At 69.4% G+C, this 57,183-nt stretch carries 52 protein-coding genes (2 of these 52 only partly in view); 31 read left to right on the forward strand and 21 right to left on the reverse strand.

Going from position 1 to position 57,183, the window contains the following annotated elements; translation table 11 throughout:
- Nucleotides 1–4,918 carry the 3' portion of a pullulanase-type alpha-1,6-glucosidase gene (gene pulA, locus NF557_RS03820; RefSeq protein ID WP_252621757.1) on the forward strand. 851 nt of this gene lie to the left of the window's left edge, so only the last 4,918 of its 5,769 coding nucleotides appear in the window; its start codon lies off the left edge, out of view; its stop codon occupies nt 4,916–4,918.
- Between the two features lie 109 nt (nt 4,919–5,027).
- Here pulA and NF557_RS03825 read toward each other — a convergent pair whose 3' ends face one another.
- Entirely contained in the window at nt 5,028–5,603 is a 576-nt protein-coding gene (locus NF557_RS03825) for an ArsR/SmtB family transcription factor (protein ID WP_252621759.1), read from the reverse strand.
- Between the two features lie 192 nt (nt 5,604–5,795).
- On the opposite strand from NF557_RS03825, the gene rplM reads away from it, so the two are divergent.
- From rplM to glmM, 3 genes are all read left to right on the forward strand, one after another.
- The gene (gene rplM / locus NF557_RS03830; RefSeq protein WP_252621761.1) at nt 5,796–6,239 is read left to right on the forward strand and encodes a 50S ribosomal protein L13; all 444 of its coding nucleotides are present in this window, start codon (nt 5,796–5,798) and stop codon (nt 6,237–6,239) included.
- Nucleotides 6,240–6,246: 7 nt separating this feature from the next.
- Entirely contained in the window at nt 6,247–6,747 is a 501-nt protein-coding gene (rpsI, locus tag NF557_RS03835; RefSeq protein WP_252621763.1) for a 30S ribosomal protein S9, read from the forward strand.
- 140 nt (nt 6,748–6,887) lie between these two features.
- The gene (gene glmM, locus NF557_RS03840; RefSeq protein WP_252621765.1) at nt 6,888–8,237 is read left to right on the forward strand and encodes a phosphoglucosamine mutase; all 1,350 of its coding nucleotides are present in this window, start codon (nt 6,888–6,890) and stop codon (nt 8,235–8,237) included.
- 145 nt (nt 8,238–8,382) lie between these two features.
- On the opposite strand, the gene NF557_RS03845 is transcribed toward glmM, so the two are convergent.
- Together NF557_RS03845 and NF557_RS03850 are read right to left on the reverse strand one after the other, a co-directional pair.
- Nucleotides 8,383–8,913 carry a beta-class carbonic anhydrase gene (locus tag NF557_RS03845; protein WP_252621767.1) on the reverse strand — a complete coding sequence of 177 codons (531 nt, stop codon included), beginning with the start codon at nt 8,911–8,913 and terminating at the stop codon, nt 8,383–8,385.
- Nucleotides 8,913–10,646, reverse strand: coding sequence for a fumarate hydratase (locus NF557_RS03850; RefSeq protein ID WP_252621769.1), 1,734 nt, complete (start codon nt 10,644–10,646; stop codon nt 8,913–8,915). The genes NF557_RS03845 and NF557_RS03850 overlap by 1 nt, the downstream gene beginning before the upstream one ends.
- A 122-nt stretch (nt 10,647–10,768) precedes the next feature.
- Between NF557_RS03850 and NF557_RS03855 the strand changes: the two genes are divergently transcribed.
- From NF557_RS03855 to NF557_RS03870, 4 genes are read left to right on the forward strand one after another with little or no spacing between them, the layout of a single operon-like run.
- Nucleotides 10,769–12,070, forward strand: coding sequence for an extracellular solute-binding protein (locus NF557_RS03855; protein WP_252621771.1), 1,302 nt, complete (start codon nt 10,769–10,771; stop codon nt 12,068–12,070).
- Nucleotides 12,067–13,023, forward strand: a complete 957-nt coding sequence (locus NF557_RS03860) for a carbohydrate ABC transporter permease (RefSeq protein WP_252621774.1) — start codon at nt 12,067–12,069, stop codon at nt 13,021–13,023. Before NF557_RS03855 ends, NF557_RS03860 begins: the two co-directional genes overlap by 4 nt.
- A 10-nt stretch (nt 13,024–13,033) precedes the next feature.
- Nucleotides 13,034–13,870 carry a carbohydrate ABC transporter permease gene (locus tag NF557_RS03865; RefSeq protein ID WP_252621776.1) on the forward strand — a complete coding sequence of 279 codons (837 nt, stop codon included), beginning with the start codon at nt 13,034–13,036 and terminating at the stop codon, nt 13,868–13,870.
- 28 nt (nt 13,871–13,898) lie between these two features.
- Nucleotides 13,899–15,158: an ABC transporter ATP-binding protein gene (locus tag NF557_RS03870; RefSeq protein ID WP_252621778.1), complete on the forward strand. Its 1,260-nt coding sequence runs from the start codon at nt 13,899–13,901 to the stop codon at nt 15,156–15,158.
- A 10-nt stretch (nt 15,159–15,168) separates the two neighbouring features.
- Here the strand turns inward: NF557_RS03870 and NF557_RS03875 are convergent, their stop codons facing one another.
- Together NF557_RS03875 and glpX are read right to left on the reverse strand one after the other, a co-directional pair.
- Nucleotides 15,169–16,122 (reverse strand): carbohydrate kinase family protein, encoded by a 954-nt coding sequence (locus NF557_RS03875; RefSeq protein WP_252621780.1) that lies wholly within the window; start codon nt 16,120–16,122, stop codon nt 15,169–15,171.
- A gap of 53 nt (nt 16,123–16,175) precedes the next feature.
- Nucleotides 16,176–17,201, reverse strand: a complete 1,026-nt coding sequence (glpX, locus tag NF557_RS03880) for a class II fructose-bisphosphatase (RefSeq protein WP_252621782.1) — start codon at nt 17,199–17,201, stop codon at nt 16,176–16,178.
- Nucleotides 17,202–17,278: 77 nt separating this feature from the next.
- Between glpX and NF557_RS03885 the strand changes: the two genes are divergently transcribed.
- Nucleotides 17,279–17,875 (forward strand): DUF4245 family protein, encoded by a 597-nt coding sequence (locus NF557_RS03885; RefSeq protein WP_252621785.1) that lies wholly within the window; start codon nt 17,279–17,281, stop codon nt 17,873–17,875.
- Between the two features lie 45 nt (nt 17,876–17,920).
- On the opposite strand, the gene NF557_RS03890 is transcribed toward NF557_RS03885, so the two are convergent.
- From NF557_RS03890 to NF557_RS03910, 5 genes are all read right to left on the reverse strand, one after another.
- Nucleotides 17,921–18,481 (reverse strand): GNAT family N-acetyltransferase, encoded by a 561-nt coding sequence (locus NF557_RS03890; protein WP_252621787.1) that lies wholly within the window; start codon nt 18,479–18,481, stop codon nt 17,921–17,923.
- Nucleotides 18,474–18,824, reverse strand: a complete 351-nt coding sequence (locus tag NF557_RS17520; RefSeq protein ID WP_256855713.1) for an exodeoxyribonuclease VII small subunit — start codon at nt 18,822–18,824, stop codon at nt 18,474–18,476. Before NF557_RS17520 ends, NF557_RS03890 begins: the two co-directional genes overlap by 8 nt.
- Before the next feature lie 79 nt (nt 18,825–18,903).
- Complete coding sequence (locus NF557_RS03900) at nt 18,904–19,467, reverse strand: dihydrofolate reductase family protein (RefSeq protein WP_252621789.1); 564 nt, start codon at nt 19,465–19,467, stop codon at nt 18,904–18,906.
- 12 nt (nt 19,468–19,479) lie between these two features.
- Nucleotides 19,480–20,658, reverse strand: a complete 1,179-nt coding sequence (xseA, locus tag NF557_RS03905; protein WP_252621792.1) for an exodeoxyribonuclease VII large subunit — start codon at nt 20,656–20,658, stop codon at nt 19,480–19,482.
- Between the two features lie 74 nt (nt 20,659–20,732).
- Nucleotides 20,733–22,412: a DUF885 domain-containing protein gene (locus NF557_RS03910; protein WP_252621795.1), complete on the reverse strand. Its 1,680-nt coding sequence runs from the start codon at nt 22,410–22,412 to the stop codon at nt 20,733–20,735.
- 105 nt (nt 22,413–22,517) lie between these two features.
- Between NF557_RS03910 and NF557_RS03915 the strand changes: the two genes are divergently transcribed.
- The 5 genes from NF557_RS03915 to NF557_RS03935 all read left to right on the forward strand — a co-directional run bounded on the left by NF557_RS03915 (nt 22,518) and on the right by NF557_RS03935 (nt 26,409).
- A complete protein-coding gene (locus NF557_RS03915) occupies nt 22,518–22,748 on the forward strand; it encodes a hypothetical protein (RefSeq protein WP_252621797.1) in 231 nt (76 codons plus the stop codon).
- A gap of 51 nt (nt 22,749–22,799) precedes the next feature.
- On the forward strand, nt 22,800–23,819 hold the full coding sequence (locus tag NF557_RS03920; protein ID WP_252621799.1) for a 4-hydroxy-3-methylbut-2-enyl diphosphate reductase: 1,020 nt from the start codon (nt 22,800–22,802) through the stop codon (nt 23,817–23,819).
- Between the two features lie 260 nt (nt 23,820–24,079).
- Entirely contained in the window at nt 24,080–24,895 is an 816-nt protein-coding gene (locus NF557_RS03925; protein WP_252621801.1) for a transporter substrate-binding domain-containing protein, read from the forward strand.
- 9 nt (nt 24,896–24,904) lie between these two features.
- Nucleotides 24,905–25,657, forward strand: coding sequence for an amino acid ABC transporter permease (locus NF557_RS03930; RefSeq protein WP_252621803.1), 753 nt, complete (start codon nt 24,905–24,907; stop codon nt 25,655–25,657).
- Between the two features lie 32 nt (nt 25,658–25,689).
- On the forward strand, nt 25,690–26,409 hold the full coding sequence (locus NF557_RS03935) for an amino acid ABC transporter ATP-binding protein (RefSeq protein WP_252623906.1): 720 nt from the start codon (nt 25,690–25,692) through the stop codon (nt 26,407–26,409).
- Here the strand turns inward: NF557_RS03935 and NF557_RS03940 are convergent.
- Nucleotides 26,376–27,596, reverse strand: a complete 1,221-nt coding sequence (locus NF557_RS03940) for a DNA recombination protein RmuC (protein ID WP_252621805.1) — start codon at nt 27,594–27,596, stop codon at nt 26,376–26,378. The two genes, NF557_RS03935 and NF557_RS03940, sit on opposite strands and share 34 nt — an antisense overlap.
- 155 nt (nt 27,597–27,751) lie before the next feature.
- On the opposite strand from NF557_RS03940, the gene ychF reads away from it, so the two are divergent.
- The 4 genes from ychF (at nt 27,752) to NF557_RS03960 (ending at nt 33,364) form a co-directional block, all read left to right on the forward strand.
- Nucleotides 27,752–28,837 carry a redox-regulated ATPase YchF gene (ychF, locus tag NF557_RS03945; RefSeq protein WP_252621807.1) on the forward strand — a complete coding sequence of 362 codons (1,086 nt, stop codon included), beginning with the start codon at nt 27,752–27,754 and terminating at the stop codon, nt 28,835–28,837.
- Nucleotides 28,838–28,923: 86 nt separating this feature from the next.
- Nucleotides 28,924–30,420 carry a WS/DGAT domain-containing protein gene (locus NF557_RS03950; protein WP_252621810.1) on the forward strand — a complete coding sequence of 499 codons (1,497 nt, stop codon included), beginning with the start codon at nt 28,924–28,926 and terminating at the stop codon, nt 30,418–30,420.
- Nucleotides 30,417–32,531, forward strand: a complete 2,115-nt coding sequence (locus tag NF557_RS03955; RefSeq protein WP_252621813.1) for a dehydrogenase — start codon at nt 30,417–30,419, stop codon at nt 32,529–32,531. Before NF557_RS03950 ends, NF557_RS03955 begins: the two co-directional genes overlap by 4 nt.
- The gene (locus NF557_RS03960; protein ID WP_252621816.1) at nt 32,528–33,364 is read left to right on the forward strand and encodes an SDR family NAD(P)-dependent oxidoreductase; all 837 of its coding nucleotides are present in this window, start codon (nt 32,528–32,530) and stop codon (nt 33,362–33,364) included. Before NF557_RS03955 ends, NF557_RS03960 begins: the two co-directional genes overlap by 4 nt.
- 26 nt (nt 33,365–33,390) lie before the next feature.
- Here NF557_RS03960 and glsA read toward each other — a convergent pair whose 3' ends face one another.
- Both glsA and NF557_RS03970 read right to left on the reverse strand, forming a co-directional pair.
- Nucleotides 33,391–34,401 (reverse strand): glutaminase A, encoded by a 1,011-nt coding sequence (gene glsA / locus NF557_RS03965; RefSeq protein ID WP_252621818.1) that lies wholly within the window; start codon nt 34,399–34,401, stop codon nt 33,391–33,393.
- Nucleotides 34,394–35,014, reverse strand: coding sequence for a GNAT family N-acetyltransferase (locus NF557_RS03970; protein ID WP_252621820.1), 621 nt, complete (start codon nt 35,012–35,014; stop codon nt 34,394–34,396). The genes glsA and NF557_RS03970 overlap by 8 nt, the downstream gene beginning before the upstream one ends.
- Nucleotides 35,015–35,072: 58 nt before the next feature.
- Between NF557_RS03970 and NF557_RS03975 the strand changes: the two genes are divergently transcribed.
- Both NF557_RS03975 and NF557_RS03980 read left to right on the forward strand, forming a co-directional pair.
- A complete protein-coding gene (locus NF557_RS03975) occupies nt 35,073–35,660 on the forward strand; it encodes a 2'-5' RNA ligase family protein (protein WP_252621822.1) in 588 nt (195 codons plus the stop codon).
- Complete coding sequence (locus NF557_RS03980; RefSeq protein WP_252621824.1) at nt 35,657–36,184, forward strand: bifunctional adenosylcobinamide kinase/adenosylcobinamide-phosphate guanylyltransferase; 528 nt, start codon at nt 35,657–35,659, stop codon at nt 36,182–36,184. The genes NF557_RS03975 and NF557_RS03980 overlap by 4 nt, the downstream gene beginning before the upstream one ends.
- Nucleotides 36,185–36,245: 61 nt before the next feature.
- Here the strand turns inward: NF557_RS03980 and NF557_RS03985 are convergent, their stop codons facing one another.
- Together NF557_RS03985 and cobT are read right to left on the reverse strand one after the other, a co-directional pair.
- On the reverse strand, nt 36,246–37,004 hold the full coding sequence (locus NF557_RS03985) for an adenosylcobinamide-GDP ribazoletransferase (protein WP_252621826.1): 759 nt from the start codon (nt 37,002–37,004) through the stop codon (nt 36,246–36,248).
- Nucleotides 37,001–38,038 (reverse strand): nicotinate-nucleotide--dimethylbenzimidazole phosphoribosyltransferase, encoded by a 1,038-nt coding sequence (cobT, locus tag NF557_RS03990; protein ID WP_256855715.1) that lies wholly within the window; start codon nt 38,036–38,038, stop codon nt 37,001–37,003. Before cobT ends, NF557_RS03985 begins: the two co-directional genes overlap by 4 nt.
- 120 nt (nt 38,039–38,158) lie before the next feature.
- On the opposite strand from cobT, the gene NF557_RS03995 reads away from it, so the two are divergent.
- The 3 genes from NF557_RS03995 to NF557_RS04005 all read left to right on the forward strand — a co-directional run bounded on the left by NF557_RS03995 (nt 38,159) and on the right by NF557_RS04005 (nt 40,296).
- On the forward strand, nt 38,159–39,115 hold the full coding sequence (locus tag NF557_RS03995; protein ID WP_252621829.1) for a helix-turn-helix transcriptional regulator: 957 nt from the start codon (nt 38,159–38,161) through the stop codon (nt 39,113–39,115).
- Between the two features lie 46 nt (nt 39,116–39,161).
- On the forward strand, nt 39,162–39,332 hold the full coding sequence (locus NF557_RS04000; RefSeq protein ID WP_252621832.1) for a hypothetical protein: 171 nt from the start codon (nt 39,162–39,164) through the stop codon (nt 39,330–39,332).
- Nucleotides 39,333–39,402: 70 nt separating this feature from the next.
- Nucleotides 39,403–40,296: a universal stress protein gene (locus tag NF557_RS04005; RefSeq protein ID WP_252621834.1), complete on the forward strand. Its 894-nt coding sequence runs from the start codon at nt 39,403–39,405 to the stop codon at nt 40,294–40,296.
- 77 nt (nt 40,297–40,373) lie between these two features.
- Here NF557_RS04005 and NF557_RS04010 read toward each other — a convergent pair whose 3' ends face one another.
- From NF557_RS04010 to NF557_RS04035, 6 genes are all read right to left on the reverse strand, one after another.
- Nucleotides 40,374–41,105: a type 1 glutamine amidotransferase gene (locus NF557_RS04010; protein ID WP_252621837.1), complete on the reverse strand. Its 732-nt coding sequence runs from the start codon at nt 41,103–41,105 to the stop codon at nt 40,374–40,376.
- A gap of 46 nt (nt 41,106–41,151) precedes the next feature.
- The gene (locus NF557_RS04015; protein ID WP_252621839.1) at nt 41,152–42,336 is read right to left on the reverse strand and encodes an ABC transporter ATP-binding protein; all 1,185 of its coding nucleotides are present in this window, start codon (nt 42,334–42,336) and stop codon (nt 41,152–41,154) included.
- The gene (locus NF557_RS04020; RefSeq protein WP_252621841.1) at nt 42,336–43,427 is read right to left on the reverse strand and encodes an ABC transporter ATP-binding protein; all 1,092 of its coding nucleotides are present in this window, start codon (nt 43,425–43,427) and stop codon (nt 42,336–42,338) included. The genes NF557_RS04015 and NF557_RS04020 overlap by 1 nt, the downstream gene beginning before the upstream one ends.
- Before the next feature lie 10 nt (nt 43,428–43,437).
- Nucleotides 43,438–44,379, reverse strand: a complete 942-nt coding sequence (locus NF557_RS04025; RefSeq protein WP_252623911.1) for an ABC transporter permease — start codon at nt 44,377–44,379, stop codon at nt 43,438–43,440.
- 19 nt (nt 44,380–44,398) lie between these two features.
- Complete coding sequence (locus tag NF557_RS04030) at nt 44,399–45,409, reverse strand: ABC transporter permease (protein ID WP_252621843.1); 1,011 nt, start codon at nt 45,407–45,409, stop codon at nt 44,399–44,401.
- Nucleotides 45,410–45,486: 77 nt separating this feature from the next.
- Nucleotides 45,487–47,211, reverse strand: coding sequence for an ABC transporter substrate-binding protein (locus tag NF557_RS04035; protein ID WP_252621845.1), 1,725 nt, complete (start codon nt 47,209–47,211; stop codon nt 45,487–45,489).
- Between the two features lie 155 nt (nt 47,212–47,366).
- On the opposite strand from NF557_RS04035, the gene NF557_RS04040 reads away from it, so the two are divergent.
- The 8 genes from NF557_RS04040 to NF557_RS04075 all read left to right on the forward strand — a co-directional run.
- On the forward strand, nt 47,367–47,840 hold the full coding sequence (locus NF557_RS04040; RefSeq protein WP_252621847.1) for a (deoxy)nucleoside triphosphate pyrophosphohydrolase: 474 nt from the start codon (nt 47,367–47,369) through the stop codon (nt 47,838–47,840).
- A 31-nt stretch (nt 47,841–47,871) separates the two neighbouring features.
- Entirely contained in the window at nt 47,872–49,773 is a 1,902-nt protein-coding gene (gene typA / locus NF557_RS04045) for a translational GTPase TypA (protein WP_252621848.1), read from the forward strand.
- Entirely contained in the window at nt 49,770–50,657 is an 888-nt protein-coding gene (locus NF557_RS04050; protein ID WP_252621851.1) for a PIG-L family deacetylase, read from the forward strand. Before typA ends, NF557_RS04050 begins: the two co-directional genes overlap by 4 nt.
- A 36-nt stretch (nt 50,658–50,693) precedes the next feature.
- Nucleotides 50,694–51,209, forward strand: a complete 516-nt coding sequence (locus tag NF557_RS04055; protein WP_252621853.1) for a flavin reductase family protein — start codon at nt 50,694–50,696, stop codon at nt 51,207–51,209.
- Between the two features lie 135 nt (nt 51,210–51,344).
- The gene (locus NF557_RS04060; protein ID WP_252621855.1) at nt 51,345–52,880 is read left to right on the forward strand and encodes a xanthine dehydrogenase small subunit; all 1,536 of its coding nucleotides are present in this window, start codon (nt 51,345–51,347) and stop codon (nt 52,878–52,880) included.
- A complete protein-coding gene (gene xdhB, locus NF557_RS04065) occupies nt 52,877–55,429 on the forward strand; it encodes a xanthine dehydrogenase molybdopterin binding subunit (RefSeq protein WP_252621858.1) in 2,553 nt (850 codons plus the stop codon). The genes NF557_RS04060 and xdhB overlap by 4 nt, the downstream gene beginning before the upstream one ends.
- On the forward strand, nt 55,429–56,283 hold the full coding sequence (gene xdhC / locus NF557_RS04070) for a xanthine dehydrogenase accessory protein XdhC (protein ID WP_252621860.1): 855 nt from the start codon (nt 55,429–55,431) through the stop codon (nt 56,281–56,283). Before xdhB ends, xdhC begins: the two co-directional genes overlap by 1 nt.
- A 186-nt stretch (nt 56,284–56,469) precedes the next feature.
- Nucleotides 56,470–57,183, forward strand: the 5' portion of a protein-coding gene (locus tag NF557_RS04075) for a VanW family protein (RefSeq protein WP_252621862.1). It continues 1,011 nt past the right edge of the window; 714 of the gene's 1,725 nt are visible here — the first part of the coding sequence; its start codon is at nt 56,470–56,472; its stop codon lies beyond the right edge, outside the window.

Here is a 57,183-nt window from a genome sequence, read left to right on the forward strand (position 1 = left end):
CACCGCCGACATCATCGACTACGAGGGCGACAACTACGGCTATGTCTCCAAGGAGACCAGCCCCTACCGCACGGCGACGGGCGAGGTCTTCGACGACGCCGACTATGCCGGCACCGACACCTTCCCGGAGGTCGACCCGGCGACCTCCTTCCCCTACGTGCCGACCTTCCGCGCGCCGGAGGACGCCACCGTCAAGGTGCCGGAGTGGCTGAACGACCCGCGGATGTATCACAACCGCGGCGACTCGAGCTTTGCCGGTGAGTCCAGCACCTACGGCGACTTCGTCGGGCTGGATGACCTGTGGACCGAGCGCCACGAGGTGGTCGACGGCATGGTCGATATCTATGCCACCTGGGCCGACTTCGGGATCGACGGCTTCCGCGTCGACACCGTCAAGCACGTCAACATGGAGTTCTGGCAGGAGTTCAGCCCGCGCGTGCTGGAGTCTGCCCGCGAGGGCAACGCCGACTTCTTCATGTTCGGTGAGGTCTACGACGGCGACCCGCGCTACCTGAGCCAGTACACGACGACCGGCGCCCTGCAGGCGACCATCGACTTCGGCTTCCAGGGTCGCTCCATCGACTTCGCCAAGGGCGCGGCCACCACCAGCCTGCGCGACTTCTACGCGATGGACGACTACTACACCGACACCGACTCCAACGCCTACCAGCTGCCGACCTTCACCGGCAACCACGACATGGGGCGGGCCGCGATGATGCTCGCCGGTGCCGGGTTCAGCGGCGATGACCTGCAGGCACGTGTCGAGCTGACCAATGAGCTGATGTTCCTCACCCGTGGCCAGCCGGTCGTCTACTACGGCGACGAGCAGGGCTTTATCGGCTCGGGTGGGGACAAGGATGCCCGCCAGGACATGTTCGCCACCCAGGTGCAGCAGTATGCCGAGGAGCCGCTGATCGCTGCCCCCTCCGGCAGCGTGGACCGCTTTGACACCGGCCACCCGCTCTATGAGCAGATCGCGGGTCTGGCTGACTTGCGGGAGGAGCACCCGGCGCTGGTGGACGGTGCCCAGATCCACCGCTATGCCTCCTCCGACGAGGGCATCTTCGCCTTCAGCCGGCTTGATGCCGACGAGCAGGTGGAGTATCTGGTCGTGGCCAACAACTCCACGGAGACCAAGACCGCGACCATCCCGACCTACGGCGTGCAGAACAAGTTCACCGCGATCTACGGCGACAGCGCGAGACTGAAGAGCAACAAGGTGGGCAACGTCACCGTCGAGGTGGCGCCGCTGTCGGTCGAGGTCTACGAGGGCAAGAAGCTCAAGAAGTCGAAGAACGCGCCGGCCGTCTACCTGACCGACCCGTCCGCCGGCGGCACTGTCGGTGGCCGCGCCGAGATCGGTGCCGCGACGCCGGACAACGTGTTTGCCCAGGTCACCTTCGCCTACCGCCCGGTGGGCACCACTGACTGGATGCTGCTGGGCACGGACGACAACGCGCCCTACCGCGTGTTCCACGACGTCTCTGGTATGCCGCACGGCACCCTTGTCGAGTATCGAGCGATCTTGCAGGACGCCAGCGGCAAGCTCTCGGTCGACTCGTCCTACGGGGTGGTCGGCGACCCGGCGTCTGATGGTGGTGGCGGCGAGGCACCGGAGCCGATCGGGCCGATCACCCAGCCGGACTTCGTCTCGGCCCCGGGCTCGCACAACAGCGAGATGGGGTGCCTGGGTGACTGGGAGCCCGGGTGCGACCAGGCTCAGCTGACGCTGGACGCGGATGACCAGATCTGGAAGGGCACCTACGACCTACCGGCCGGTGACTACGCCTACAAGGCTGCGATCGACAAGAGCTGGGCGGAGAACTACGGCCAGGGCGGGGCGCCCGGCGGGGCGGACATCCCCTACACCGCTCCCGGCGGTGACGTCACCTTCTACTACGACCACGCCACGCACTGGATCACCAGCGACGCGCAGAGCCCGATCCTGACCGCGCCAGGCACCTTCCAGTCCGAGCTCGGCTGCCCCGGCGACTGGTCGCCCGACTGCATGCGGCCGTGGCTGCAGGACCCGGACGGCGACGGCACCTGGACCTGGTCGAGCACGCAGGTGCCGGCTGGCAACTACGAGTTCAAGGTCGCCCACGGGCTTTCCTGGGATGAGAGCTACCCCGGCCAGGACGTGCCAGTGAGCGTGCCCTCCGACGGTGTCGTCCTCACCATCAGCTATGTCCTCGCCACGCACGAGGTCACCGCCACCACCTCCGAGGCGGGGGTGGCCCCGGACCTCAAGTCGGCCAAGGCGCACTGGCTGACCCCCGGCATACTCGCCTGGCCTGCCGACTCCGTGCCGGCCGGCGCCGAGCCGGCGTTGCTGGACTGGCGCCTGCACTGGTCGCCGGACGGCGGGCTCGCGGTGGACGCCGAGGCGGTCACCGGTGGGCAGTCCTGGCCTCTGACCTACGACCCCGCCGGTCTGCCGGCCGACGTCGTGGCCGAGCACCCGGAGCTCGCCGACTACCTGGCGCTGCGCCTGGACAAGAAGACGGCCAAGAACGCGGGCGAGATCCTGCGAGGTCAGGTCGCCGTCGGGATGTATGACGACCTGGGCCGCCTCAAGGACGCCACCGGGGTGCAGATCCCGGGTGTGCTCGACGAGCTCTACGCCCGTGCCGCCGGTGACAAGGCCCTTGGCGCGGAGTGGAAGTCGGGCAAGCCGACGCCGCGCCTGTGGGCGCCCACCGCGCACGACGTCGACCTGCTGCTCTGGCCGGCCGGTGCCGCTGGCGACGCGGCCGTCGAGGACGCCCAGCGGATCGACCTGAAGCGCGCCAAGGATGGCACCTGGTCGGTCAAGGGCGACAAGAAGTGGGCCGGACGCACCTACCTCTACGAGGTGGATGTGTTCGTGCCGAGCACCGGGGTCGTGGAGACCAACCAGGTGACCGACCCCTACTCCGTCGCCCTGACGCTCAACTCCACCCGCTCGGTGCTCGTCGACCTGGACGACCGCGCGCTGCAGCCGGCGTTGTGGCGCCACGCCAAGGCGCCGCGCATCGGCGACGAGGTCGACCAGACGATCTATGAGCTGCACGTGCGCGACTTCTCGATCAGCGACCCGGACGTCCCCGCCGAGCACCGCGGGTCCTACCTGGCGTTCGCCGACGACGGCTATGGCACCCGGCACCTGGAGGACCTCGCCGAAGCGGGGATGAACACGGTGCACCTGCTGCCGACCTTTGACATCGCCTCCATCGAGGAGGACCCCGCCGCGCAGACCAGCCCGGACTGCGACCTCGAGTCGTTCGCCCCGGACAGCTCCGAGCAGCAGGCCTGCGTCAAGGCCCAGGCCGGGACCGATGCCTTCAACTGGGGCTATGACCCGTGGCACTTCTTCGCACCGGAAGGCTCCTATGCCTCCACCGCGGACGCCGCTCACGGCGGCACCCGCGTCAAGGAGTTCCGCACCATGGTCGGTGGCCTGCACGACTCCGGCATGCGGGTCGTCCTGGACCAGGTCTACAACCACACGGCGCAGTCTGGTCAGGGTGAGAAGTCGGTCCTGGACAAGGTCGTGCCCGGCTACTACCACCGCCTCAACGCGATGGGCGTGGTCGAGACCTCGACCTGCTGCCAGAACGTCGCGACCGAGCACGCGATGGCCGAGAAGCTGATGGTCGACGCCCTCGTGGTGTGGGCCCGGGACTACAAGGTCGACGGCTTCAGGTTCGACCTCATGGGTCACCACTCGCGGGACAACATGGAGGCGGCTCGCGCGGCACTGGATGAGCTGACCGTCAGGAAGGACGGCGTCGACGGCCGGGCAATCACGCTCTATGGCGAGGGCTGGGACTTCGGTGAGGTCGCCGGCAACCGGCTCTTCTACCAGGCGATCCAGGGTCAGCTGGACGGCACGAGCATCGGCACCTTCAACGACCGGCTGCGTGACGCGGTCCGCGGCGGTGGGCCGTTCGACGAGGACCCGCGCAAGCAGGGCTTCGGCTCCGGAGAGTTCACCGACCCGAACGGGGCACCCGTCAACGGTGACGAAGCCGCCCAGCAGCGTTCGCTGGCCCACGACACCGACCTGGTGCAGATCGGCCTGGCCGGCAACCTGCGGGACTTCCAGTTCCGGAGCGCCGAGACCAGCGAGGTGGTTAGCGGTGTGGAGGTCGACTACAACGGTGCCCCTGCGGCATACGCCGAGGACCCCGACGAGGTCATCAACTATGTCGACGCCCACGACAACGAGACCCTCTTCGACTCGTTGACGATGAAGCTGCCGCCGGCCACGACGATGGAGGACCGGGTGCGGATGAACACGTTGTCCCTGGCCACCGTCACGCTCGGGCAGAGCCCGTCGTTCTGGCACGCCGGCGCCGACCTGCTGCGCAGCAAGAGCCTGGACCGCAACTCCTATGACAGCGGCGACTGGTTCAACCTGCTCGACTTCACGATGACCGACAACGGCTTCGGCCGGGGGCTGGCGCCCGAGGCCGACAACGGCGCCAAGTGGGACTACATGCGCCCGTTGCTGGCCGACCCCGCGCTGGCTCCCGAACCGGAGGACATCGCGACGTCGGCGGAGGCGGCGCAGGAACTGATCGAGCTGCGCTTCTCCACGCCGCTGTTCCGGCTGGGGACCGCTGAGGCGATCGAGGAGAAGCTGACCTTCCCGGTCTCTGGCACGGATGACGCTCACGACGGGGTGATCGTGATGCGCATCGACGACACCGTCGGCACCGACGTGGACCCGGAGCTCGACGGACTAGTGGTGGTCTTCAACGCCAGCGACAAGCCGGTCGCCCAGGTCATCCCGGGTCTGTCGGGTGCGAGCCTCTCCCTGTCACCGGTCCAGGCCGGTGGCGCGGACGAGGTGGTCAAGACCTCATCGTGGGACGCGGCCTCCGGCATACTCTCGGTCCCCGCACGCACCGTGGCGGTGTTTGTCCAGGACTAGAGTTCCCCCTTCTGACCTGGGCACGGTTGTCGCCGCTGTGGGAGTGAGATATCCCTCCCACAGCGGCGTTTTCCGTGCCCAGCCTGGGGGCGGGGTGGGGATGGCTGCCTCAGCTCGGCGCGCGGTCCACCGGCAGGGCGCAGGTGTAGAACGAGACCCGCTTGGCCGCCGGGTTGCCCTGCCCGACGCGCCGATAGCGCTCAAGCACCTCGAGGAGCTCCTCGCTCAGTGCGGTCATCTGCTCGGCCGTGACCAGCACCAGGTGGTCCTCGAGTCCGAGGACAGGCTGCCAGTGCTCTGGCCACTCCGTCCGCGAGTCGAGCCAGTCCCCGGCCCGGCCGGTGAAGTGCTCGAGGTAGTCCCGGGCCAGCCAGTCCGCCGCCGCCACGTCGTCCGGGTCGTCAGGGTCGAGTATGTCGCCGCTCGCCTCGGTCGGTCCGGGCGAGATCGTCGCGCGCCAGACCCGGCGCCGGCCGGTGCCCTCGCCGGAGTCCTCGATCAGGCCGACCTCGGCCAGCTGGCGCAGGTGATAGCTCGTCGCGCCGGTGTTGGTCTCCAGGGCCCGGGCCAGCTCGGTCGCCGTGGCGTCGCCGTGCACCCGCAGCTCGGCGAGCAGCCGGCTGCGGAGTGGATGAGCGAGCACCCGCAGGGCGGTGCGCCGGGGGGGAGAGGTGAGCTCCGACATACGACCAGTATGCACAGTTGTTGTGCATAGTTGGTGTGCGTGCCGCGCTGGGCGCGTCCAGAAACGGGGGTTGACCTGCGGGTTTAGTGGATTTGAGTGGGCTGGGCGCTGTCCCGTAAACTGGATGACTGTTGCCGATCCACGCGTCTGTGGTTCCGGCTCATGCCAATCCCACGAACACGAGGGTTATACGTGCGTACCTACACACCGAAGGCCAGCGAGATCACCCGCGCCTGGCACATTATCGACGCCACGGACGTCGTGCTGGGCCGCCTCGCGTCCCAGACCGCGATCCTGCTCCGCGGCAAGCACAAGGCGACCTACGCCGCCCACGTTGACACCGGTGACTACGTCATCATCATCAACGCGGAGAAGGTTGCGCTGACCGGCGCCAAGCTGGAGCAGAAGAAGGCCTACCGTCACTCGGGCTACCCGGGCGGTCTGACGGCCAAGAGCTACACGCAGCTGCTCGAGCAGCACCCCACCCGCGCGGTGGAGAAGGCGATCCGGGGCATGATCCCCAAGAACTCCCTGGGCCGTCAGCAGCTGTCCAAGCTCAAGGTCTATGCCGGCGACAGCCACCCGCACGCCGCGCAGCAGCCCGTCCCGTTCGAAATCTCGCAGGTTGCGCAGTAAGGAAACCATGACAGACATGACTGTGAACACCGAGGTCGAGGCCGACGAGGTCGAGCTCACCGAATACACCTCTGAGTCCGAGGCGCCGGCCGGCGAGGCCGCCCGCCGTCCCTCCGCCTCCGCGCCGGGCGCCGCCACGGGCCGTCGCAAGCAGGCCATCGCCCGCGTGCGCATCGTGCCGGGCACCGGCGAGTGGAAGATCAACGGCAAGAGCCTGGACCAGTACTTCCCGAACAAGGTCCACCAGCAGATCGTCAACGAGCCGCTGACCGTGCTCGATCTCGACGGTGCGTATGACGTGCTCGTGCGCGTCCACGGCGGTGGCCCCTCCGGCCAGGCCGGTGCCGTCCGCCTGGGTGTCGCCCGTTCGCTGAACGGTGTCGACGAGGAGCTGAACCGTCCGGCACTGAAGAAGGCCGGGCTGCTCAGCCGCGACGCGCGCGTCCCCGAGCGCAAGAAGGCAGGTCTGAAGAAGGCCCGCAAGGCGCCGCAGTACAGCAAGCGCTGATCCACGCTGCTCCGCACGCGGAGCGCGCCGGACCCGAGGGTCCCGTCCTGCACCTGGGACGGGGCCCTCGGGCTGTTCCGGTTAGGCTGTGGGGCTGATGGCGTCACTCGGCGCCCCTCCCCATCGCACTAGGAGTGGACGTGACGCGACTCTTCGGCACCGACGGTGTCCGCGGACTGGCCAACAAGGACATCACCGCCGAGCTGGCACTCAAGCTCTCCGTCGCGGTGGCCCACGAGCTCGGCTCCAGCGGCACCAGCTATGGCGGGCGGCGGGCGTCTGCCGTGGTCGGCCGCGACCCGCGCGCGTCGGGGGAGTTCCTCAGCGCGGCGGTCATGGCCGGTTTTGCCTCGGCCGGCGTGGACGTTCTTGACGCCGGCGTGCTGCCCACCCCCGCGATCGCCTATCTGACGGCCCGGATGGACGCCGAGATGGGCGCGGTGCTGTCGGCCTCGCACAACGCGATGCCCGACAACGGCATCAAGTTCTTCGCCGAGGGCGGTCACAAGCTGGCTGACCACATCGAGGACGCGATCACCCAGCGGCTGGATGCCGACTGGGAGCGCCCGACCGGCGTCGGGGTGGGCCGGATCCGCCCGTTCCCGCAGGGGGCCGACTTCTATATGGAGCACCTGCTCGCGTCGGTGCCCGGGCGGCTCGACGGTCTGCACGTCGTGATCGACGCGGCCCACGGCGCCGCCAGCCACGTCGGCCCTGAGGTGTTTCGCCGCGCCGGCGCCACCGTCGACACGATCGGCGGTGACCCCGATGGTCTCAACATCAACGACGGCTATGGATCGACCCACATGGAGCGGCTGCAGCAGGCCGTGGTGGACCGCGGAGCTGACCTCGGGTTCGCGTTCGACGGCGACGCCGACCGGTGCCTGGCTGTCGACGCCGATGGCAACCAGGTCGACGGCGACCAGATCATGGCGGTGCTGGCCGTGGACATGCGCGGTCGCGGCACCCTGGCCAACAACACGCTGGTGGCGACCGTGATGAGCAACCTCGGGCTGCTGCAGGCGATGGAGCGCCAGGGCATCGCCGTCGTCCAGACCGCGGTCGGTGACCGCTATGTCCTGGAGGAGATGCGGACCAACAAGCACACCCTCGGTGGGGAGCAGTCCGGCCACGTGATCATGCTTGAGCACGGCACGACCGGCGACGGGGTGCTGACCGCGCTCGCCGTGGCCCGCCGCGTCCGGGCCTCCGAGAGCCCGCTCGCCCAGCTCACCTCGGTGATGCACCGGCTGCCGCAGGTGCTGATCAACGTCAAGGGAGTGGACAAGAGCCGGGTCAACTCGGACGAGGCCGTGCAGTCCGCCGTCACCGCTGCCGCGGCCGAGCTGGACGGCACGGGGCGGGTGCTGCTGCGCAAGTCGGGCACGGAGCCGCTCGTGCGCGTGATGGTCGAGGCCGACACGGCTGAGCGGGCCCAGGAGTATGCCGACCGGCTGGCTGCCGTCGTCCAGGAGCGCCTCGCCCTCTGACCCTGGGCGGCGGCTTCGGAGGCTGCGACGAACCCGCGACGAAAAGGCGGGCCGGACCGACAAAACCCCTACGAAAAGGCGGGCCGGACCGACGAAACCGCTACGAAAAGGCGGGCCGGACCGACGAAACCCCTATATTTTTGGGTCAGACCAGCTGCTCCAGGAGCCCGGTGTCGACGTCATAGAGGAACCCGCCGGCGGTCGCCCGATCCTTGATCAGCGGGTGGCTCGTGACCCGGTGGACGTCCTCCACCAACGCCGCGTGCTGATCGACGACGACGTGGAAGTGCTGCCACCAGGCGTCCTGGCCGGACACCTGCGTGATCTTCTCGCGCAGCTCGTTCTCCGTCATCTGGGTCATCGCGCAGCGCGTGTGCGGGACGATCATGATCTTGTCGACGTTGAGCAGGTGCACGCCCAGGACGAGAGCCTCCAGCGCCGCCTCGGTGATCCGTCCACCCGGGTTGCGGAAGATCTTGGCGTCGCCGTGGGTCAGGCCCACCATCGCGAGCGGCTCGATGCGCGAGTCCATGCAGGTGACGATGGCGACGCCCGCCCTGGCGATGCCGTCAAAGCCACCGAGCCCGAACGTCTCGGCATAGCGACGGTTGTTGGTGAGCAGCTCGTCCATCCGAGGCGGTGCGGTGCCATCCGGCGAGGCGGCGGGGTCAGTCATCAGCGTTGTGCTCCTTGCAGTCCGGGCCGCAGCGGGATCGACATCGCCAGCGGCCTGCTCACGGCAGCGAAAAAGTCGTTGCCCTTGTCATCCACGACGATGAACGCCGGGAAGTCCTCCACCTCGATCTTCCAGACCGCCTCCATGCCGAGCTCCTCATACTCGATGACCTCGACGGACTTGATGCAGTCCTGCGCGAGCCGGGCGGCCGGTCCGCCGATCGACCCGAGATAGAAGCCGCCGTGGGTCTGGCAGGAGTCAGTGACCTGTGTGCTGCGGTTGCCCTTGGCCAGCATCACCTTGGAGCCCCCAGCGGCCTGGAACTGCTCGACATAGCTGTCCATCCGCCCGGCGGTGGTGGGCCCGAACGAGCCGGACGCCATGCCGACCGGAGTCTTGGCCGGCCCGGCGTAGTAGACAGGGTGGTTCTTCAGATAGTCCGGCATCTCCTCGCCCGCGTCGAGCCGCTCCTTGATCTTGGCGTGCACCAGGTCGCGCGCGACGACTAGCGAACCGTTGAGCGAGACCCGCGTCTTGACCGGGTGCCTGGACAGCTCGGCCAGGACCTCGTCCATCGGGCGGTTGAGGTCGATCGGGATCGAGGACTGCTTGCCGGTGCCGGACACCCCGTGCGTCTCGGAGTCGAGGTCCGCGTCCACCTCGTGCGGCATGAACTGGGCCGGGTCGGTCTCCAGCTGCTCGAGGAAGACCCCCTCCGGCGTGATCTTGCCCAGCGCCTGACGGTCGGCCGAGCAGGACACGGCGATCGCTACCGGGAGGCTGGCGCCGTGGCGCGGGAGCCGGATGACCCGCACGTCGTGACAGAAGTACTTGCCACCGAACTGCGCCCCGATGCCAAAGTTGCGGGTCAGCTCATGGATCTGCTCCTCAAGCTCGGGGTCGCGGATCCCGTGCGCGTCCATCGTGCCCTCGGTGGGCAGGCCGTCCAGATAGCGCGCCGAGGCATACTTCGCGGTCTTCATCGCGAACTCGGCGGAGGTGCCGCCGAGCACCACAGCCAGGTGGTATGGCGGACAGGCGGCGGTCCCGAGGGAGCGCAGCTTCTCGTCCAGGAACTCCATCAGCCGGTCCGGGTTGAGCAGCGACTTGGTCTCCTGATAGAGGAAGGACTTGTTGGCCGAGCCGCCCCCTTTCGCCATGAAGAGGAACGTGTAGGACAGCTCGTGTCCCGGCGTCGTGTCGGCGTAGAGCTCGATCTGGGCGGGCAGGTTGGAGCCGGTGTTCTGCTCCTCCCAGGTCGTGATCGGAGTCATCTGGGAGTAGCGCAGGTTGAGCGTGGTGTAGGCGTCGAAGACCCCTCGTGAGATCGCCTCCTCGTCAGAGACCGGCCCGTCGGGGCCGGGGACGGTCAGCACCTGCTGGCCGCGCTTGCCCATCACGATCGCGGTCCCGGTGTCCTGGCACATCGGCAGGACGCCACCGGCTGCGATGTTGGCGTTCTTGAGCAGGTCGAGAGCCACGAACTTGTCGTTGTTGCTCGCCTCGGGGTCGTCCATGATGGTGCGCAGCTGCTGCAGGTGCCCGGGGCGCAGATAGTGCGCGATGTCGTGCATCGCGGTCTCGGTCAGCAGGCGCAGCGCCTCGGGGTCTACCTCGAGGAAGGAGCGCCCGCCCGGCCCCTCCACGACACGGACGCCTTCGCTCGTCAGGAGCCGATAGGACGTGTCGTCCGCACCGGTCGGGAGCATGTCTGCGTAGCGGAACTCTGGCATGGCGCAAGCCTAGACCTTGGGCAAAAGGGTCTGTCACGGTGGCGCGGGTCACAGAATGCGTGTTCTATGGGAGGCGGCATAGCTGTACCCCTCGCGGGTGACGTTCTGACGAAGGAGTCAAGGTGAACAGACACAGACGCCGCCACAGGGTGGCGATGGCGCTCTGCGCCGCGACCGCCCTCAGTGCGCTGGCCGCATGTGGAGGGGAGACCGACAGCACCCGCCTCACGTGGTACATCAACCCTGACGGAGGCGGATCCGACCCCAACGGCAAGGGGCAGGCCCAGATCGCCCGCGAGTGCACGGAGGCCGCGGGCGGCGAGTACTCCCTCGAGGTGCAGCTGCTGCCCAACAGCGCGAGCGACCAGCGGCAGCAGCTCATCCGCCGTCTCGCCGCCCAGGACCCTGGGGTGGACCTGATGAGCATCGACCCGGTGTTCATCGCCGAGTTCGCCCAGGCTGGCTACCTCGCCCCGGTGCCGGGGGACATGGTCGAGGTCTTCACGGAGGACCGCGTGGACGCCGCGATCACGAGCTCGGAGTGGGATGGCGAGCTCGTCACGGTCCCGTTCTGGGCCAACACCCAGCTGCTCTGGTATCGCAAGAGCGTGGCCGAGGCCGCCGGCATCGACCCAGAACAGGGTGTGACGTGGGACCAGCTGATCGAGGCTGCGGAGTCCGAGGATGTCACCATCGGTGTCCAGGCCAACCGCTACGAGGGCTACACCGTGTGGATCAACGCGCTCATCGCCGGCGCCGGCGGTGAGATCCTGGTCAACCCCGGCCCCGCGGTCGAGGACATCGAGCTCGGGCTCGACACGGACGCCGGACGCAAGGCCGCCGAGGTCATCCGCAGCGTGTCCGACTCCGGTGTCGGCGGGCCGTCGATGGGCACCTCCGACGAGACTGCGGCCCTCAACCTGTTCCAGGATCCCAACACCAGTGGGTTCCTGGTGAACTGGCCCTACGTCTGGGCAGCCTTCCCGGCCAACGGCGTCGAGTTCATCGACGACATCGGCGCGGCTCCCTACCCAGCGACGACGGAGGACGGCTCGTCAGCGCCGCCCTACGGCGGCATCTCGTTGGGCGTCGGTGTCGCCGGTGAGCACCCGGACCTGGCCTACCAGGCCGCCGAGTGCATCACCAACCAGGAGCACCAGGTGCTCTACATGACCGGCACCGGCAACCCAGCATCGCGGGCGGCCGTCTTTGACGACCAGGCGGTCATTGACCAGTTCCCGATGGCTGACCTCATCCGGGAGTCGCTGGACAACGCGGTGCCCCGTCCGCAGACGCAGTACTACGGCGATCTGTCCACCGGCCTGCAGCGGGAGTTCAGCCCGCCAAGCTCGGTCACCGAAGACACGCCCGCCCAGGCGAGCGAACTCATCATCGACGTGCTGAGAGGGGAGGCCCTGCTGTGAGCACCACGACCTCGTCCGACACCGAGCTGCGCCCCCGCTCCTCGGCCAAGCCACAACTGAGCGACCGGGCAAAGTCCGAGCGGAAGCTCGGCTGGAAGCTGGCCGGCCCGGCGTTCATCGTCATGCTGGCGGTGACCGCCTGGCCGATCATCCAGGCGGTCTACCTGTCCTTCTTCCGCTACCGGCTCACCGACCCGGATGCCCGGGAGGTGGTCTGGCTCGGCAACTACCAGGTGATCCTCACCGATCCGATCTGGTGGAAGGCGTTCTTCGTGACGCTGCTGATCACCGTGATCACCGTGGTGGTGGAGCTGGTCATCGGTTTCTTCATCGCCATGATGATGCACCGGGTCGTCATCCCCCGGCGCACGCTGCGCACCATCGTGCTGATCCCCTACTCGATCATCACGGTCGTCTCGGCCTACGCCTGGCTCTACTCCTTCCGCACCGACACCGGCTTCATCAACGGCTGGCTGAACATCCTGACCTTCGGTCTGGTCCCGGACAACTTCGACTGGTTCGGCGGCTTCTGGCCCTCCATCGTCGCGATCTGTCTCTCGGAGATCTGGAAGACCACGCCGTTCATGTCGCTGCTGCTGCTGGCCGGTCTGGCCCAGATCGACGGTGCGATGGAGGAGGCGGCCAAGGTCGACGGTGCCACCTTCTGGCAGCGGCTCTTCCGCGTGGTGCTGCCCAACATGAAGGCCGCCATCATGGTCGCGGTGCTCTTCCGCACCCTGGACGCCTTCCGCATCTTTGACAACGTCTTCGTGATGACCGGCGGCGCCAACGACACCACGACACTGTCGCTGCTGGCCTACAACGCCACGATCAACCGCGTGGAGATCGGCATGGGATCGGCGATCTCGGTGCTCCTCTTCCTCTGCGTGTTTGCCATAGCCCTGATCTTTATGAAGGGCTTCAACGTCGATCTCGCCGGGTCGAAGAAGTAGAGGAGGAGACATGGAACTCAACCCCAAGCAAAAGTGGAGCCTGTTCGCGGTCTCGATCCCGGTCATGCTGTGGACGCTGATCCCGCTGTTCTGGATCTTCTCCCTGGCGGTCAAGCCTTCCTCGATCCAGGCCGATGGAAAGTACTTCCCGCGGGAGTTCACCTGGGACAACTTCACGTTGATCCTCACCGGCGGGGCCAGCGACCTGTTCCTCCCGGCGCTGCTGAACTCGATCATCGTCTGCCTGGTGGCCACCGTGATCTCGGTGGTGCTGGCGACCTTCTGCGCCTACGCGATCGCGCGCCTGGACTTCCCGGGCAAGAAGATGATCCTGCTGGTCGCGCTGGGCGTCTCGTTCTTCCCGGTGATCTCGCTGGTCACGCCGCTGTTCGACACCTGGCGCGCCATCGGCCTGTTCGACACGATCCCCGGTCTGATCATCCCCTACCTGGCCCTCACGCTGCCGCTGGCGATCTGGGTGCTCTCCGCCTTCTTCCAGCAGATCCCGTGGGAGATGGAGCAGGCCGCACAGGTCGACGGTGCCACCAGCTGGCAGGCCTTCCGCAAGGTGATCGTGCCGCTCGCGGCACCCGGCGTCTTCACCACCGGCATCATCACCTTCTTCACCGCGTGGAACGACTTCGTCTTCGCGATCTCGCTGACCTCGGAGAATGCCCGGACCGTCCCGGCGGCGCTGGCCTTCTTCACCGGGGCCAGCCAGTTCGAGCAACCCATCGGGGCCATCTCGGCCGCTGCCGTGATCGTCACGATCCCCGTCGTGATCCTGGTCCTGATCTTCCAGAAGCGCATCGTGGCCGGGCTGACCTCCGGCGCCGTCAAGGGCTGAGGCCCGCTCAACCCAAGGAGAACCTGCAATGTCACAGATCCAGCTCAACGAGATCGGCAAGGTCTACGCAGACGGCTACGAGGCGGTCAAGGGTGTCAGCATGGACATCGCCGACGGCGAGTTCATGATCCTGGTCGGCCCCTCCGGCTGCGGCAAGTCGACCCTGCTGCGCATGGTGGTCGGACTCGAGGACATCAGCTCGGGTGAACTGCTCATCGACGGCAAGCGGGTCAACGAGCTCGCGCCGCGGGAGCGCAACCTGTCGATGGTCTTCCAGAACTACGCCCTCTATCCGCACCTGTCGGTCTATGAGAACATCGCCTTCCCGTTGCGCCTCAACAAGGGCGCGATCAGTGAGGACGAGGTCAAGCGGCGCGTCTCGGACGCCGCCACCATGCTCGAGCTCAACGACCACCTGGACCGCAAGCCGGCCAACCTCTCCGGTGGCCAGCGCCAGCGGGTGGCGATGGGCCGAGCGATCGTGCGGGACGCCGACGCGTTCCTCTTTGACGAGCCGCTGTCCAACCTGGACGCCAAGCTGCGTGGACAGATGCGCACCGAGATCGCCCGCATGCAGCGCCGGCTGGGGCAGACCACGATCTATGTCACCCACGACCAGACCGAGGCGATGACCCTGGGCGACCGGGTCACCGTCCTCAAGAAGGGCGTCGTGCAGCAGATCGCCTCACCGCGCGAGCTCTACGAACAGCCCGTCAACCTGTTCGTGGCCGGGTTCATCGGGTCCCCGCCGATGAACTTCCTCCCGGCCCGCGTCAGGGGCAACGTCCTGGAGCTGCCGTTCTGCGAGGTGAGCTTCGGCGACGAGTTCGCCGCGAAGGTCGAGGGCAAGGAGCTGGTGATCGTCGGTCTGCGTCCGGAGTTCGTCAAGGACGCCAAGATCCAGGAGCCGGGCGCCAACGCCATCCACTTCGAGGCCGACGTGGATGTCACCGAGTGGCTCGGCAACGAGCTCTACGCCTACATCCCCTTCGAGGCTGACGAGTCGGTCCAGCACAAGCTCGACGAGCTCGACCGGGACCTGGACGGCGAGGGCATGCGCACCCAGATGGTGGTCAACCTGGAGGCGCGCTCCCGGGTCAAGGAGGGCGAGCGTGCGCAGTTCTTCTTCGACCCGAGGCTGATGCACGTCTTCGACCCCGAGACCGGTGACAACCTGACCCGCGACGACGAGGAAGCGGAGCGCATCGCTGTGGAGAACGAGGAAGATCGCAAGCGGGCCCTGGAGCGCGCCAAGCGACTCGAGACGGAGGCACAGGCCAGCGCCTGAGTGGCCGCCTCTAGCGACCGAGCGACAGGTCAGAGCGGGTCGGTGCTGCGGCACCGGCCCGCTCGATCGTCCAGTGGGCACAGTCCAGGGCACGCTGCACCGCCGGGAGTATGCCGTCCAGCCCGGTCGCCCGGATCCGTGACCGGGGCGACGGGCCGGCGTGCGGGTCCGCAGGCGCGGCGGCCGGCCCGGTGACCAGACCGCCGATCAACCCTTCGTCAAGCAGGCCGGAGAGCAGCCCGCTCATGAACGAGTCGCCGGCGCCCACGGTGTCGACGACCTGTGCGGTGGCGGCGGTCAGCTCGGCCGCGGTGCCGCTCCCCGGGAGCAGGACGAGGGCACCCTCGGGACCACGCGTGACCACCACCAGTGACGGACCCAGCTGTCCCCACAGGTGCGCGATGTCGGCCACGGGCGCGCCGGCATACAACCACTGCAGGTCCTCGTCGCTGGCCTTGACCACATCGGCCAGGCCGACGAGCTCCTCCACCCGGGAGCGGACGCCGTGCGGGTCTCCCATGATCTGCGGCCGCAGGTTGGGGTCATAGCTGACCGTCAGCTGCGCACGGGCGCCGCGCACCGTCTCCAGGACCGTGCTGGCGCCCGGCTCGAAAGTCGCGGCGATCGAGCCCGTGTGCAGGTGGGTGATCCCGGTCAGGGCCGGCGCCGGGATGTCCCAGGTCAGGTCGAACTCATAGTCGACGGTGCGGTCGGGGGCCACTCGTGCGGTGGCGGTGGGGGTGCGGGAGGCGCCGGTGCTGCCCTCAACGAGGGCGACCTCGCCGCTGGTCAGGTGGCGCGTCAGCAGATCGCCGTGCACGTCCGGTCCGACGTGGGTCAGGAAGGAGACGTGATGGCCGAGCCGGCTCAGCCCCAGGGCAACGTTGGCGGGGGAGCCGCCGGCGTGCTCGAACCGGCCACCCTCGGGGTCGATGACGATGTCGATGAGTGCCTCACCGATCACCAGGGTCCTGTCCCCGCCCCCGCCTGACGCGGTCGGCGAGGTGCCTGTCGTGCTCAGGATCCGCTCGAGCGGCCGAGCAGGCTGGCGACCTTGTCGAGTCGGTGGTGGCCCTGCACCTCGCGGATCGTGCCGGACTTGGAACGCATGACGAGTGAGTTGGTGATGGCGCTGCCGGAGCCGGCATAGCGGACACCGCGCAGGAGCTCGCCGCTGGTGATGCCGGTGGCCACGAAGAAGCAGTTGTCGCCCCTGACCAGCTCATCGGTGGACAGGATCGCGTCCAGGTCGTGACCGGCATCGATGGCCCGCTGCCGCTCGTCGTCGTCCACCGGCCAGAGCTTGCCCTGGATGACACCACCCATGGCCTTGACCGCACAGGCGGTGATGATGCCCTCAGGGGTGCCGCCGATGCCCAGCAGGATGTCGACACCGGAGTCCTCGCGGGCCGCAGCGATGCCGCCGGCCACGTCGCCGTCGGTGATGAAGCGCAGCCGGGCCCCAGCCTCGCGGACCTCCTGGGCGAGCGTGTCGTGGCGAGGCCGGTCGAGCATGACGACCGTGACGTCCTCGATCCCACGGTTCTTGGCCTTGGCGACGCGGCGCAGGTTTTCCTTCACGGGCAGCCTGATGTCGACGACGTCGGCGGCCGCGGGTCCGGTCACCAGCTTGTCCATATAGAAGACCGCGCTCGGGTCATACATGGTCCCGGCCTCGGAGACGGCCATCACGGCGATGGCGTTGTCCATCCCCTTGGCGGTCAGTGTGGTGCCGTCGATGGGGTCGACCGCGACGTCCACCTTGGGACCGGTGCCGTCCCCGACACGCTCACCGTTGAAGAGCATCGGTGCCTCGTCCTTCTCTCCCTCGCCGATGACGACGACGCCGTCCATCGCGACTGAGGAGATCACCTTGCGCATGGCGGCCACCGCGGCGCCGTCGGCGAGGTTCTTGTCGCCCATCCCCACCCAGCGGGCTGCTGCAAGGGCGGCGGCCTCGGTCACCCGGACCAGCTCCATGGCCAGGTTGCGGTCCGGCAGGACGGACTCGTGCGAGGTGCTGCGGGCGTCCTGGGTGGGCATGCCAGCTCCTTGGTGCTCGTGACGTCGTGGTGGGGTCGACACTACCGCTCGCCCAAGGATGGGACGATAGGGCCGTGATGAGCAGCACCGAGCCCCAGCAGACTCCGCCGCCCTCCGGCAACAAGACGCTCAAGCGGCTGCGCGACTACTCCGTGGCCAACATGGTGTTCTCACTGCTGGCCGTCCTTGCGCTGGCCTTCGCGTGGTGGGTGCTGATGCCCAACCCCGACGGCGTGCAGCGGCGTGAGGCCGAGGTCGTGCCCGTCGCGCGCTATGCCGCCGAGCAGTCGGACTTCCCGATCTGGACCCCGCAGGACGCGCTGAGCCAGACGTGGACGGCCAACTTCGCCAACTTTGAGGTCTTTGCCGGGGAGCTGTCCTGGCGGATCGGTGTGGTCACCCCTGATGAGGCGTATGCCGAGGTCTCACAGACCGCTGACGCCACCAGCGAGTGGACCGAGGCACTGACCGAGAAGGCCGGTGGCGAGGTCGGCACCCGGACCATCACCGGCCCGGACGGGCCGCAGGAGTGGACGGTCCACGAGGGGGAGGAGCGGGCCTTGATCCTCGGGCCGGGGACGGGCCGCGAGGCCACCACAATCGTCCGGGGGACCGCTGACTGGGCCGAGCTCGAGGAGTTCATCGGTCTGCTGCAGGTGGCCAGCGCGGACTGACTCAGAGGCCAGCGCGGACTGACTCAGAGGCCAGCGCGGACCGGCTCAGAGGTCGAGGGGGAGGCGGGGCGTCTCGGGCCAGGGGTCGGTGGCCAGCCTGCTGTAGGTGAGGACGTCGATGCGCTCACCGTCCACCAGGAACTTCTCCCGCTCCACACCCTCGAGGACGAACCCGGCGGCGCGGGCCACCCCGCCTGAGGCCGGGTTGTTGGCTCGGTGCCCGAGCTCGAGCCGGTGCAGGAGCATCAGCGTGAGCGCGTGGTCAGCCAGCGTGACGGCCGCCCGGGACATCCAGCCATTGCCGCGGTGGTCACGGTGCATCCAGTACCAGAACCACCCGGTCTCGTTGTCATGGTCGATCGAGCTGACGACGACGGTCCCGATCATGGAGCCGCCCAGGTCGATGGCCAGGGCGAGCCGCTCACCTCGGTCTCCCATGAAGCCGATCCAGTTCTCGGCCTCCTCCATGCTGTTGATCGTGCCCTGGCGCCGCATCGCATCGTCGTCGAAGGCATCCAGGACGGCACGGGCGTCGCGTGGCTCGATCTGACGCAGGCGGGGCAGCTCACCCGCGGCCGCCTGCTCGAGCTGAGCGGTCCTAGACATCGCTCGGCTCGGCGGCGCCGTCCTCGAGGTCGTCGTCGGAGTCGTCCTTCGGGCCGCCCACCACGTCTGGGTCGGACTCATCGGAGGAGTCCGTCGTCGTGGGCCCCGCGGGGTCAGGCTCAGCGGTGGTGCCGTCGAGCTGGGCCTGTGCCTGGTCCAGCTTGGCCTGGCAGTGGGCAGCCAGGGACTCGCCCCGCTCCCACAGCTTGATCGACTCCTCTAGGGAGGCGCCGCCACCCTCGATGCGCGCCACGATCTGGACGAGCTCGTCGCGGGCGTCCTCATAGGACAGGTCGGCGATCGCCGTCGTGTCTGCGGGGCTGGGCCGGGGGTCCTTGCTCATCCTCCGACTCTAACGGGCGGCACCGCCAGGCCTGCCGCCCTCACCGGCGGCACGCCAGACCGGCAGCGCTGGCACCCGGTCAGCGCCTGGTCTCGTATCTGGTCAGGACAACGCCGCCGGGAAACGTCCGGGTCTCGACCAGGTCCAGGTCCACCCAGCGGTCCAGGGTCGCGAAGAAGGGCGTGCCGCCACCCACCAGGACCGGTGCTGTGGCCAGCACGAACTCGTCGATCAGCCCGGCCCGCATGGCCGCGGCGGCGAGAGTGGAGCCGCCGATGTCCATGGGGCCGCCGTCCTCGGCCTTGAGCCGGGTGATCTCGGTGACCGCGTCGCCCGTGACCAGCCTGGTGTTCCCGTCGACCGTGGCGGTCGTGGAGGAGAAGACCACCTTGGGCATGGCCTGCCAGCGGTGGGCAAACTCGATCTCCGCCGGTGTGATGCCAGGATCCTGGTCTGCGGTCGGCCAGTAGGAGCTCATCGTCTCCCACAGCTTGCGTCCATAGAGCGCCAGCTCCGTGGCAGCCACCCGGTCGGACCACCACTGGAACAGCTCGTCGCTCGGCACGCTCCAGCCGATGTCGTCGCCGGGTGCGGCGGTGTAGCCGTCCAGGCTCACGTTCATGCCGAAGGTCAGTCTGCGCATGGCGTCATCCTCTCAGGGGGAGGTCACCGGGCGGGCGGCGAAGTCACCTCGAGCCACGGTGATCCGCAGGAGCTCCTCGGGCTCCACCTCGTCGATGTCGCGCACGATGCCTCCGTCGCCGTGCCGCACGACGGCGTAGCCCCGCTCCAGCGTGTGCTGCGGCGAGACTGCGCGCAGGTGACGGGACAGGCCGTCCACCCGGTCCAGCTCGCGGGACACCATGGCGGTCACCCGGTGCCGGCCGCGCTCCGTGGTCAGCTCGATGTCCCGACGATAGGAGGCGATGATGGCGTGCCGGTCGGTCATCACCGGCCGGTCCATGGTCGCGGCCAGACGCCTCCGCTCCTCGGTGATGCGCCGCGCCAGCGCCTGTCGCGCCCGGCCCCGGGTGGCGCGCAACCCCTGCAGCTCCTCCTGCTGGTCCGGGACGATCCGGGTGGCCGCGTGCGTCGGTGTCGAGGCCCGCAGGTCGGCGACATAGTCCAGCAGCGGTGTGTCGGTCTCGTGACCGATGGCACTGACCACCGGTGTGCGTGCCTGGACCACTGCCCGCACAAGGGCCTCGTTGCTGAAGGGCAGCAGGTCCTCGAAGGACCCGCCACCGCGAGCGATGACGATGACGTCGACCTCTGACATCGCGTCCAGCTCGGTCAGCGCCCCGCTGACGCCGGCGACCGTCGTCGGCCCCTGCACCGCCACCTGGCGGATCTCGAACCGGGCTGCGGGCCAGCGACGCCGGACATTCATCACCACGTCGCGCTCGGCGGCGGTGTTGCGCCCGCAGATCAGGCCGATGCGCCGGGGCAGGAAGGGCAGCGGCTTCTTGCGACCGGGCTCGAACAGGCCCTCCGAGCGCAGGAGCTGCTTGAGGTGCTCGAGCCGGGCGAGCAGCTCACCGACTCCGACGTGGCGGATCTGGCGCGCCTCCATCTGCAGGGTGCCGCGTTTGGCCCAGAAGGCCGGCTTGAGGTGCACCACGACCCTGGCGCCGGGCTCTGGTGGCGCGGCGAGCGCGTCGAGTGCCTGCCCCGGGATCGAGACGGACAGCGACATGTCGACGTCCGTGTCGCGCAGGGTGAGGTAGGCATAGCTCATCCCGGCCCGGCGGTTGAGCTGGACGATCTGCCCCTCGACCCACAGCGGCGACATCTTGTCGATGTAGTCGGAGATCTTCATGGACAGGGTGCGCACCGGCCACGGAGTCTCTGCCGTCGTCTCCCGTGCCGTGGCTGGCAGGGAGCGCGGTGCCGGTGGTGGGCCCGTGGTCACAGGGCGCTCAGCTCCCGGGTCAGGTCGTCCAGTCCCAGCGCACCGAGGGAGAGTGCCGCCATGTGCCACTCCTTGAGGTCAAACACCTCGCCGCGCTCTTCGTGCGCCGCGCGGGCGGCTGCCCGGCCGTCGAGCCAGGCACGCTCCCCGAGCTTGTAGCTGATGGCCTGCCCCGGCCAGCCGAGGTAGCGGATGATCTCGGAGTCGATGAAGTCCTGCGGCCGCCCGGAGTGGGCCGCGAAGAACTGGTTGGCCAGCTCGGAGGACCAGGTCTGGCCGGGAGCGATCGGCGAGTCGTCGGGAATCGGCAGCTCCAGGTGCATGCCGATGTCGATCACCACCCGGATCGCGCGCATGATCTGGCAGTCCAGGTAGCCCATCCGTGCCTCGGTGTCGAGGTAGCCCAGCTCGTCCATCAGCCGCTCGGCATACAGCGCCCAGCCCTCCGTGGCGCCGCTGGAGGAGCCGAGGCTGGTCTGGTAGATCGACAGTTGCGGCGCGACATAGACCCACTGGGCCAGCTGCAGGTGGTGGCCGGGGACTCCCTCGTGGTACCAGGTGCTGACCAGGTCATACATCGGGAAACTGGTCCGGCCCATGGTCGGCAGCCAGGTGCGGCCCGGGCGCGAGAAGTCGATCGACGGACGGCTGTAGTAGGGGGCGGCGGCGCTGCCCGCTGGCGCGATCATCGCCTCGACCTCCCTGATCGGCTCGGCGATCTCGAAGTGCGTGCCGTCCAGATCCTGGATCGCCCGGTCCATCATCTGCTGGAGGCGCTCGCGGACCGCCTCGACTCCCTCGACGATCTCGCCGTGCTCATCGAGATGGCGCATCGTCTCCACAGGGCTCGCGCCGGGCAGGATCAGCTCGGCGACCTCCTGCATCTCGGCGTTGATGCGCTGGAACTCCGACCAGCCCCAGGCGTAGGCCTCCTCGAGGTCGAGGTCGGCGCCCATCCAGCGGCGGGCGTTGAGCCGGTAGCGTGCGGCGCCGACCGCGTTGGGCGTGCCCTGCGCTGCCGGCAGGTAGGTCTCCTGCAGGTAGTCGCGCAGCTCGATGGTCCCGGCCGTGGCGGTCTCGGCCGCTGCGGTGAGCTCTCCCTGCAGGCTCGGAGGGCCCGCCGACACGAACGCGTGCCACCACTGGGTGTCGGCCCACTCGGTGAGCTGGTCGATCAGGGTCTCGATCTGCAGCGGCGCCGCAAACAGCTGCTGAGCCGTGCCCTCGGTCAGGGTCTCGGTCCAGCCGCGGTAGGCCTGCGGGATCTGCGCCATCCGGCGTGCGATCACAGCCCAGTCCTCCACTGTCTTGGCCGGCATCATCGAGAAGAGCTGTCGCACCGCCTGGGGCGGGCCGAAGATGTTGCGGACCTCGCGGAGGTGCTCGCCGGCGGAGTGCGCCTCCAGCTGGACCCCAAGGCGGTCCCGCAGCAGGGTCGCGCAGCGAGCCTCCAGGGCGTCCCAGGATCCATGGGTGGACGACTGCTCGAGGCTGTCGAGGTCGGACAGGACCGCGGCGGCCAGGTCGGCCTTGGCCTGGTAGCCGGCCGGTGAGAGGTCCGGCACCCGGTCGTCGTGCGGGTTGAGACCGAGACCGGTCGCGACCGAGGGGTCGAGCGCGGCGAGGTCGTGGACGAAGCGGTCGGCGAGCTGGCGGGGAGTGGTGGGCGTCGTCATACGCCCATCCTCACCTGCCCCACCGACGGGGACCACCGCGGGGCAGTCCGGCCTCGCGCGGCGCGCCGCCCACGGCAGCACCAGCAGGCGCGAGAGGCTGGGGCCATGGCTGACGAGCGGGTGACCGAGGAGGAGCTGCGCCAGGTGTGTCTCGATGCTGCCTCCCGGGGCGAGCCCGTCGGACACATCCTCGACGAATATCTCCGGGCGAGTTTCCTGCACGAGCACGAGGAGGCTGACCGGGCCGCGACCCACCGCAGCGACGAGGCCCCGGACGAGTGGTGGACCGCTGCCGGCGCCCGTCCACCCGAGGGTCGACACCGCGCCGTCAGCTGACTCCCGGACGCCGTCAGCGGACTCTCAGACGGGGTCGCCTACCATGGAGGCGTGACTTCCCTCCCCGTTGACCAGGTCTCCAAGCGCGTGCTGCTCGCCGCGCCCCGCGGCTACTGTGCCGGGGTCGACCGAGCAGTCGTGACAGTCGAGAAGGCCCTGGACCTCTATGGTCCGCCGATCTATGTCCGCAAGGAGATCGTCCACAACAAGCACGTGGTGCGCACTCTGGAGAAGCGCGGTGCGATCTTCGTGGACCAGACCGATGAGGTGCCCGAGGGCGCCACGGTGATCTTCTCGGCCCACGGGGTCTCCCCGGCAGTGCACCGCGAGGCCGCCGCCCTCCAGCTCAAGACGATCGACGCCACCTGTCCGCTGGTGACCAAGGTGCACCGCGAGGCGGTGCGGTTCGCCAGTGACGACTACGACATCCTGCTGATCGGGCACGAGGGGCACGAGGAGGTCGAGGGCACGGCCGGCGAGGCACCCGACCACATCGTGCTGGTCCAGAACCCCGACGAGGTCGACCAGGTGGAGGTCCGCGACCCGGACAAGGTCGTGTGGCTCTCGCAGACCACGTTGTCGGTCGACGAGACGATGGAGACGGTCCGTCGCCTGCGCGAGAAGTTCCCCAAGCTGCAGGACCCGCCGAGCGACGACATCTGCTATGCCACCCAGAACCGTCAGGTGGCGGTGAAGCAGATGGCGGCAGAGTGCGACCTGATGATCGTCGTCGGCTCGCAGAACTCCTCCAACTCGGTGCGTCTCGTCGAGGTCGCGCTCGATCACGGTGCCCGCGCCGGGCACCTCGTCGACTATGCCGACGAGATCGACGAGGCCTGGCTGGACGGGGTCTCCACCGTCGGGGTGACCAGTGGTGCCAGCGTGCCGGAGCTCCTCGTGCGCGACGTGCTCCAGTGGCTCGCCGACCGGGGCTTTGAGGACGTCAAGGCGATCACGGCGGCCGAGGAGTCGCTGATGTTCTCGCTGCCGAACGAGATCCGGCGCGACCTGAAGGCGCGCGACGGCGTCGAGGCCGCCAAGATCCGGCACGACGCCGGCTCGTTGCACTGACGGCGGGTCTGCGCGATGTGACCTCCGGCCTCGCCTCATGGGCACGAGGTCACATCTCGATAACGGCTGGCTGGCCCGGCCGCACCCCCGTGTGGAGCGCGCCCTCACGTCCCAACGCGCGCGCGTAGCGCACCCCGGCAGGTTCGTCCAACCACTTCAACGAGACTCGCTGCGCGTTTGACCGATACCCCAGGCCTTCCTAGGTTCGAACAAGGACGTGCGAATCTTTTCTGAGAGGGACGAACCTGATGACCAACCACATGACCACCCGACGTGCCGGGGCCCTGGCGGGCATCGCCGCCGCCTCCCTGGCCCTGACCGCCTGCGGAGGCAGCGACTCCAAACTGCTCAACGACGGCACGCTCGTGGCCGCGATGAGCGGTGAGTTCCAGCCGTTCAGCCACTTCGAGGGCGACCAGCTCACCGGGTTCGACTACGACATCGCCGCAGCGATCGCCGACGAGATGGGGCTGGAGCTGGACGCGAAGACCGGTGCCTTCGACAGCCTGATCCAGGGCGTCAAGAGCGATCGGTATGACGTGCTCGTCGCCTCGATGACCCCCACCCCCGAGCGCGATGAGCAGGTGGACTTCACCGATCCCTACTATCTGTCCGGGGCTACGGTCTTCGTGTCCAACGACAGCGACTGTCAGGACCCGACCCAGCTGGACAGCCCGGCCATCGGGGTGGCCTCCGGCACCACCTATGAGACCTTCCTCAACGACGAGGACTGGGTCGGTGAGATCCGCACCTTCACCTCCGACATCACGGCGCTGGAGGACACCGAGGTCGGCCGTCTGGACGCCGCGATGACTGACCGGCTCGTCGGCCTGTTCCAGATCGACCAGGCGGACCGGGACCTGCGCGTCTGCGGGGAGCCGCTCTACACCGAGGAGCCGGCCTTTGCCGTGCGTGAGGGCAACACCGAGCTGGTCAACGAGCTGAACGACGCGCTGGCCGCGATCATCGACGACGGCACCTATGCGGAGATCTCGCAGGAGTGGTTCGGTCAGAACATCCTGGAGTCTGACGCCGGCGCGCCGGCCGACGACGCCGAGCAGACCAGCGGTGACTGAGCCACGCCCATGAGCTTCTTCGAGATGCTGGTCGACTACGCACCGCTCTTCATCGAGGCCAGCTGGGTGACGCTGCGACTCACGGCGGTGGCCCTGGCCATCGCGCTGGTGCTCGGCGCGGTGATCGCCTGGATGGCGATGAGCCGGTTCCGGCCCCTGCGGTGGCTGGCCACGGCATACATCGGCGTCATCCGCGGCACACCGCTGATCGCCCAGATCTTCGTCCTCTATTTCGGCATCTCCGAGATCGCCAAGATGCCGGCGTTCTGGGCAGGAGCACTCGCGCTGGCGGCTCACAACTCGGCCTATATCGCCGAGATCTTTCGTTCCGGCTTCCAGGCGGTGCCCAAGGGGTTGGTGGAGGCGTCCCGCTCGCTCGGCATGAGCAGGCGCAGCACGCTGCGTCGCATCCAGGCACCGCTCGCACTGCGCACCACGCTCCCCGTGCTGGGCAACCAGTTCATCATCGCGGTCAAAGACTCCTCGCTGGTCTCCTTCATCGGGATGACCGAGCTGTTCCAGACCTCACGCAACCTGCAGGCACAGAACTACGCGCCGTTGGAGATGTATCTGATGGTCTCCATCTACTACCTGATCATCGTGCTGGCACTGACCTTCGTGGTGCACCGGCTCGAACGCTCCCTCAACAAGCACCGCCGACCGGTCGAGCCGAGCTCTTCCGCCGGCGACGGGGACGGGAGCGGCCCCAGCCTGCCCGCCTGGGTCAAAGGTCGGCGCGCCGAGCGCGGAGCGACCTCGTGAGCGCCACGTCGCAGGGACAGCCCCTGGTCAGCATGCGCGACATCGTGAAGAAGTTTGGTGCCAACGTGGTGCTGGACGGGGTGGACCTGGATGTCTATCCCGGCGAGGTCGTCGTGCTCATCGGTCCGTCTGGGGCCGGCAAGAGCACGCTGTTGCGCTGCATCAACGGGCTGGAGAAGATCACCTCCGGCACCATCGAGGTGGATGGCCAGCTGCTTAGCTATCAGGAGGCGGAGATCAACCGGATCCGGTCTCGGATCGGCATGGTCTTCCAGTCGTTCAACCTGTTCCCGCACGTGACCGTGGCGCAGAACATCATGATGGCGCAGCGCGACGTGCTCGGTCGTTCGACCTCGGAGGCTCGTCAGCGAGCCGTGGAGCTGCTCGACCGGGTCGGGCTCGCGGAGAAGGCCGATGCCTATCCGGACAGTCTGTCCGGTGGCCAGCAGCAGCGTGTGGCGATCGCCCGCGCGCTGGCGATGGATCCGGCCGTGATGCTCTTTGACGAGCCGACGTCAGCGCTCGACCCTGAGCTCGTGGGTGAGGTGCTGCACGTGATGCGCGAGCTTGCCGATGCCGGCATGACGATGGTCGTGGTGACCCACGAGATGCGCTTCGCGCGCCGGGCCGCGGACCGTGTTGTGCTGATGGCAGACAGGCAGATCGTCGAGGAGGGCACCCCCGAGCAAGTCCTGGACAACCCCACCAGCGAGCGGGGTCAGGCCTTCCTGCGCCAGCTCACCGAGGAGTAGGCGTCACCATCTCGCGGCTCGGTCAGTGCCGGGTCGATCTCGCCCCGGGGGTCGGCGACCTCGGCCAGCTCATCGGCGATCAGCTCCGGCGCTGTCAGGGGACGAACCGCAGCCGTCACCGGCTCGAGCGTGGGGTGGGCCGACTCGGCGATGCCGACCTCCTGCAGGCTGCGGCTGGTGACCATGACCCGGGACTCCAGGGTGCCGATCATGCTGTTGTAGGTCTCCACGGAACGACGTAGTGCAGAGCCCATCGTCGTGACGTGCTTGCCCAGCGTGCCGATCCGTTGGTGGAGCTCGGTGCCCAGCTGCACCAGCTCACGCGCATTGCCGGCCAGGGTGTCCTGCTGCCAGACGAACGCGAGCGCCCGCAGCAGCGCCAGCAGGGTGGCGGGCGAGGCGAGCACCACCTTCTTGGACTGGGCGTGGTCATAGAGGTCGGGTGAGGCCTGGAGCGCTGCCGCCAGGACCGCGTCGCTGGGCACGAAGCAGATCACCAGCTCCGGGGCGGTGGTGAAGGCGCTCCAGTAGGACTTGGCGGCGAGCTCATCGACGTGCCCACGCAGGGAGCGGGAGTGCTGACGCAGCAGGCTGGTGCGCTCGCCGGCCGTGATGCCGTCGGCCTGGGCTGCCAGGAACGCCCCCAACGGAGCCTTGCTGTCCAGCACCAGCAGCTTGTCCTCGGGAAGGTGGACCACGACGTCTGGGCGCACCCTGGCGTCGTGCGTGCTGACGGCGCTCACCTGCTCCTCGAAGTCGCAACGTGCGAGCATGCCCGAGTGCTCCAGGATGCGCCGGAGCTGGGACTCACCCCAGGTGCCGCGGACTCCCGACGAGTTCAGCGCCCCCGAAAGGCCCGCCGTCTGCTCACGCAGCTCGGCCGTCTGACGGGCCACCTCACCGAGCCGCTCACCGACCGAGCCGAACTGCTCCTGCCGGTCCCGCTCCAGCTCGCGGACCTGGGCCTCGACGCGGGACAGCGTCAGGCGCAGGGGAGCCAGCTCCGCCGCCGTCTGCCGGTCAACCTCGGTCGCAGACCCCTGGGACTCCAGGCGCTGGGCGAGCAGGTCGCGCTCGGCGCGACTGCGTGCGAGCTGCTCGGTGCCGAAGCCGCGCCCCAGCAACCAGCCGATGACGGTGCCCACGGCGATGGCCGTCAGGGCGATCAGGAACGTGGTGGTGTCCATGTCCAGACTCTCTCAGGGACCACTGACAGAGGCTCACCGCCCGTGACGGTGGGCTACCTGCAGTGGTTCCTGCCGGCATACCGAGCGGCGGCGCTGCCGGGAGTTGTCGATGGCGGGAGGTTGCCGGCGTCCTGGGCCGGTAGACTCCTGACCCCGTGGCACTCACTATCGGAATCGTTGGCCTGCCCAACGTCGGCAAGTCGACCCTTTTCAACGCACTGACCAAGAACACGGTGCTCGCGGCGAACTACCCGTTCGCCACGATCGAGCCCAACGTGGGCGTGGTCCCGCTGGCGGACCAGCGGCTGGACCGCCTGGCCGAGATCTTCGGCAGCCAGCGGATCCTGCCGGCGCCGGTCAGCTTCGTGGACATCGCCGGCATCGTGCGCGGTGCCTCCGAGGGGGAGGGGCTGGGCAACAAGTTCCTGGCCAACATCCGTGAGGCCGACGCGATCTGCCAGGTGGTGCGCGCGTTCGTCGACGACGACGTCGTGCACGTCGAGGGCAAGGTCAGCCCCAAGGACGACATCGAGACGATCAACACCGAGCTCGTCCTGGCCGACCTGCAGACCCTGGAGTCTGCGATCCCCCGGCTGGAGAAGGAGGTCAAGGGCAAGAAGACCGACAAGGCTGTCCTCGATGCCGCGCTGGCCGCCCAGAAGGTCCTGGAGGTGGGGGACACCCTCTTTGCCAAGGGCACCGCCGCTGGTGTCGACATGGTCCTGGCTCGCGGCCTCGGGCTGCTGACCACCAAGCCGTTCCTCTATGTCTTCAACCTGGACGAGGAGGGCCTGACCGACCAGGCGCTGCACGACGAGCTGGCCGCCGTGGTCGCACCCGCGGAGGCGATCTATCTCAACGCCAAGCTCGAGGCCGACCTGGCTGAGCTCGACGCGGAGGAGGCGGCTGAGCTGCTGGAGTCCGTGGGGGTCAGCGAGCCCGGCATGATCCAGCTCGCCCGTGTCGGCTTCCAGAACCTGGGCCTGCAGACCTATCTGACGGCTGGCCCCAAAGAGGCCCGCGCGTGGACCATCCGCACCGGCTCGACCGCGCCGCAGGCGGCCGGGGTCATCCACACCGACTTCCAGCGTGGCTTCATCAAGGCCGAGATCGTCTCCTTTGAGGACCTGGATGCGCACGGCTCGATGGCCGAGGCCCGGGCTGCCGGCAAGGTCCGCATGGAGGGCAAGGACTACCTCATGCAGGACGGCGACGTGGTGGAGTTCCGCTTCAACGTCTGAGGACCCCCCGGGCCACGCGCACGCGTTATCAACTACAATGTGTAGTAGATAACGGACGGGCGAGACGGCGTTGGAGGTAGAGCAGCATGGCGAGGCGGATAGCAGCACAGGACCTCACCTGGCTGCTCATGGACCGGCCCCACAATCTGATGCACGTCAACGGTCTCGTCGGCTTTGACGAGCTGCCCGACTTCGAGGTCGTCGTCGACCTGGTCATGGGACGCATGGTGCGTCGGTATCGCACGCTGTCCCAGGTGCCGGTGCAGCGCGACGGCGCCTGGTTCTGGGAGGACGACGACGACTTCGACATCCGCCAGCACGTCCGTCGGGTGGTGCTTGAGGACGGGAGCGAGGAGGCGCTGAGAGCGCATGTGTCACGCGAGTTCTCCCGGCCCTTCGACCAGACCCGACCCCTCTGGGAGATGCAGCTGCTGTCCGGTCCTCCCGACGCGGGACAGGGCGGCTATGTCTATGGCCGGTTCCACCACGGTCTCGGCGACGGGATCCGGCTGGTCCAGCTGATGATCGGGGTGTGCGACCCGGTCGACGGGGCGCTGCCCCGCACGGTGGGGCGCACCACCGGCGAGCACCGGCACCCGCTTGAGCGGGTGGCCCAGGCCGTCGAGGACTCCGTCGCGGGCACGGTGGACTATGTCGGCCAGGCTGGCCGGGTCGCGACCCGGGCCGGTCGCACCCTGCTGTTCACGACGAACCCGCTGCAGCTCGCGCACCACGTCGGTGACGCGCTGTCCGTGGCTCGGCACCCCGTGCGGCTCATGGATGCCCTCACCGGGATCGCCTCGCTCGACAACGAGCTGACCAACTCCTGGCGAGAACTGGCCCGCATGCTCCTGTCCGACGGGTCCGACGCGGCGGCCTGGAGCGGGACGCCGGGTGTCGAGAAGTCGGTCGCCTGGATCGACGGTGTGCCTCTTGACGGACTCAAGAAGGCCGCTCGCGACCACGGTGGCACGCTCAACGACCTGCTCATCGCGGCGGTCTCGCTCGCACTGACCGACTACCTCGCCGGACGTGGTGTGGAGCACGTGCAGGAGCTCTCCTGGATGATGCCCGTCTCGCTGCAACCCATCGACAGCACCCTGCCGCCACGCCTCGGCAACCACTTCGTGGTGGTCATGCTCGCGATGCCGCTGGGGATCCGTGACCCGAGGACCCTCGTGCGTGAGGTGCACGAACGCACCTCACGGCTCAAGCACTCGGCCGAACCTCTCGTGGCCTTCGGCTTCCAGCGCGCGATCGCCGAGACACCGGTCACTGTCGCCCGTCGGCTGACCGACTTCTTCTCGGGGAAGACGATCGGCCAGCTCAGCAACGTCCCCGGCCCACGGGTTCAGCTGAGCATGGGCAGTGCGGGGGTCCGCTCGATCCTGGGCTGGGTGCCCACGACCGGGGACCAGCCTCTCGGCATCTGCCTGTTCAGCTATGCCGGCACGGTCAGCGTGGGCGTCGCCACGGACGCCCGGATGGTCCCGGACCCGTGGCACCTCGTCGAGCTCATCAAGCGACACCTGACCGGTCTGGCCGAACCGGTCGACGCGATCGGAGAGGACGTAACGCGATGACCACCCCACAGGCGGAGAGCACGACCAGCAGGGCCGGCGCGAGCAGTCGGGATCACACCCTCGTCGTCAACGTCACCTTCCAGGGCGACGAGTGGGACTACGACGAGCACGTGTCCCTGGGCGGGCGTGACTACCGGCTCGTGCGGGTGGGGACCAGCGGCGACGCCGAGGCGGCCGAGGACCACGTCTGGCGCTGGTCCCTGAGCGCCGACGCCATCGCGGTGAGCGGCATCAGGGAGGCTCGGGCAGCTGGCCACCTCACCGGCACCATTGATGACCTGCGGCGGGTCAGGGGCACGACCACCCGCGTCCCGGTCCGGGACGACTCCGTCCTGGCCGACGTGTTCCAGGAGTGGGCCATCCGCCGGTTGCAGGCGCAGCTACCGGGCTACCTCACCAACGCCAGGGTCGTCGTTGTCGGGGACACGACCCGGGAGCGCACGGTCGCGGTCCTGCGGGAGTTCACCGACAACATCATCTTCGATGAGGCACATCATGGGCTCCAGCTCCCCAGCTCCGCCAAGACCGACCCGGTCACGACCACGGCCGCCGCGGCCGGTGAGGTGGCCTGGCGACTGACCCCCGGCATACTCAAGGACCGGGTCTCCGGGCCCACCGGCTGGCTGAGCCACCGCATCGCCAAGCACGCTGCAGCCGACGCGGACGTCATCATCGGCTCCTTCTCCGAACTCGTGCGCTTCGGGCTGCCGGACCTGAGGGGCAAGGCCGTCATCACCAGTGCCGTCTCGCAGGACCGGCTGGACACCCTGGCTGACCTGGGCGCGGACCTGGTTGTGGACACCACGCCGCAACCGTTCGACCTCGTCGTCGTGCCGGCCCTGTTCGAGGCCATGATCGCCGCGACCCTGCCACGCGGCCGGGAGGTCACGACCGACGACGCGGCCACGTTCATCCAGGAGGCCGGTCTGCAACCCCGGCTGCTGTGGCCCCGGGGCGAACGGCGCAAGAGCAGGTTCGCGTTCGTCATCCACCCCCTGTCGACGGAGTACTTCAAGGAGGTCGGCGCGCTGGGCGCGGTCTGGAGCGTCCCGGGGATGGGTCGGGTCATCGAGAAGTCGGTGGCCTATCTGCCGCCCTTCGTCTACAGCCACGTGACCGGCATCGTCTCTTCAACCGGCGACGAGGCCGAGGGGTGGCTCATCACCGTGGGCGGCACTCCCAAGGAGATGCTCGCCCACCCGCCGGAGTTCACCTACTCCCGGCTGCTCGCCGCCGCTGAGCTCTCCCGCCGGCTCGGTGCCCAGATCATGGGGTTGGGGGCCTTCACCAAGGTCGTCGGCGACGCCGGGGTGACGGTGGCCAGGCAGGCGAGGCTCCCGGTGACGACGGGCAACAGCTACAGCGCCTCTGGAGCCCTGTGGGCGGCGCACGAGGCGGTGCGACGGCTCGACCTCGCCGACGTCGACGACGACGGCGCCATCCGCGGCAGGGCCATGGTCGTGGGCGCGTCGGGCGCTATCGGGTCGGTCTGCGCGCGACTGCTCGCGCTCGCCGCCGACGAGGTCTGGCTCGTCTCGCCCGAGACGGCCAAGCTGCTGCAGCTCAAGGAGGAGATCGAGCGCGAGAGCCCTCGGGCGACCATCCACGTCGCGACCGACCCGTCAGCGGCTCTGGCAGACATGGACGTCATCGTCACCGCGACCTCGGCGGCCGGGCACAAGGTGCTCGACATCATGAAGGTCAAGCCCGGCTGTGTCATCACTGACGTGGCGCGACCGCTGGACCTCTCGGCCGAGGACGTCGCCCTGCGCCCCGACGTCCTCGTGGTCGAGTCCGGTGAGGTGGAGCTGCCCGGCGACGTGCGGATGCGCAACATCGGGCTCCCGGACGGGGTCGCCTATGCCTGCCTCGCCGAGACGATCGTGCTCGCTCTCGAGGGCCGCTACGAGAGCTTCACTGTCGGCCGGAACATCGAGTGGGAGAAGGTCAAGGAGATCTATCAGCTCGGGTTGAGGCACGGCATGAAACTGGCCACCATCTCCGGTGTCAACGGGCCCTACACCGACGAGGACTTCGAGGCGGTGCGGTCCGCGGCCGTTCTTGCCCGCGCCGCAGCCGCCGAGGATCACATCCTGGAGGAGACACCATGAGGTCAGTCAAGGGCAAGCACGTCCTGGTCACCGGGGCCGCGATGGGGATGGGCCGGCTCTTCGCCGAGCGGGCCATCGCCGAGGAGGCAGCCGCCGTCGTCCTCTGGGACATCAACGAGAAGGCGCTCAACCACACCCTGGGCGAGCTCGCCGACGGCCCGTGCGCCGTGACCGGCTATGTCGTGGACATCAGCGACCCGGACGAGGTCGCGGCGACGGCGGCCGACGTCCTCGACGACCTCGGCCATTTGGACGTCCTGGTCAACAACGCGGGGATCGTGCGCGGCAACGCCTACTTCTGGGAGACCGACCCGGAGCGCGACACCCGGGCGACGATCGCGGTCAACACGCTGGCCCCGATGTTTGTCGCCCACGCCTTCCTCGGGAGCATGATCGGGGCGCCCGGCGAGACCCGTCTGCTCAACATCTCCTCGGCCGCCGGGTTCACACCCAACCCGCGCATGTCCGTCTATGCCGCCTCGAAGTGGGCGCTCACCGGCTGGTCGGACTCGGTGCGGCTTGAGCTCAAGCAGGCGGGGCACGACCACGTCAGGGTGACCACGGTGTGTCCCTACTATGTCCGGACCGGGATGTTCGACGGGGCGAGGTCCGCCCCGCTCCTGCCGATCCTCGACCCCGACGAGGTCGTGGACGAGGCCTGGACCGGGATGCTCGTCGGCAGCCCGTTCGTGGTCCTGCCCCGGACCGTGCTGCTCAGCGAGATGCTCAAGGGCGTGCTCCCGGTCGGTGTGCGCGACTTCATCGCCGACCATGTCATCGGCGTCTATCGCACGATGGAGGACTTCACCGGGCGCGCAGTGCCGGAGGACTGAGTGACCGCTCGTCCCGGCACGGACGGTCAGGCGCGGGCCTCGTGCCCCTCCGGGGCCGGCTCAGGATCCTGCTCCTTGAGCTGCTCCCACCGTGCCTCCTTGCGCCGCGGGTCGTCGAGCAGGTGCAGTCCCAGCTCGTCGCTGAGGTGCTCGAACGCCAGCTGGCCGCGGACGCTGGCGCCGTGTCGGTCCAGGCGCGGTGAGTATGCCGCGAGCCCGGCCCGCCCTGGCAGCGCACCCATGATGGAGCCCGCCACGCCGCTCTTGGCGGGGATCCCCACCTCCGACATCCAGTCACCAGCGGAGTCATACATCCCGCAGGTGGTCATCACGCTCAACGTCTGCCTGGCCGACTCGAGGCTGTGGACCCGCTCACCGGTCACCGGCTGGACGCCCCCGTTGGCCAGGGTCGCGGCCATGACCGCCAGGTCGCGGGCGCTGACCAGGATCGAGCACTGGCGGGTGTAGCCGCGCACGACGTCCTCCGCCTGGTCGGGCATGACACCCTCGGCCCGCAGCATGTAGGCGATCGCACGGTTGCGGTCAGCCTGGGCGAGCTCGTCACGGGCTGCCTCCTCATCGACGTGCAGCTGGTGTCCGGCCATCACCGAGAAGCACTCGAGGATCGTCTCGAGCCGCTCCTCGGCGTCGGCGCCGGGTCCGTTGACCAGGGCGTGCGTGGTCAGGGCCCCGGCGTTGATCATCGGGTTGCGGGGCCGGTTGGACTCCGGCTCGACCGAGATGACGTTGTAGGCCTCTCCGGAGGGTTCGACGTCGACGTGCTCCAGCACCTTGTCGACGCCGTGCTGCTCCAGGGCGAGGGCATAGACGAAGGACTTGGAGACGGACTGGATGGTGAACTCATGGTCCGCGTCACCGGCAGTGTGCACCTCTCCCTCGACCGAGCAGACGGCGGCCGCGAGCAGCTCCGGGTCTGCGGTGGCCAACGCCCTGGGCACGTCAAAGACCTCGCCACCGGTGGCGTCCCGGACGGCGTCGAGCGTGCGGCTCAGATAGTCAGCAAGAGATTCAGGCATGCCTCGAGGATAGGGAAGGGAAGTCGAGCCGCACGACCGCCCGGCGCGCGGTGGGGCGGCCGAGCTCGGTGAACCCGGCCTCCAGGAAGCTGGTGAGGGTCCCCACGTGCAGCTCCTCGGAGATCGCGGCCCTGGTCATCGGATAGGCCTCCACCGCAGCGGCCCCGCGGCTGCGGGCGAACTGCGCCGCCTCCAGGATGAGCGCCCTGCTGATGCCCTGCCTGCGGAAGTGGGCCCGCGCGAACACGCAGGTGATCGCCCAGACCGTCGCGTCCTCGCGGTCCTCGTCCCGCCCCTGCCACGGCACCTGGCTGTGTCGCAGGCCGGGGAGGTGCGGCCGGGGCGCCACCGCGCACCACCCGACCGGCTCCGCGTCCAGATAGGCGACGAGTCCGCTGGTCTCGCTGGCGCATGGGTCACCGCAGCCGGTCTGGTCCTGCAACCGTGCGATCCGCTCCTCCACGGGCTGCGTGGCGAAGGTCTCCCGCGGCCGGAGCCGGTAGCGCTGGCACTGGCACCGGGCCGCCTGACCGCGCGTGCCAAAGACCTGCTGCAGGTCCTCGCAACCGGCCTCGTTGGCGGGACGGATCACGAGAGGGGATGGCCCGGACATGCTCTGATCGTAGGACCCGGCCGGCACGCCAGGTGTGGTCTGCAGGCACAATCAGCGGGTGCGCACCACCCCGAGTCCCGACAGCCCGTCTGTCGGGCACGTGGACCACGGCCACACCGTCCTGGCGGTCCCGGTGCCAGCCCTCGACGACTTCGTCCGCCAGCGGACGGTGCTGTATGACGAGGCCTACCTGGCCGAGGACCCGCACTTCGGGCAGGCGCACGTGACGGTGCTCGGGCCCTGGGTGCGCGAGCCTCGCGCAGAGGACCTGGCCATGATCGCCCGCATCGCGGCCGCAGCCGAGCCGTTCGACTACCTGCTGGCCGCGACCGGGGTGTTCCCCAACGGCATCATCCACCTGGTCCCCGACCCTGCCGCGCCGTTCCAGGCACTCACCAAACAAGCGTGGGATGCTTTCCCGGACCATCCGCCATACGCCGGTGCCTTTGCCGGAGTGACGCCACACCTCACCCTCGACGCGGTCGGGCCGGGTGTCGATGAGGCGCACGTGCGTGACCTGCTCGGCGATCGCATCCCCGTCACCTGTCGCGCGGACCGGGTGCAGCTGCAGTGGTGGCAGGCTGGGCACTGCCACGTCAAGGGCGCGTGGCCACTCGGTGGCGCGACGACAGGAGACAGGTCATGAGGATCCTGGTGACCGGCGGCGTCCGCTCCGGCAAGTCCTACCATGCCGAGAGCCTGCTGCAGAGCCAGCCGACGGTCACCTATGTGGCTCCTGGACCGGACGAGACGCAGGAGCCGGACCCGGACTGGGCCCGGCGCCTGGCGGCCCACCGGCAGCGGCGCCCGAGCACCTGGACCACGGTGGAGACCGTCGACATCGCGGGGGCACTCGCGCGCAGCGAGGACGCAGTTCTCGTGGACTGTCTCGGCACCTGGCTGACCCGCACGATCGACCAGCAGGCGCTGTGGGAGGCGCCGGCTGACGACGTCACCGCCGTGGTGCGCGAGGCGACCCGTGAGCTTGTCGCGCAGCTGGACCGGCCCCAACCGGTGGTGCTGGTCACCAACGAGGTCGGGCTCGGGGTGGTGCCGGCACACCGGTCTGGCCGCCTCTTCCGTGACCTGCTGGGTGAGGTGAATCGGGAGGTCGCCGCAGTCTGCGACGAGATCCACCTGGTGATCGCGGGCCGGGTGCTCGTCCTGTGAGCTGCGCGGTCTGCTGACCCGGCACCGGGGCAGCCCGCTGGGCGACACCTCGACGCGGGCGTCAGGCGACGCTGAGCAGCAGCACCGTCAGCGCGACCTCGACGCAGGCACCGAGGACGTCACCGGTCACCCCACCCACCCGGCGCACGGCGACCCACAGGAACCCTGCGACGGCCAGCGCGGCCAGGGCCGGGGCGAGCAGCCCACCCAGGTCGGGACCAGCGTTCAGGGTCGCGGCCCACACCAGGGCCGCGGTGACCAGCCAGGCGAGGCTCGCGGCGACCGGGTGGACCGAGCCCGCCACCGTGGCGCCGAGCCCGTCGGGTCGGGCGGCCGGGACCCCTCGCGCACAGGCGATGGCCAGTGCGCTGCGCGAGGCCACGACGACCGCGGCGGCTACGAGCGGGCCGAGCCGATGACCGACCAGGGCCGTCAGACACACGGCCTGCAGGCCGATCACCACGACCAGGGCGACGACCCCTGAGGGGCCTGCGGTGCCGGAGCGCATCACCTCCAGCGATCGGACGCGGTCGGTCGAGGCCGTGAGGCCGTCGACCGTGTCCGACAGCCCGTCCAGGTGCAGCATCCGGGTCCCCCAGGCGAGCAGCCCCACGGCCAGCAGACCCACGGCCAGGGGCGACACGACCCCGTGCTGACCGGCCCAGACCAGCAGCCCGACTCCAACGGCCAACGGGAGGGCGGCCACGGGCGCGGCCAGCATCGCCACCCCCGCGCTGGCGCGGTCGATCACCTCGGGCGGTCGCACCGGGATGCGGGTCAGCGTCCCCACCGCCAACCGCCAGCCGTCGCGCAGCCTCATCCCAGGTCCTCCAGGAGGGCCACGTCCCGCAGGAGGGCGATCGCACTGTGCAACAACGGCACTGCGGCCACGGCACCGGAGCCCTCACCGAGCCGCATGTCGAGCTCCAGCAGCGGGGAGAGCCCCAGGGCCTCCAGGGCGAGGGTCTGGGCGGGCTCGGGGGAGCGGTGCCCGGCCACGAACCACGCGGCAGAGCCAGGCGCCAACCGGTCGGCCAGCAGGCCGCAGGTGACGCCCATCAGGCCGTCGAGCAGCGCCGGGACGCCGGAGCGGGCCGCTGTGAGCAGGAAAGCGCTCGCGGCGACGAGGTCGGCGCTGCCCAGCGCGGTCAGGGCCTCGACAGGGTCGGCCGACCGCGCCCCGACGCGAGCCAGCGCCTGGTCGACCAGCTCGGTCTTGTGGGCCAGCGCCGCGTCGTCGACCCCGGTGCCACGACCCACGACTGCTGCGGCCGGAAGCCCGAGGACGGCTCCCACCAGGGCGGCCGCCGCGGTGGTGTTGCCGATGCCCATGTCACCGCTGATCAGCAGGTCAGCCCCGGCCTCGATCTCCTCGAGCGCAACGGTCTCCCCGGCGCGATAGGAGGCCTGGAACTCCTCCTCGGTCAGGGCGTCCGTCAGGTGGATCGGTGCGCTGCCGCGCCGGACCTTGAACTGCTGCAGGCGATCCCGCGCGTCGGCGCCGAGCTCGGCGAACTCGTCAGCGCAGGCCAGGTCCAGCACGCGGACGTGCACCCCGGCGGTCCTGGCCAGGGCGCTGACCCCTGCCCGCCCACCGAGCAAGACGCGGACCATGGCGCCGGTGATCTCCGGCGGGAAGGCGGAGACACCGTGCCGGGCGACCCCGTGGTCCCCGGCAAAGATCACCAGCCGCACGTTGGTCAGCGGTCGTGGGGGCATGGTCCCCTGCGCGGCGCTGATCCAGACGGCGATCTCGCCGAGGCGGCCCAGGGCTCCGGGCGGGGTGGCCAGCGCCGCCAGCCGCCGGGTGGCCTGCTCGTGGACAGTGGCTGAGGGTGCGGTGATGCCGGTGATGACGGACTCCTGGCTGCGGCGCGCGGGGACGCCCCAGCGTAAGCGGTCTGACCGGGACGGGGTGGGCCCGCCCGGCGTAGGGTCGTTCTCGGACGATCAACGGCAGGACCGGAGGACACGATGCGCTCTGAGGTCAGCCCCACCGCTCGCGCCCTGCTCGCGCTGGAGCTGATCCAGGCGCAGCCGGGCATCACGGCGGACCGGCTCGCGGACCGACTCGGGGTCACGCCTCGGGCCGCTCGTCGCTATGTCGCCATCCTGCGCGAGGCCGACATCCCGATCCTGTCCACGAGCGGACCTGGTGGCGGCTACCGGCTCGGCCGCGGTCTCCGGCTGCCACCGTTGACCTTCAGTCCCGGTGAGGCACTCAGCCTGGTGATGGCGGTCCTCGACGGTCATCACCCAGCCGCTGACCCGGCGGACACGGTCGGCTCCGCCCTCGGCAAGATCCTGCGGGCCCTTCCGGAGAGCGTGGCGGCACAGGCGGAGACGGTGCGTCGCACCGCTGCCTCCGCGCCAGACCGGGGCGCCGCGCGGCCCGACCCGGCGATCACGGCGACCCTCGTCCGCGCCTGCGCCGACCACAGTGTCGTCGAGCTGGCCTACTGCTCGGAGTCGGGGACGCAGTGGTCCACGGTGGTCGAACCGTGGGCGGTCGTGGTGCGACACGGGCGGTGGTATCTGCTGTGTCGGGTCGTAGACCGCGATGTCGTGCGCACCTATCGGGTGGACCGGGTGACCAGCGCGACCCCTGGCGCGGAGAGCTTCGAGCCGCCCGCGCACCTTGACCCGGTCACTGACCTGGAGCAGCACCTCGGTGCTGGGTGGGAGCACCCCACCGAGGTCGTGGTCCACGGACCGCTCGAGCTGTGTCAGCGGTTCTTGGGACCGGTCGCCGGCCGGCTCGAGGCGATCGACGAGCAGACGACGCGCCTGACCGGCAGCACCAGCAACCCAGCGGCGTATGCCGAGCGCGTGCTCTGCCTGCCCGTCCCGTTCCGCGTCGTCGGCGGCCCCGAACTGCGGGCCGCGGTGCGTGAGGTGGGGGAGCGGATGGTGGCTGCCGCGCAGGACTGAGCCGAACGCGGTTGCCGGCCGGACCGGTGCACGACAGGCTGGTCGCATGACCTCACGCATCTCGCACACCAGCGTCGACTGCACCGATGCCTACGGCCTCTCGACCTGGTGGAAGGAAGAGGGCAGCGGTTGGGTCACGCTGGCCGACCCGGAGGGCAACGTCTTCTGCGTGCTCAGGTCGGTGGCCGAGCGGACCGGCCCACCACAACCTGGCTAGCGGCCGTGTCGCACCGGGTTTCGGTGCGACATACTGGACCTTCGAGGTGGGCGCACACGGAGGTGACCAGATGAGCAAGGGATTCGTCGTGGTGGGGGTTGACGTGCCCGGCACCAGTTCGGGCGCGGTGCGTTGGGCGGCGGAGGCAGCCGTGCTGCACGAGGTGCCGCTGAAGCTGGTGCACGCCGCCGACGACGTGGCAGGGCTGCCCGGCGGTGAGGTCAGCGCCGAGGACAGCACCACGATCGACGTCCTGCGTGAGAACACCAGCGCCCTGTCGAGCCTGACCGAGGCCAGGGAGACGGCGCAGGCACTCCACCCCGACCTGCAGCTGGAGGTGGTCGAGGTGGTGGGTGACGCCGTCCAGGCGTTGCTGAGCCACCAGGAGCACTCGTTGCTGGTCGTCGGGACCGGCCACCGCAACGCACTCTCAGAGCTGATCCTCGGCTCAACCTCGCTGGGCGTGGCGATGCACGCCACCAGCCCCGTGGTCGTCGTGCCCCCGACGTCAGGAGAGCCTGCCGAGCAGCACGGCCTGGTCGCGGTGGCGGTCGACGGCAGCTCGGACAGCGCGGTGGCGGCACGGATCGCCTGCCGGGAGGCCAGGATCCGCGGGGCCAGGGTCATCGCGGTGAATACCTGGGGTCTTGAGGTCGTGGACGGCTTCGTGGTCACCGAGTCCGACCCGGAGCAGTATGCCGTGATCAAGGACCGGCAGACGGCTCTCGTCGAGCGCGCGCTGACCAGCGCGCGACGGGACTACCCGGACGTCGAGATCGAGGTCTCGGTCGTCCACGGTCAGGCGGTCCGCAGCCTGGTGGAGCTGTCGGAGCGGGCCGACCTGCTGGTGATCGGCAGCCGGGGTCTGGGTGGCTTCGCGGGCAAGCTCCTCGGCTCGGTCAGCCAGCGTGTGCTGCGCGGCTCCAAGTGTCCGGTGATCATCGCGAAGGCCAGCCGGAGCTGAGGTCCCCCTGGACATGGTGGGGCGGTCCAACGCACCCCAGGAATGGCTCTGACGCGACCGAGCCACCCAAGAAGAGGTTAGGGGCGGGCGGACTGCGTGACGACGCGCGCCCACCGCCTGGCCAGGGGTTCCCACGCCCGGCGCAGTTCGTGGCGGGCGGCCTCAACGGCATCGGCTACGGCAAAGATGTCGATGCCGTCGGCTCGGGGGGCGGCCGCTGACGGCTTGTCCGTGGTCCAGCTGCGGAAGTTCGCGGGGGTTGCCTCAGGGTGGAACTGCACGCCCCACGCCCGTGGACCAAAGCGTGCGGCCTGCACCGTCCCGTCCGGCGAGGTGGCCAGCAAGGTGGCGCCGGCGGGCAGGGCGGTGACCACGTCGTTGTTCCACTGCACGGCGATCGCTCCGGCCGGGATCACCGACAGCAGGGGGTCGCTCGCCGCCGCCGGGGTCGGGCCGAAGGCGGTGAGTCCCTGTCCGTGTCCGTGCGGGTTGGGCTCGACGCGGCCGCCCAGGGCGACCGCGGCCAGCTGGTGCCCGAGGCAGATGCCGAGGAACGGGTCGCCACCGGCAGCCACGGTGGCGATGAGGGCACGGGTCGGGGCCAGCCACCGCGTAGTGCTGTCGTCGTTGGCCCCCATCTCGCCGCCCAGGACCAGCAGGCCCGCATGGTCTCCGAGTGAGGCGGGCAGGGCCCGACCGCGGTGCGCCTCAAGGACGTCCAGCTCAAGACCTGCTGCGGTCAGCCAGTCACCGAACCAACCTGTCGGACAGTTGTCCTCGTGCTGCACCACGAGCACAGTGGGCTTCATGCGGGCAATCTAACTCACCCGCGGGCGACGCGCGCTGCCGCCGTTGTCAGCCGATCTCGGTCACCGAGGCGGGACCGAAGAAGCTGTCATCACGGTCGGACTCCTGATCGGACGGATCTGTGGCGACCGTCGCGACCTCGTGCGGTTGCAGCTCTCCGCTGGCGATCTGCTCGGCGTAGTGGCACGCCACCCGCTGCGAGGCCGGAACGCCATCGATCTGGACGACCCGCAGCTCGGGTCGCTCGGTGTCGCAGCGCTCGGGCTGGCGCCACGGGCACCGGGTGTGGAAGCGGCAGCCTGCCGGAGGGTTGGCGGGACTGGGCAGGTCACCCGAGAGCAGGATGCGCTCCCGGCTGTCCTCGATCGTCGGGTCGGGGACCGGGACCGCCGACATGAGGGCGCGGGTGTAGGGGTGCAGCGGCTCGGCATAGAGGTCGTCTGCGTCGGCCTCCTCGACAAGGGCACCCAGATACATCACCCCCACCCGGTCGCTGATGTGTCGCACCACGGCGAGGTCGTGGGCGATGACGAGGAAGGTCAGCCCGAACTCCTCCTGCAGATCGGCCAGCAGGTTGATGACCTGAGCCTGGACGGAGACATCCAGTGCGCTGACCGGCTCGTCGGCGACGATGAGGGCCGGGTCGACGGACAGGGCGCGGGCGATGCCGACACGTTGGCGCTGACCACCGGAGAACTCGTGGGGGTATTTGCTGAGCGCCGTCCTGGGCAGGCCGACCGCCGTGAGTAGCTCGATCAGCCGAGCCCGCGCGTCGATGCCCTTGGTCAGGCCGTGGGCGCGCATCCCCTCCAGCAGCAGCTGCTCGACGGTCTGACGGGGGTCGAGGCTGCCCAGCGGGTCCTGGAAGACCATCTGCATGTGACGACGCTGCTTGCGCAGGGTCTCGCCCTTGAGCGAGGCGAGGTCGACGCCGCCGAAGAAGACGCTGCCCTCGGTCATCTCCTCGAGCTGCAGGAGCGCGCGACCGAGCGTGGACTTGCCACAGCCGGACTCACCCACCAGGCCATAGGTCTCGCCGCGGCGGATCTGCAGGTCGATCCCGTCGACGGCATAGACGTGGCCGACCGTGCGGTCGATGATGACGCCTTTCTTGATGGGGAAATGGACCTTGACCCCCTGGGCGTCGAGCAGGATGTCACCCTCGCTGATGTCTTCAATCACGACCGAGTCCTCGACGGGGGCGCTCTCGACACGGTCTGCCGGGCTGCTCATCAGGACTCCTCGTCGGTGGGGGACTCGGCCGACGCCTCGGACGCCTCGGCCGCTGCATCTGACGGGCCACCAGTGAGCGGGTTGTGGCAGCGCAACAGCCGCCCGGGGGACCCGTGCTCGTCGTCCGGCACGAGCTCAGGGGTGACCTCGCGGCACACCGCGATCTCCGAGGAGCAGCGCGGCGCGAACGCGCAGGCGCTGGTCCAGGGGATGTTGTCGGCGACTGAGCCAGGCACCGGCGTCAACCGGCGCCGCTCCTCGTGCAGACGGGGGATGGAGGCGAGCAGCCCTCCGGTGTAGGGGTGCCGTGGACGGCCGAACAGGTCGTGCCGCTCCGCGCGCTCGACGATGCGTCCGGCATACAGGACATTGACCTCGTCACACAGCCCCGCCACCACGCCCAGGTCGTGGGTGATCATGATCAGCGCGGTGCCGGAGTCCTGCACCAGCTCCTTGAGCAGCGTCAGGATCTGGGCCTGGATCGTGACATCGAGAGCCGTGGTCGGTTCGTCGGCGATCAGCAGCCGGGGCTCGCAGGCCAGCGCCATCGCGATGAGGGCACGCTGTCGCATGCCGCCCGAGAGCTGGTGGGGATAGTCCTTCAGCCGCCGGCCCGGGTCGGGGATCCCGACCTTGTCCAGCATCACCCGCGCGCCCTCCGTCGCCTCCGCCTTCTTGGCGTTCTTGTGCCGCTGGATCACCTCGGCGACCTGGACGCCGAGGGGCACGACCGGGTTGAGCGAGGACAGCGGGTCCTGGAAGATCATGGCGACGTCCCGGCCGCGCCGGTCGCGCAGCTGGTCTCCGGGCATGGTGAGCAGGTCCTCGCCGGCAAACCTGGCGCTGCCGGTGACGGTGTTGCCCCGGGCCGGCAGCAGGCCCATGATCGCCAGCGACGTGACGGACTTGCCGCACCCGGACTCGCCGACCAGACCCACGGTCTGTCCCGCGGCGACGTCAAAGCTGACGCCGTCCACGGCGCGGAAGGCCTTGCGGCCCTTGCCGAAGGTGACGGTCAGGTCCCGCACGGCGAGCAGAGGCTCGCTGTCGGACCTGCTGGTCGAGGTGGTGGTGGTGGGCTGAGCGGTCATCACGTCCTCCTCAGCGACGGGACTTGGGATCGAGGGCCTCGCGCAGCGACTCGCCCATCAGGGTGAAGCCGAGCGCGACGATGATGATGGCTACGGCGGGATAGACGGCCACTTCTGGGTGGGTGTTGAAGTACTGCTGGGCGCGGCCCAGCATCTGGCCCCACTCCGGCTGCGTGTCGTCGGGGTTGCCGAGGCCTAGGAAGGATAGGGCCGCAGCGTCGATGATGGCGATGGCAAGCATGAGCGTGGCCTGGACGATGACCGGGCCGATCGAGTTGGGCAGCATGTGGCGGAACACGATCGGGGCCGGTCGCACCCCGAGCGAGCGGGCGGCCAGCACGTGGTCACTGTGCCGCTGGCTCATCATCGAGCCGCGCAGCAGTCTGGCGAAGACCGGGATCTGGATCACCGCGATGGCGATGATCACCGTCCACTGGCTGGGCCGGGCAAACATCGCCGCCAGCGAGAAGGCCATCAGCAGCGAGGGGATGGAGAGCATCACGTCGACGATGCGCATCACCACCGTGTCGGCCCAACCGCCGATGCCGCCGGCGATGGTGCCGAGGATCACGCCGCCGGTGAGTCCGCCGAGGGTGGCGAGCACGCCGACGATGAGGGTCTGGCGCGCGCCCACGAGCAGGCGGGAGAACATGTCCCGTCCTGCGTCGTCGGCGCCCAGCGGGAAGCCGGGCTGGGGTCCGGGGATCGGGTTCTGGGTGCTGCGCTGCTCAATGAGCAGCCGGGCCGCCGGGTCGTGCGGAGCGATCCACGGCGCGATGATCGCCAGGATCACGAACGCCGTCACGATGATGGCGCCGGCCAGGAAGACAGGGTCACGGCGCAGCCGCAGCCACGCGCTCTGCCACAGGCTCACACCCTCCTCGTCGGAGAGCGTGCCGGCCTCGGCCAGCGCGTCGATGCGGGCCTTCTTGCGGTCGCCCGGCTTGGTCATGGAGGTCATGCGCAGCTCCTCACTTGGTCCGGACGCGCGGGTCGATGACGGCGTAGGCGATGTCGACCAGCAGGTTGACGAGGATGTAGATCAGCGCGGCCATCATGATGAGCACCTGCAGCACGGGGTAGTCCCGGCGCTCGAACCCGATGGCGAGCGCCTGCCCGATGCCCTGGAAGGCAAAGACCTTCTCCGTCAGGATGGCGCCGGCCAGGAGCGCACCGATCTGCAGGCCGATAATAGTGACCACGGGGATCAGGGCGTTGCGCATGATGTGGCGCACCCGGATGGTGCGCGGGGTCAACCCCTTGGCGCGAGCGGTGCGCACGTAGTCCTCCTCGAGCACGTCGATGACCGCGGCCCGGGTGATGCGAAAGACGATGGCAAACGGGATCGAGGCCAGCGCGAAGGCGGGGAGCACCAGGTGCTTGAGAGCATCCAGGGCGGCGTCCCACTCCCGGGTCAGGATCCCGTCGAGGACATACATGTTGGTGATGTGCGTGGCGTTGATGCCGACGCTGGACCGACCCGAGGGTGGCAACCAGCCCAGCTGCACGGCGAAGACGTATTTGAAGACGTAGGCCAGGAAGAACACCGGCACCGCGACACCGACAAGGGAGAAGATCACGCTCCCGGTGTCGAGGAAGCCGCCCTTGCGCCGGGCGGCGATGTAGCCCAGTGGGATGGCCAGGGTCAGGGCGATGAGCATCGCGAAGAAGCTGAGCTCGATGGTGGCCGGGAGGCGCTGGATGAAGACGTCCCAGGCGGGCTCACCGCGGTAGACGCCGTTGGAGATGCCGAAGTCACCCTGCAGCGCGCGCTCCAGGAACTTCCAGTACTGCACCGGCAAGGGGTCGTCGAGCCCGAGCTGGGCGCGCAGGGCAGCCGTGGACTCTGGGGTGGCGCGCTCGCCGAGCAGCGCGCTGATCACGCCTCCGGGCAGAGAGCGGAGCCAGGCAAAGAGCAGGATGCTGAGCACAAAGAGCGCCAGCACAGCCTGCAGGCTGCGACGGACGATGAACCTGAGCACGGAAGTCTCCTGACGGCGGCGGGCGACGGGCCCCGTCCTCCCCGGTCAGTCGACCAGGGAGGACGGGGCCCGAAGGATCACTCGGAGATGGTGACCGTCGAGAAGTCCTCAGCGGTCAGCGGGCTCGCGACGAGCCCCTGCACGTTGGGACCAACCACGATGGCCGGCGGGCTGTGCGAGAGCGGGAGACCGGGCAGCCACTCGGGGCTCATGATCTTGGTGTTCAGATCCTTGTAGAGCTGCTCGCGAGCTGCCTCGTCGGGCTCACCGTCGGCCGCGGTCAGGGACTCCTGGAGCTCACCCTGCCAGTCGTACTCACTGGTGCCGAACGCGTTCTCGTCGCCGCAGAAGAAGGCGCACAGGAAGTTGTCGGCCGAGTTGAGGTCGCCGGTCCAGCCCAGGAAGTAGGCCGGAGCCTGGTTGGTCTGGGCACCGTCGATGTAGCCACCAGCCCAGGGCTTGGTGACGGTCTCGACGGTGATGCCCGCGGCCTCCCAGTCGGTCTTCACCGCGTCGTAGACGCGCTGGGGGTCCGGCATGTAGGGGCGGGTCACCTCGGAGGGGTACCACAGCTCGATCGTGAGGTCAGACTTGCCGGCCTGCTCGAGCAGGTCCTTGGCCTTCTCCACGTCGTACTCGTAGGCCTCGATCGTGTCGTCGTAGCCGCTGACCGTGTTGGGCATGAACTGCGTGGCCACGCTGGCGCCCTCCGGCAGCTGCGTCGCGACGAACTGGTCACGGTTCAGCGCGTGGTAGAGCGCCTGGCGCACCAGCGGGTCCGCCAGCTGCGGGTCCGCGATCGGGTTCAGGCCCACGTAGAGGATGTTGAACGGGTCGCGGATCTCGACCTGGTTGCCCGAGTCCTCCAGCGCCTGCCAGTCGACCGGGTTGGGCAGGTCGTAGCCGTGGATCGTGCCGGCCTCGAGCTCCTGACGGCGGGCGTTCTCGTCGGGGACGATCTTGAAGACGAGGTTGGCCACACCGGCCTTCTCCTCACCCCAGTAGTCGTCGTTGCGGACCAGGGTGACCGTGCCGCCGGCGTTGTCATAGGCCTCAAACATGAACGGGCCGGTGCCGGTCGGGTTCTTGTCGTACTCCGGGAAGACGAAGGCGTCACCCTGGGCCTGCACGTCGTTGGCGTTGAACTCTTCCAGCGCCGTCGGCGACTGCATGGCGTAGGACGACTGCGACAGCACCATCGGGAACTTGCCGGTGACCCGGCTCACCACGACCTCGGCCGTGGTCTCGTCCACGGCGGTGCAGGACTCGTAGAGCGAGCCGTCGCCGAAGCCGAAGTCGTTGCCGTAGTAGTAGGCCATCGCCGGTGACTGACCGACCTCGTTCTGGTCCTGCCAGCGGTCCATGTTGTAGCAGACGGCCTCGGCGTTGAAGTCGGTGCCGTCGTGGAACGTCACGCCCTCCTGGAGGGTGAAGGTCCAGGTCAGGCCATCGTCGCTGGACCAGTCGGTGGCCAGCTCCGGGACGCCGTTGGTCCCACCGGGCTCGATGCCGATGAGGTTCTGATAGATCTGTCGGCTGATGCGGAACGTCTCGCCATCACTGGCATAGAACGGGTCGAAGGTCGCCGGGGCGCCAGCAGCACCGAAGATGAACGTGGCGTCCGATGCGGCTGCGTCGCCGTCGTCACCGCCAGCGGTCGAATCGGTGCCATCGGCGTTGTCTCCGGCGGCGTTGTCGCCACCGTTGTCCCCGTCGTCTCGGTCGGACTCGGCGCACGACGTCAGGACCAGTGCCATAGCGGCGGTCCCGGCGACGACGGCCGCCATCTTGCGGATTGTCATTCTGCCTCCTCTTAAGGCCGGCGACCGGAAGACCGGGCGACGGATCACAATGTGGCTCAAGGTAATCCTCTGGGGCCTGTGACGGAAGCAGACCGGCCGGATCGATGCCGAACCTTGACCAAATGCCCGAGGTGCAGGGCGCCTAGGCTGCAGATGTGAGCACAACGGGCGGAGGCAGCGGCACCGACAGCAGAGCACCGGTCGGCAACCTGGAGAGGCTCGTGGTGGCCGCGGCCCTGGTGGACGACCTGAGCCACCCGACCCGGCTGCTCGCGGCCCGGCGGTCGGCTCCGGCGGCGCTAGCTGGCGGCTGGGAGTTCCCGGGAGGCAAGGTCGAGCCGGGTGAGGAGCCGGTGAGCGCCCTGCACCGCGAGGTGCAGGAGGAGCTGGGCGTCGGCATACGCCTCGGCAGTCCGGTCCCGGGCCCGCTGGACGGGCGGTGGCCGCTGCAGGTCGCCGACTTCACGCTCGCCCTGTGGTGGGCCGTCCCGCTGGGTGAGCCTCAGCCGCTGCAGGATCATGACCTGCTGCGATGGCTGTCCGAGCCCGAGTTGGACACCGTGTCCTGGCTGGTCAGCAACGCCCCGATGGTGGCCGCGATCCGAGCCGATCTGTTCGCACTGTCCTGAGCAGCCCCTGCGGGATGAGAAAATCGTCCCTATGCCTCTCCAGACTCGCGACGACATCCGCAACGTGGCCATCATTGCCCACGTCGACCACGGCAAGACCACGATGGTTGACGCCATGCTCTGGCAGGCGGGCGCTTTCACCGGGCACGACGCCGAGTCGCACGCCGTCGAGCGGTTCATGGACAGCGGTGACCTGGAGCGCGAGAAGGGCATCACGATCCTGGCCAAGAACACGGCCGTGCACTACCGCGGCGCGGCGGCCCAGGAGCTCGACGTCGCCGACGGCGTCACCATCAACATCATCGACACCCCGGGTCACGCCGACTTCGGTGGCGAGGTCGAGCGTGGCCTGTCCATGGTCGACGGCGTGGTCCTGCTGGTGGACGCCTCGGAGGGGCCGTTGCCGCAGACCCGCTTCGTGCTGCGCAAGGCCCTGGCCGCGCGCAAGCCGGTGATCCTGTGCATCAACAAGGTCGACCGGCCCGACGCGCGCATCGAGCCGGTCACTGAAGAGGTTTATGAGCTGTTCATGGACCTGCTCGACGACGCCGAGGAGGGCGCTGCCGGCCTGGAGTTCCCGATCGTCTATGCCTCCGCCAAGAACGGCCGGGCCAGCCTGACCCAGCCGGCGGACGGCGCCCTGCCGGACAACGAGGACCTCGAGCCGTTGTTCCGCACGATCCTGGCGACCGTCCCCGCGCCGACCTATGACCCGGAGATGCCGCTGCAGGCGCACGTGACGAACCTGGACTCCTCACCCTTCCTGGGGCGCCTGGCGCTGTGCCGCGTCCACAACGGCACCATCACCAAGGGCCAGCAGGCGGCCTGGTGCCGCAGCGACGGCACGATCCAGAAGGTCAAGATCACCGAGCTGCTGCTGACCGAGGCACTGGAGCGCGTGCCGGCCACCGAGGCCGGTCCCGGCGACATCATCGCGATCGCCGGCATCCCGGAGATCACCATCGGAGAGACCCTCGCCGACGTTGACGACCCCCGCCCCCTGCCGCTGATCACGGTGGACGAGCCGGCGATCAGCATGACGATCGGCACCAACACCTCACCGCTCGCAGGGCGGGTGAAGGGGGCTAAGGTCACCGCCCGACTGGTCAAGGACCGCCTGGACAAGGAGCTGGTCGGCAACGTGTCGCTGCGGGTGCTCCCGACGGAGCGCCCTGACGCGTGGGAGGTCCAGGGCCGAGGTGAGCTGGCGCTCGCCATCCTGGTGGAGCAGATGCGCCGGGAGGGTTATGAGCTGACGGTCGGCAAGCCCCAGGTGGTCACCCGCGAGATCGACGGCAAGCTGCACGAGCCGATCGAGCGGCTGACCATCGACGCGCCCGAGGAGCACCTCGGCGCCATCACGCAGGTGCTGGCCAGCCGCAAGGGGCGCATGGAGCAGATGACCAACCACGGCACGGGCTGGATCCGGATGGAGTTCATCGTGCCGGCCCGTGGGCTGATCGGCTTCCGCACCGAGTTCATGACCGAGACCCGGGGGACGGGCATCGCCAACCACGTCTTCGAGGGCTACGCGCCCTGGTATGGCGAGATCCGCACCCGGCAGACCGGCTCGCTGGTCTCCGACCGGGCGGGGGTGGCCACGACATACGCCATGTTCAACCTGCAGGAGCGCGGCTCGATGTTCCTCGAGCCCACGACCGAGGTCTATGAGGGCATGGTCGTCGGCGAGAACTCCCGCGCCGACGACATGGACGTCAACATCACCAAGGAGCGCAAGCTGACTAACGTGCGCTCCGCCGGTGCGGACGTCCTTGAGCGGCTCATCCCGCCGCGGCGACTGAGCCTGGAGCAGTCGCTCGAGTTCTGCCGCGAGGACGAGTGCGTGGAGGTCACCCCCGAGGCGGTGCGCATCCGCAAGGTCGTGCTCGACCACTCGCTGCGGGCCCGGGCTGCGGCGCGCGCCCGCCGATGACCCGCCCGTCGCCGGCCGAGGCGCTCCGCCCACGCGGGGACCGACCGCTGCGGGTCGTGGCGGTGCACGCCCACCCCGATGACGAGACACTCGCGACCGGGGTCGCTCTGGCGCACCATGTGGCCAGGGGCGACACGGTGCACGTGATCACGGCCACCCTGGGGGAGGAGGGCGAGGTCATCCCCGCCGAGCTCGCGCACCTGGAGGGCAGCCCTGAGCTGGGAGCGCACCGCCGCGGCGAGTTGGACCGCGCGATGGCCGAGCTCGGGGTCGAGCACAGTTATCTCGCTGTGGGCGCCAGCCGCACGACCACGCCCCGCTGGCGGGACAGCGGCATGGCCGGGTCGCAGGCCGCGGAGCACCCCCGCGCCTTCGCCGGTGCGCCCGTCGCGGAGGCGGCTGATCTGCTCGCCGAGCGACTCGGCATACTGCTCCCGGACCTGGTCCTGACCTACGACGCCCACGGCGGCTACGGCCACCCAGACCACATCCAGACCCACCGGGTCACGGTGGCTGCGGTCGCCTCGTTGCCCGAGCGGCTGCGCCCCAGGCTGTTCGCCGCCTTCACCCCCCGCTCGTGGGTGCTGGAGGACCGGGACTGGTTGGCCGAGCACGTGCCCGCCGGCGCAGGGCTCACCGTGCCGGACGGCGACGACCCCTTCGCGCCCTCCGTGGTCGACGACGCCCGGGTCACTCACGAGGTCGTGGACCTCGACGCCGTCGCGCACCAGGTGCGTGCCCTGCGCCGGCACGCCACCCAGGTCAGTGTCTTCGAGGTGCCCGACGGGCCCTACTTCGCACTGTCCAACGGCATCGCGGCCCGACTCGCCGGGCGCGAGGGCTATGCCGAGCTCGACCCCGGGACCGGTCTGCCGATCGGGTGAGGCACGATGGTGGAGACGGGACAGGGAGGTGCTGGCGTGGCTGAGGAGTTCGCCGCCGAGCCGACGTCCGTCGACCCCGATCTCTATCGCCGCGCCATCGGCCGGTTCGCCACCGGAGTGACCGTCGCGACCACCTTTGCCGGTCAGCACGACCACGCCATGACCGCCAACTCGATCACCAGCGTCTCGCTCGACCCGGTCCTGCTGCTCATCTGCGTCGAGCGGGCCGCGCGCTGGCACGACGCGGTGCTCGAGTCCGGAGTGTTCGGCATCAGCGTCCTGGGTCATCACGCCCGGGCGACGGCCTCCTGGCTGAGCACGCCCGGTCGGCCCCTGCACGGTCAGCTCGACCGGGTGGCGCACCACCGGGGCCAGGTCACCAACATCGCGCTCATCGACGGCGCTCTGGCCGCCTTCGAGTGCCGCACCACCGATGTCCACGTGGCCGGTGATCACAGCCTGGTCGTCGGTGAGGTCGTCGGCATCGAGCTGCCGCCGCGGGTCGACCCGGCCCTGGTGCACTTCCGCGGCCGCTACGGCCACCTGGACTGACCCACCCTCGGGGTGATGTGGACCTCCTATCGCGAGGTGGTCAGCGAGGTGAGACACACCCGCGCTGCCCCGGTCTATGCTCAACAGTCACGGCAGCGCGATGGAGCGTGCGGCCGTGGCCGAAGGGAGCGCTCGATGAGCCCGACCGAGATCACCGTCAACGGCACCGCGCGCCCGTGTGCGGCCGGACCTCACACCAGCCTGCTCGACTGGCTGCGTGGCGAGGGGCTCACGGGCGCCAAGGAGGGGTGCGCCGAGGGAGAGTGCGGCGCCTGTGCTGTCCTGGTAGCCCGACCGGACGGGGCTGACCGGACTCGCTGGGTCTCGGTCAACGCGTGTCTGCCCCTGGCACTCGCCTTTGACGGCCAGGAGGTCGTCACCGCCGAGGGCCTGGGTGCCCCGCCGGCCCCTGGGCAGCAGGCGGTGCTACACCCGGTGCAACGCGAGATGGCGGACCGCGGCGGCTCGCAGTGCGGCTACTGCACACCGGGGTTCGTGTGCGCGATGGCGGCCGAGTTCTATCGCCCCGAGCGCGGTGGTCAGGCACCGCACGAGGGGGCGGAGTGCGGGGCCAACGGTTTTGACCTACACGCCCTGAGCGGCAATCTGTGCCGGTGCACCGGCTACCGGCCGATCCGCGACGCCGCCTATGCCCTCGGCGAGCCCGACCCGCTCGACCCGCTCGCCGAGCGTCGGGACCGCGCAGCACCGCCAGCTCGCGCCACGGAGGTCTCCGCCTCTGACCTCTCCGCTTCTGATCTCCCCGGCTCGGACGCAACCTTCGTGCGCCCAACAGACCTGCCGGACCTGCTCACTCGACTCGCGGCAACGCCCGACGCAGTGCTGGTGGCGGGCGCAACCGATGCCGGGGTGGAACGCAACCTGCGGCATACCCGTCCATCATCGGTGCTGGCCATCGACCACCTCGAGGAACTGCGCGGTCTGCACCACTCACCGGACTCCGTCGAGATCGGAGCTGCACTGACGCTCAGCGAGATTGAGCGCGCTCTGGCCGGCCGCGTGCCGCTTCTTGACCAGTTGTTCCCCCAGTTCGCCTCGCGCCTGATCCGCAACGCGGCGACGCTCGGTGGCAACCTGGGCACTGGCTCCCCGATCGGGGACGCGGCGCCGGTGCTCCTGGCCCTGGGGGCCACCCTGGTGCTCGCCTCGGCTGAGGGTGAGCGTGCGGTGCCGCTGGACGACTACTTCACCGGCTATCGGCGAAGCGTGCGGGTGCCCGGCGAGCTCATCAGGGCGGTCCGCATCCCCCTGCCTGCGGCGCCGCACGCGGCGTTCTACAAGGTCGCCAAGCGCCGCTTCGACGACATCTCCTCGGTCGCGGTGGCGATCTCGCTGCGCCTTGAGCGTGGCATGGTCGCCTCGGTGCGGATCGGGCTGGGCGGGGTGGCGGCGACCCCGATCCGCGCGCTGGCCACGGAAGCGGGGCTGACGGGGCGCCCCTGGGACGCGGACACGGTCTCCCGGGCGGCGCGGACGCTCGCGCAGGAGGGGACGCCGCTGGATGACCACCGGGCCAGCGCTCGCTATCGCAGCGCGATGCTCGAGCAGAGTCTGATGCGCTTCCACGCCGAACACAGACCGACGAAACCCCTGCAAAAAGACGGATTCGACCAACGAAACCACTCGGAAAATTGGGGGGAGGCGCGGTGAGCACGCCATTGTCCCCGCAGCCCTCCGTGGGTCAGACCGTCTCGCACGAGAGTGCCGAACTGCACGTCACCGGCGCCGCGCACTACACCGACGACCTGGTGGGGCGGACCACCAGCGTGCTGCACGCCTGGCCGGTCCAGGCACCACATGCCCACGCGCGGGTCACCGCGCTGGCGACCGACCCGGCGCTTCGGGTGCCTGGCGTGGTGCGCGTGCTCACCGGCGCGGACGTGCCCGGTGCCAATGACTCCGGTGTCCGGGAGGACGAGCCGCTCTTCCCCGACGAGGTCATGTATCACGGGCATGCTGTCTGCTGGGTGCTCGGCGAGACGCTGGAGGCCGCGCGGCTGGGAGCGGAGGCCGTCGAGGTGACCTATGCGTCGCTGCCCTCCGTCATCACACTCACCGAGGCGATCGAGCAGGAGTCGTTCCAGGGATCGCAGCGCACCGTCAGCCGAGGTGACGTCGTCGCCGGGCTGGAGCGCGCGGCCCACCGGTTCAGCGGCGAGTTCGAGTTCGGCGGCCAGGAGCACTTCTACCTCGAAACCCAGGCGGCGCTGGCCAGTGTCGATGAGGCCGGGCAGGTGTTCGTGCAGAGCAGCACCCAGCACCCGACGGAGACGCAGGAGATCGTCGCGCACGTCCTGGGCCTGCGCAGTCACGAGGTCACCGTCCAGTGCCTGCGGATGGGCGGTGGGTTCGGCGGCAAGGAGATGCAGCCCCACGGCCTGGCGGCGGTGGCCGCGCTCGGTGCCGTGCTCACCGGGCGCCCGGTCCGGGTGCGGCTCAACCGAACCCAGGACATGACCATGACCGGCAAGCGGCACCCCTTCCACGCGTCCTGGGAGGTCGGTTTTGACCAGGAGGGCCACCTTGAGGCGCTGCGCACGACGCTGACCTCCGACGGCGGGTGGTCCCTCGACCTGTCCGAGGCCGTCCTGGGGCGCGCCCTGTGCCACGTGGACAACGCCTACTACGTGCCGGACGCGGAGTTCCACGGCCGGATCGCCCAAACGCACAAGACCTCCCAGACCGCCTTCCGCGGATTCGGCGGGCCCCAGGGGATGCTCGTCCTGGAAGATATCCTTGGGCGCTGCGCCCCCGCGTTCGGGCTCGACCCGACCGAGCTGCGGCGCCGCAACCTCTACCAGCCCGGCCAGAGCACGCCCTATGGCCAGCCGGTCCGGCACGCCGAGCGTCTCGAGGCCGTGCTGGAGGAGGTGACGACCCGCGCGGACCTGACTACTCGGCATACCGAGATCGCGGCGTTCAATGCCGCCCATCCGCATCGCAAGCGGGGGATTGCCTGCACACCAGTGAAGTTCGGCATCTCCTTCAACTTCACGGCGTTCAACCAGGCCGGTGCCCTGGTCCACGTCTACAAGGACGGATCGGTGCTCATCAACCATGGCGGCACCGAGATGGGCCAGGGACTGCACACCAAGATGCGCCAGGTGGCTGCGACGGCCCTGGGGCTGCCGCTGAGCGGGATCCGCCTGGCTCCGACCCGCACCGACAAGGTGCCCAACACCTCTGCGACAGCGGCCAGCTCGGGCTCTGACCTGAACGGTGGCGCGGTCAAGGACGCCTGTGAGCAGATCCGGGGGCGGCTGGCTGCAGTGGCTGCCGAGCGGCTCGGCACCAGCTCCGCGGAGGTGCAGTTCGTCGAGGGCAGTGTCCTGGGAGCCGGACAGGCCCTGCCCTGGTCCGAACTGGTGCGCGAGGCCTACCTGGCGCGCGTGCAGCTGTTCGCCGCCGGGTACTACCGCACCGAGGGCCTGCACTGGGACGGGGTCCGGATGCAGGGCGAGCCGTTCAAGTACTTCGCCTACGGCGCCGCGGTCTCCGAGGTGGAGGTCGACGGCTTCACCGGGGCCTACACCTTCCTGCGCACCGACATCGTCCACGACGTCGGTGACAGCCTCTCGCCGCTGGTCGACATCGGGCAGATCGAAGGTGGCTTCGTGCAGGGCGTCGGCTGGCTGACGCTGGAGGACCTGCGCTGGGACACGAGTGACGGCGAGGGCCGTGGCCGGGTCAGCACGCCCAGTGCCAGCACCTACAAACTGCCCTCGTTCTCCGAGATGCCGCGCGAGCTCACCGTGCATCTGCTCGAACACGCCACCGAAGACGGTGCGGTCTATGGCTCCAAGGCCGTCGGCGAACCGCCGCTCATGCTTGCCTTCAGCGTCCGCGAGGCGCTGCGCCAGGCGGTCGCGGCGTTCGGCCCGGCCGGTCACGTCGTCGAGCTGGCCTGCCCCTCCACGCCGGAGGCGGTGTTCTGGGCGGTCGAGGCGGCGCGTGCCGGCGCACCCGGCAACACCAGGGAGTATGCCGACCAGCTGGCTGTGTCAGCACCCACGGCGGCGTCCGTGGTCACCGACGAGGTGGCGCAGGCTGGCGCGTGGTCGTCGGGCGCCACGGGGAGCCAAGACTCTGTCTTGGAGCCGGTTGTGGTTCTTGGAGCCGGTGATAACAGGCTCCAAGATGCAGAACCGGCTCCTAGTGCTGACAGCGGCCGGCCCGGTCCCGTGGGAGACGTGGACTGATGGACTGGCTGCGCGCTCTGACGCACCTGCGGGACGAGGGCCGTTCCGGGGTGCTGCTCACCGTCACCTCGGTGCGTGGGCACGCCCCGCGGGAGGCCGGCGCCAAGATGGTCGTGACGCCCGGCCAGACCTGGGGCAGCATCGGCGGCGGGAACCTCGAGGCCACCGCCGTCACCCGCGCGCGAGAACTGCTGGCGGCCGGCACCACGGCGCCAGTGACACTCGACCTCTCGCTGCACGAGCACGCGCCGGTCAGCTTCGGGCGGCAGTGCTGTGGAGGCGAGGTGAGCCTGCTCCTCGAGCCGCTGCCCGCCCGCCCGGTCGTGGCCGTCTTTGGCCTGGGCCACGTGGGGCAGGAGCTGGGCCGGATCCTGGGCCGCCTGCCGCTCGCGGTCCACCTCGTGGACAGCCGGACCTCGGCCGTGCACCAGATGCAGGCAGCCGTCTCCACCGACGGGCCGGCTGACGTGCGCATCACCCACGCCCCGGCCCCGGAGGTCGTGCTCGCGGACCTGCCGGCCCACGCCCACGTCCTGGTGATGACCCACGACCACGCGGAGGACCTGGTGCTCTGCGAGGCGGCGCTGCGCCGAGGCGACCTCGGCTCGGTCGGGGTGATCGGCTCATCCGCGAAGTGGCAGCGCTTCCGCAAGCGGCTGCTGGAGGCGGGGCACACCGAGGCTTCGATCGGCACTCTGACCAGCCCTATCGGCCGGCCCGAGCTGGTGGGCAAGGAGCCCGCCGTGATCGCGGTCAGCGTCGCTGCTGAGCTCCTGCGTGCCCTGCGGGCCGAGCCGGTCAGCGGCCTGACGCCCAAGGAGGGGTCCGAGCTGTCCAGCAGCCCCACCGGATAACTATTCGGCATCGATCCGTGGGGCGGGGCCACATCTGTCGCAGAAGTGGGCGTCGGGGTGAGGAGGACACGGCATACTGCCACAGACGCCCGGTGTGCCCAGGACCGCACCGACGGGCTGCGCCAAGACGCGGACTGCACGCACACGGACTGCACGAAGACGGACTGCCACGACGAAGGGTCGGGAGTGGAAGAGCGACAGAACCTGCCGGAGGAGCCGCCGCGCAACGAGTGGATCGGCATCCTCCTGCGCACGCTGGTCGCCGTGCTGGTGCTGGGGGGCGGCTACTACGCGGCCGCGCAGTACCTCGGTGGCCGGATCCCGAACGGCACGGCCGTCGAGGGGGTGGACATCGGTGGGCAGAGTCCGGCCGCCGCCCGCGACCTGCTGGAGTCCAAGCTGGAGGAGCTGGCCACCGGAGAGGTGGTCATTGACGTCGAGGACGACACGTTCACCATCGACCCGACCACGGCGGGACTCAGCCTCGACCTGGACGCCACCCTGGACGGCATCACGGGGGTCAGCTATGACCCGCAGGTGATGTGGGGCCGGATCACCAACGACGGTGGAGACCTGCCGCTGCAGGTCACCGTGGACCGCGCCGCGCTCGAGCAGGCGGTCGCCGAGGTGGCTGAGGAGGCCGCGATCGAGCCCCGCAACGGCACGGTCTGGTTCAGCCTCGGGGAGGTGCGCTCGACCGCCTCGGAGGACGGCCGCGAGCTGGACACGGCCGCGACCAGTGACGCCGTCGAGGCCGCGTGGCCGCAGGAACACCAGGTCACGGGGGTCGCGGCCCCGACCAGCCCGGAGCTCGCCCAGGCAGAGATCGAGCGTTTCGTCGACGAGGCCGCCGGACCGGCCATCGCCGGCCCGGTCAACGTCAAGGTGGGCGAGGAGACC

The organism is Ornithinimicrobium cryptoxanthini (assembly GCF_023923205.1).
GTDB classification, from domain to species: domain Bacteria; phylum Actinomycetota; class Actinomycetes; order Actinomycetales; family Dermatophilaceae; genus Ornithinicoccus; species Ornithinicoccus cryptoxanthini.

Coding starts and splice junctions, on each gene's coding strand:
- glsA (WP_252621818.1), bottom strand. CDS start 34,401: ATGCCTGAATCTCTTGCTGACTATCTGAGCCGCACGCTCGACGCCGTC.
- NF557_RS03935 (WP_252623906.1), top strand. CDS start 25,690: ATGCGCGACATCGTGAAGAAGTTTGGTGCCAACGTGGTGCTGGACGGG.
- NF557_RS03955 (WP_252621813.1), top strand. CDS start 30,417: ATGACCACCCCACAGGCGGAGAGCACGACCAGCAGGGCCGGCGCGAGC.
- NF557_RS03850 (WP_252621769.1), bottom strand. CDS start 10,646: ATGCCAGAGTTCCGCTACGCAGACATGCTCCCGACCGGTGCGGACGAC.
- xdhC (WP_252621860.1), top strand. CDS start 55,429: ATGGACTGGCTGCGCGCTCTGACGCACCTGCGGGACGAGGGCCGTTCC.
- NF557_RS04000 (WP_252621832.1), top strand. CDS start 39,162: ATGACCTCACGCATCTCGCACACCAGCGTCGACTGCACCGATGCCTAC.
- NF557_RS03940 (WP_252621805.1), bottom strand. CDS start 27,596: ATGGACACCACCACGTTCCTGATCGCCCTGACGGCCATCGCCGTGGGC.
- NF557_RS04015 (WP_252621839.1), bottom strand. CDS start 42,336: ATGAGCAGCCCGGCAGACCGTGTCGAGAGCGCCCCCGTCGAGGACTCG.
- NF557_RS17520 (WP_256855713.1), bottom strand. CDS start 18,824: ATGAGCAAGGACCCCCGGCCCAGCCCCGCAGACACGACGGCGATCGCC.
- NF557_RS04050 (WP_252621851.1), top strand. CDS start 49,770: ATGACCCGCCCGTCGCCGGCCGAGGCGCTCCGCCCACGCGGGGACCGA.
- rpsI (WP_252621763.1), top strand. CDS start 6,247: ATGACAGACATGACTGTGAACACCGAGGTCGAGGCCGACGAGGTCGAG.
- NF557_RS03995 (WP_252621829.1), top strand. CDS start 38,159: ATGCGCTCTGAGGTCAGCCCCACCGCTCGCGCCCTGCTCGCGCTGGAG.
- glpX (WP_252621782.1), bottom strand. CDS start 17,201: ATGCCCACCCAGGACGCCCGCAGCACCTCGCACGAGTCCGTCCTGCCG.
- NF557_RS03970 (WP_252621820.1), bottom strand. CDS start 35,014: ATGTCCGGGCCATCCCCTCTCGTGATCCGTCCCGCCAACGAGGCCGGT.
- NF557_RS03825 (WP_252621759.1), bottom strand. CDS start 5,603: ATGTCGGAGCTCACCTCTCCCCCCCGGCGCACCGCCCTGCGGGTGCTC.
- NF557_RS04010 (WP_252621837.1), bottom strand. CDS start 41,105: ATGAAGCCCACTGTGCTCGTGGTGCAGCACGAGGACAACTGTCCGACA.
- NF557_RS04060 (WP_252621855.1), top strand. CDS start 51,345: ATGAGCCCGACCGAGATCACCGTCAACGGCACCGCGCGCCCGTGTGCG.
- NF557_RS03885 (WP_252621785.1), top strand. CDS start 17,279: ATGAGCAGCACCGAGCCCCAGCAGACTCCGCCGCCCTCCGGCAACAAG.
- NF557_RS03960 (WP_252621816.1), top strand. CDS start 32,528: ATGAGGTCAGTCAAGGGCAAGCACGTCCTGGTCACCGGGGCCGCGATG.
- NF557_RS04020 (WP_252621841.1), bottom strand. CDS start 43,427: ATGACCGCTCAGCCCACCACCACCACCTCGACCAGCAGGTCCGACAGC.
- NF557_RS03930 (WP_252621803.1), top strand. CDS start 24,905: ATGAGCTTCTTCGAGATGCTGGTCGACTACGCACCGCTCTTCATCGAG.
- NF557_RS03865 (WP_252621776.1), top strand. CDS start 13,034: ATGGAACTCAACCCCAAGCAAAAGTGGAGCCTGTTCGCGGTCTCGATC.
- NF557_RS03845 (WP_252621767.1), bottom strand. CDS start 8,913: ATGACTGACCCCGCCGCCTCGCCGGATGGCACCGCACCGCCTCGGATG.
- NF557_RS04035 (WP_252621845.1), bottom strand. CDS start 47,211: ATGACAATCCGCAAGATGGCGGCCGTCGTCGCCGGGACCGCCGCTATG.
- NF557_RS04005 (WP_252621834.1), top strand. CDS start 39,403: ATGAGCAAGGGATTCGTCGTGGTGGGGGTTGACGTGCCCGGCACCAGT.
- typA (WP_252621848.1), top strand. CDS start 47,872: ATGCCTCTCCAGACTCGCGACGACATCCGCAACGTGGCCATCATTGCC.
- NF557_RS03980 (WP_252621824.1), top strand. CDS start 35,657: ATGAGGATCCTGGTGACCGGCGGCGTCCGCTCCGGCAAGTCCTACCAT.
- NF557_RS03890 (WP_252621787.1), bottom strand. CDS start 18,481: ATGTCTAGGACCGCTCAGCTCGAGCAGGCGGCCGCGGGTGAGCTGCCC.
- NF557_RS03925 (WP_252621801.1), top strand. CDS start 24,080: ATGACCACCCGACGTGCCGGGGCCCTGGCGGGCATCGCCGCCGCCTCC.
- NF557_RS03870 (WP_252621778.1), top strand. CDS start 13,899: ATGTCACAGATCCAGCTCAACGAGATCGGCAAGGTCTACGCAGACGGC.
- NF557_RS03985 (WP_252621826.1), bottom strand. CDS start 37,004: ATGAGGCTGCGCGACGGCTGGCGGTTGGCGGTGGGGACGCTGACCCGC.
- NF557_RS03950 (WP_252621810.1), top strand. CDS start 28,924: ATGGCGAGGCGGATAGCAGCACAGGACCTCACCTGGCTGCTCATGGAC.
- NF557_RS03910 (WP_252621795.1), bottom strand. CDS start 22,412: ATGACGACGCCCACCACTCCCCGCCAGCTCGCCGACCGCTTCGTCCAC.
- NF557_RS03900 (WP_252621789.1), bottom strand. CDS start 19,467: ATGCGCAGACTGACCTTCGGCATGAACGTGAGCCTGGACGGCTACACC.
- NF557_RS03915 (WP_252621797.1), top strand. CDS start 22,518: ATGGCTGACGAGCGGGTGACCGAGGAGGAGCTGCGCCAGGTGTGTCTC.
- NF557_RS04025 (WP_252623911.1), bottom strand. CDS start 44,379: ATGACCAAGCCGGGCGACCGCAAGAAGGCCCGCATCGACGCGCTGGCC.